54 protein-coding genes (2 of these 54 only partly in view) are annotated in these 56,287 nt (G+C 63.4%); 30 read left to right on the top strand and 24 right to left on the bottom strand.

What is annotated here, in order from left to right; genetic code table 11:
• The 3 genes from BLW71_RS24615 to ltaE all read left to right on the top strand — a co-directional run.
• Positions 1-180 carry the 3' portion of a cupin domain-containing protein gene (locus BLW71_RS24615; protein WP_177205112.1) on the top strand. Its footprint begins 132 nt before the window's first position, so only the last 180 of its 312 coding nucleotides appear in the window; its start codon lies off the left edge, out of view; its stop codon occupies positions 178-180.
• 174 nt (positions 181-354) lie between these two features.
• Entirely contained in the window at positions 355-1,125 is a 771-nt protein-coding gene (locus BLW71_RS24610; protein WP_091802828.1) for a peptidoglycan DD-metalloendopeptidase family protein, read from the top strand.
• A 150-nt stretch (positions 1,126-1,275) separates the two neighbouring features.
• Positions 1,276-2,283 (top strand): low-specificity L-threonine aldolase, encoded by a 1,008-nt coding sequence (ltaE, locus tag BLW71_RS24605; protein WP_091802825.1) that lies wholly within the window; start codon positions 1,276-1,278, stop codon positions 2,281-2,283.
• A 99-nt stretch (positions 2,284-2,382) separates the two neighbouring features.
• On the opposite strand, the gene BLW71_RS24600 is transcribed toward ltaE, so the two are convergent.
• A complete protein-coding gene (locus tag BLW71_RS24600; protein ID WP_177205185.1) occupies positions 2,383-3,750 on the bottom strand; it encodes an MFS transporter in 1,368 nt (455 codons plus the stop codon).
• Between the two features lie 732 nt (positions 3,751-4,482).
• Here BLW71_RS24600 and BLW71_RS24595 point away from each other — a divergent pair.
• The gene (locus BLW71_RS24595; protein ID WP_091802822.1) at positions 4,483-6,936 is read left to right on the top strand and encodes a glycogen/starch/alpha-glucan phosphorylase; all 2,454 of its coding nucleotides are present in this window, start codon (positions 4,483-4,485) and stop codon (positions 6,934-6,936) included.
• Between the two features lie 108 nt (positions 6,937-7,044).
• Here the strand turns inward: BLW71_RS24595 and BLW71_RS24590 are convergent, their stop codons facing one another.
• The 8 genes from BLW71_RS24590 to BLW71_RS24555 form a co-directional block, all read right to left on the bottom strand.
• Positions 7,045-8,136: a hypothetical protein gene (locus BLW71_RS24590; RefSeq protein WP_091802819.1), complete on the bottom strand. Its 1,092-nt coding sequence runs from the start codon at positions 8,134-8,136 to the stop codon at positions 7,045-7,047.
• A gap of 251 nt (positions 8,137-8,387) precedes the next feature.
• Positions 8,388-8,729 carry a hypothetical protein gene (locus BLW71_RS24585; protein ID WP_091802817.1) on the bottom strand — a complete coding sequence of 114 codons (342 nt, stop codon included), beginning with the start codon at positions 8,727-8,729 and terminating at the stop codon, positions 8,388-8,390.
• A 210-nt stretch (positions 8,730-8,939) separates the two neighbouring features.
• Entirely contained in the window at positions 8,940-9,329 is a 390-nt protein-coding gene (locus tag BLW71_RS24580) for a DUF6232 family protein (protein WP_091802814.1), read from the bottom strand.
• Positions 9,330-9,488: 159 nt separating this feature from the next.
• The gene (locus BLW71_RS24575) at positions 9,489-10,169 is read right to left on the bottom strand and encodes an alpha/beta hydrolase (RefSeq protein ID WP_091802811.1); all 681 of its coding nucleotides are present in this window, start codon (positions 10,167-10,169) and stop codon (positions 9,489-9,491) included.
• A 141-nt stretch (positions 10,170-10,310) separates the two neighbouring features.
• Positions 10,311-11,330: an alpha/beta hydrolase gene (locus BLW71_RS24570; protein ID WP_091808809.1), complete on the bottom strand. Its 1,020-nt coding sequence runs from the start codon at positions 11,328-11,330 to the stop codon at positions 10,311-10,313.
• A gap of 46 nt (positions 11,331-11,376) precedes the next feature.
• Positions 11,377-11,805 (bottom strand): organic hydroperoxide resistance protein, encoded by a 429-nt coding sequence (locus BLW71_RS24565; RefSeq protein ID WP_091802808.1) that lies wholly within the window; start codon positions 11,803-11,805, stop codon positions 11,377-11,379.
• Positions 11,806-11,962: 157 nt separating this feature from the next.
• The gene (locus tag BLW71_RS24560; RefSeq protein WP_091802805.1) at positions 11,963-12,529 is read right to left on the bottom strand and encodes a TetR/AcrR family transcriptional regulator; all 567 of its coding nucleotides are present in this window, start codon (positions 12,527-12,529) and stop codon (positions 11,963-11,965) included.
• 185 nt (positions 12,530-12,714) lie between these two features.
• Positions 12,715-13,878 carry a porin gene (locus BLW71_RS24555; RefSeq protein WP_091802799.1) on the bottom strand — a complete coding sequence of 388 codons (1,164 nt, stop codon included), beginning with the start codon at positions 13,876-13,878 and terminating at the stop codon, positions 12,715-12,717.
• A 296-nt stretch (positions 13,879-14,174) separates the two neighbouring features.
• Between BLW71_RS24555 and BLW71_RS24550 the strand changes: the two genes are divergently transcribed.
• Positions 14,175-14,981: a MetQ/NlpA family ABC transporter substrate-binding protein gene (locus BLW71_RS24550; RefSeq protein WP_091802796.1), complete on the top strand. Its 807-nt coding sequence runs from the start codon at positions 14,175-14,177 to the stop codon at positions 14,979-14,981.
• 122 nt (positions 14,982-15,103) lie between these two features.
• Here BLW71_RS24550 and BLW71_RS24545 read toward each other — a convergent pair whose 3' ends face one another.
• From BLW71_RS24545 to BLW71_RS24535, 3 genes are all read right to left on the bottom strand, one after another.
• A complete protein-coding gene (locus BLW71_RS24545; protein WP_091808806.1) occupies positions 15,104-16,219 on the bottom strand; it encodes a succinylglutamate desuccinylase/aspartoacylase family protein in 1,116 nt (371 codons plus the stop codon).
• Between the two features lie 247 nt (positions 16,220-16,466).
• Complete coding sequence (locus BLW71_RS24540) at positions 16,467-17,249, bottom strand: ABC transporter substrate-binding protein (protein WP_091802793.1); 783 nt, start codon at positions 17,247-17,249, stop codon at positions 16,467-16,469.
• Between the two features lie 429 nt (positions 17,250-17,678).
• Positions 17,679-17,921, bottom strand: a complete 243-nt coding sequence (locus BLW71_RS24535) for a hypothetical protein (RefSeq protein ID WP_091802790.1) — start codon at positions 17,919-17,921, stop codon at positions 17,679-17,681.
• A gap of 495 nt (positions 17,922-18,416) precedes the next feature.
• Between BLW71_RS24535 and BLW71_RS24530 the strand changes: the two genes are divergently transcribed.
• The 5 genes from BLW71_RS24530 (at position 18,417) to BLW71_RS24510 (ending at position 22,862) form a co-directional block, all read left to right on the top strand.
• The gene (locus BLW71_RS24530; protein WP_091802787.1) at positions 18,417-19,562 is read left to right on the top strand and encodes an ABC transporter substrate-binding protein; all 1,146 of its coding nucleotides are present in this window, start codon (positions 18,417-18,419) and stop codon (positions 19,560-19,562) included.
• Positions 19,562-21,373, top strand: coding sequence for a diguanylate cyclase domain-containing protein (locus BLW71_RS24525; RefSeq protein WP_091802784.1), 1,812 nt, complete (start codon positions 19,562-19,564; stop codon positions 21,371-21,373). The genes BLW71_RS24530 and BLW71_RS24525 overlap by 1 nt, the downstream gene beginning before the upstream one ends.
• 322 nt (positions 21,374-21,695) lie before the next feature.
• Complete coding sequence (locus tag BLW71_RS24520) at positions 21,696-22,004, top strand: hypothetical protein (protein ID WP_286162212.1); 309 nt, start codon at positions 21,696-21,698, stop codon at positions 22,002-22,004.
• 11 nt (positions 22,005-22,015) lie between these two features.
• Entirely contained in the window at positions 22,016-22,357 is a 342-nt protein-coding gene (locus tag BLW71_RS24515) for a hypothetical protein (RefSeq protein ID WP_286162090.1), read from the top strand.
• 58 nt (positions 22,358-22,415) lie between these two features.
• Positions 22,416-22,862 (top strand): lytic transglycosylase domain-containing protein, encoded by a 447-nt coding sequence (locus BLW71_RS24510; protein WP_091802779.1) that lies wholly within the window; start codon positions 22,416-22,418, stop codon positions 22,860-22,862.
• An 83-nt stretch (positions 22,863-22,945) separates the two neighbouring features.
• Here BLW71_RS24510 and BLW71_RS24505 read toward each other — a convergent pair whose 3' ends face one another.
• From BLW71_RS24505 to phnG, 7 genes are all read right to left on the bottom strand, one after another.
• On the bottom strand, positions 22,946-24,079 hold the full coding sequence (locus BLW71_RS24505) for an alpha-D-ribose 1-methylphosphonate 5-triphosphate diphosphatase (RefSeq protein WP_091802776.1): 1,134 nt from the start codon (positions 24,077-24,079) through the stop codon (positions 22,946-22,948).
• Positions 24,080-24,177: 98 nt separating this feature from the next.
• Positions 24,178-24,942 (bottom strand): phosphonate C-P lyase system protein PhnL, encoded by a 765-nt coding sequence (gene phnL / locus BLW71_RS24500; protein ID WP_091802773.1) that lies wholly within the window; start codon positions 24,940-24,942, stop codon positions 24,178-24,180.
• A gap of 8 nt (positions 24,943-24,950) precedes the next feature.
• Positions 24,951-25,721, bottom strand: a complete 771-nt coding sequence (gene phnK, locus BLW71_RS24495; protein WP_091802770.1) for a phosphonate C-P lyase system protein PhnK — start codon at positions 25,719-25,721, stop codon at positions 24,951-24,953.
• Positions 25,718-26,641: an alpha-D-ribose 1-methylphosphonate 5-phosphate C-P-lyase PhnJ gene (locus BLW71_RS24490; protein ID WP_091802768.1), complete on the bottom strand. Its 924-nt coding sequence runs from the start codon at positions 26,639-26,641 to the stop codon at positions 25,718-25,720. The genes phnK and BLW71_RS24490 overlap by 4 nt, the downstream gene beginning before the upstream one ends.
• The gene (locus tag BLW71_RS24485) at positions 26,638-27,816 is read right to left on the bottom strand and encodes a carbon-phosphorus lyase complex subunit (RefSeq protein WP_091802765.1); all 1,179 of its coding nucleotides are present in this window, start codon (positions 27,814-27,816) and stop codon (positions 26,638-26,640) included. Before BLW71_RS24485 ends, BLW71_RS24490 begins: the two co-directional genes overlap by 4 nt.
• A complete protein-coding gene (gene phnH / locus BLW71_RS24480; protein ID WP_091802762.1) occupies positions 27,816-28,439 on the bottom strand; it encodes a phosphonate C-P lyase system protein PhnH in 624 nt (207 codons plus the stop codon). Before phnH ends, BLW71_RS24485 begins: the two co-directional genes overlap by 1 nt.
• Positions 28,439-28,936, bottom strand: coding sequence for a phosphonate C-P lyase system protein PhnG (phnG, locus tag BLW71_RS24475; protein WP_091802759.1), 498 nt, complete (start codon positions 28,934-28,936; stop codon positions 28,439-28,441). Before phnG ends, phnH begins: the two co-directional genes overlap by 1 nt.
• Before the next feature lie 181 nt (positions 28,937-29,117).
• Between phnG and phnF the strand changes: the two genes are divergently transcribed.
• Genes phnF through phnN form a run of 3 tightly spaced genes read left to right on the top strand, consistent with a single transcriptional unit; the run spans position 29,118 to position 31,152 of the window.
• Complete coding sequence (phnF, locus tag BLW71_RS24470) at positions 29,118-29,876, top strand: phosphonate metabolism transcriptional regulator PhnF (RefSeq protein WP_091802756.1); 759 nt, start codon at positions 29,118-29,120, stop codon at positions 29,874-29,876.
• Complete coding sequence (locus BLW71_RS24465; protein WP_091802753.1) at positions 29,873-30,592, top strand: DUF1045 domain-containing protein; 720 nt, start codon at positions 29,873-29,875, stop codon at positions 30,590-30,592. The genes phnF and BLW71_RS24465 overlap by 4 nt, the downstream gene beginning before the upstream one ends.
• A 5-nt stretch (positions 30,593-30,597) precedes the next feature.
• Complete coding sequence (gene phnN, locus BLW71_RS24460; RefSeq protein WP_091808801.1) at positions 30,598-31,152, top strand: phosphonate metabolism protein/1,5-bisphosphokinase (PRPP-forming) PhnN; 555 nt, start codon at positions 30,598-30,600, stop codon at positions 31,150-31,152.
• Positions 31,153-31,158: 6 nt separating this feature from the next.
• On the opposite strand, the gene BLW71_RS24455 is transcribed toward phnN, so the two are convergent.
• Positions 31,159-32,067 carry a LysR family transcriptional regulator gene (locus BLW71_RS24455; RefSeq protein WP_091802750.1) on the bottom strand — a complete coding sequence of 303 codons (909 nt, stop codon included), beginning with the start codon at positions 32,065-32,067 and terminating at the stop codon, positions 31,159-31,161.
• 466 nt (positions 32,068-32,533) lie between these two features.
• Between BLW71_RS24455 and ltrA the strand changes: the two genes are divergently transcribed.
• The 3 genes from ltrA (at position 32,534) to BLW71_RS24435 (ending at position 36,684) form a co-directional block, all read left to right on the top strand.
• Entirely contained in the window at positions 32,534-34,012 is a 1,479-nt protein-coding gene (ltrA, locus tag BLW71_RS24445) for a group II intron reverse transcriptase/maturase (RefSeq protein ID WP_091801149.1), read from the top strand.
• A gap of 97 nt (positions 34,013-34,109) precedes the next feature.
• The gene (locus BLW71_RS24440) at positions 34,110-35,300 is read left to right on the top strand and encodes a M20 aminoacylase family protein (protein ID WP_091802747.1); all 1,191 of its coding nucleotides are present in this window, start codon (positions 34,110-34,112) and stop codon (positions 35,298-35,300) included.
• 82 nt (positions 35,301-35,382) lie between these two features.
• Positions 35,383-36,684, top strand: coding sequence for an MFS transporter (locus BLW71_RS24435; RefSeq protein WP_091808798.1), 1,302 nt, complete (start codon positions 35,383-35,385; stop codon positions 36,682-36,684).
• 54 nt (positions 36,685-36,738) lie between these two features.
• On the opposite strand, the gene BLW71_RS24430 is transcribed toward BLW71_RS24435, so the two are convergent.
• Positions 36,739-37,563 (bottom strand): IclR family transcriptional regulator, encoded by an 825-nt coding sequence (locus BLW71_RS24430; protein WP_091802744.1) that lies wholly within the window; start codon positions 37,561-37,563, stop codon positions 36,739-36,741.
• Between the two features lie 207 nt (positions 37,564-37,770).
• On the opposite strand from BLW71_RS24430, the gene BLW71_RS24425 reads away from it, so the two are divergent.
• The 9 genes from BLW71_RS24425 to BLW71_RS24385 all read left to right on the top strand — a co-directional run bounded on the left by BLW71_RS24425 (position 37,771) and on the right by BLW71_RS24385 (position 47,459).
• A complete protein-coding gene (locus tag BLW71_RS24425) occupies positions 37,771-38,475 on the top strand; it encodes a FadR/GntR family transcriptional regulator (protein WP_091802741.1) in 705 nt (234 codons plus the stop codon).
• Positions 38,476-38,542: 67 nt separating this feature from the next.
• Positions 38,543-39,433, top strand: coding sequence for an L-threonate dehydrogenase (gene ltnD / locus BLW71_RS24420; protein ID WP_091802738.1), 891 nt, complete (start codon positions 38,543-38,545; stop codon positions 39,431-39,433).
• Positions 39,434-39,447: 14 nt separating this feature from the next.
• On the top strand, positions 39,448-40,758 hold the full coding sequence (gene otnK / locus BLW71_RS24415; RefSeq protein WP_091802735.1) for a 3-oxo-tetronate kinase: 1,311 nt from the start codon (positions 39,448-39,450) through the stop codon (positions 40,756-40,758).
• Positions 40,755-41,417 carry a 3-oxo-tetronate 4-phosphate decarboxylase gene (gene otnC, locus BLW71_RS24410; protein WP_091802731.1) on the top strand — a complete coding sequence of 221 codons (663 nt, stop codon included), beginning with the start codon at positions 40,755-40,757 and terminating at the stop codon, positions 41,415-41,417. Before otnK ends, otnC begins: the two co-directional genes overlap by 4 nt.
• A gap of 72 nt (positions 41,418-41,489) precedes the next feature.
• Positions 41,490-42,824 (top strand): MFS transporter, encoded by a 1,335-nt coding sequence (locus BLW71_RS24405; protein ID WP_091802728.1) that lies wholly within the window; start codon positions 41,490-41,492, stop codon positions 42,822-42,824.
• Between the two features lie 69 nt (positions 42,825-42,893).
• Positions 42,894-43,682, top strand: coding sequence for a 2-oxo-tetronate isomerase (otnI, locus tag BLW71_RS24400; RefSeq protein WP_091802725.1), 789 nt, complete (start codon positions 42,894-42,896; stop codon positions 43,680-43,682).
• A 17-nt stretch (positions 43,683-43,699) separates the two neighbouring features.
• Positions 43,700-44,680 carry a D-erythronate dehydrogenase gene (gene denD, locus BLW71_RS24395; protein WP_091802722.1) on the top strand — a complete coding sequence of 327 codons (981 nt, stop codon included), beginning with the start codon at positions 43,700-43,702 and terminating at the stop codon, positions 44,678-44,680.
• 464 nt (positions 44,681-45,144) lie between these two features.
• Complete coding sequence (gene pcaF / locus BLW71_RS24390) at positions 45,145-46,347, top strand: 3-oxoadipyl-CoA thiolase (protein WP_091808795.1); 1,203 nt, start codon at positions 45,145-45,147, stop codon at positions 46,345-46,347.
• 527 nt (positions 46,348-46,874) lie between these two features.
• The gene (locus tag BLW71_RS24385; protein WP_091802717.1) at positions 46,875-47,459 is read left to right on the top strand and encodes a hypothetical protein; all 585 of its coding nucleotides are present in this window, start codon (positions 46,875-46,877) and stop codon (positions 47,457-47,459) included.
• A gap of 223 nt (positions 47,460-47,682) precedes the next feature.
• Here BLW71_RS24385 and BLW71_RS24380 read toward each other — a convergent pair whose 3' ends face one another.
• Positions 47,683-48,582, bottom strand: a complete 900-nt coding sequence (locus BLW71_RS24380; protein ID WP_091802714.1) for a LysR family transcriptional regulator — start codon at positions 48,580-48,582, stop codon at positions 47,683-47,685.
• 156 nt (positions 48,583-48,738) lie between these two features.
• Between BLW71_RS24380 and dld the strand changes: the two genes are divergently transcribed.
• The 3 genes from dld (at position 48,739) to BLW71_RS42345 (ending at position 52,112) form a co-directional block, all read left to right on the top strand.
• Positions 48,739-50,478, top strand: a complete 1,740-nt coding sequence (dld, locus tag BLW71_RS24375; protein WP_091802711.1) for a D-lactate dehydrogenase — start codon at positions 48,739-48,741, stop codon at positions 50,476-50,478.
• Between the two features lie 261 nt (positions 50,479-50,739).
• Positions 50,740-51,753, top strand: a complete 1,014-nt coding sequence (locus BLW71_RS24370; protein ID WP_091802708.1) for a hypothetical protein — start codon at positions 50,740-50,742, stop codon at positions 51,751-51,753.
• Between the two features lie 152 nt (positions 51,754-51,905).
• Entirely contained in the window at positions 51,906-52,112 is a 207-nt protein-coding gene (locus BLW71_RS42345; protein ID WP_286162089.1) for a hypothetical protein, read from the top strand.
• 145 nt (positions 52,113-52,257) lie between these two features.
• Here BLW71_RS42345 and BLW71_RS24360 read toward each other — a convergent pair whose 3' ends face one another.
• A complete protein-coding gene (locus BLW71_RS24360) occupies positions 52,258-53,475 on the bottom strand; it encodes a sensor histidine kinase (RefSeq protein ID WP_091802703.1) in 1,218 nt (405 codons plus the stop codon).
• A gap of 149 nt (positions 53,476-53,624) precedes the next feature.
• Positions 53,625-54,527, bottom strand: coding sequence for a LysR family transcriptional regulator (locus BLW71_RS24355; protein WP_091802700.1), 903 nt, complete (start codon positions 54,525-54,527; stop codon positions 53,625-53,627).
• Positions 54,528-54,631: 104 nt separating this feature from the next.
• On the opposite strand from BLW71_RS24355, the gene BLW71_RS24350 reads away from it, so the two are divergent.
• Both BLW71_RS24350 and BLW71_RS24345 read left to right on the top strand, forming a co-directional pair.
• Positions 54,632-55,513 carry an aldo/keto reductase family oxidoreductase gene (locus BLW71_RS24350; protein WP_091802697.1) on the top strand — a complete coding sequence of 294 codons (882 nt, stop codon included), beginning with the start codon at positions 54,632-54,634 and terminating at the stop codon, positions 55,511-55,513.
• Between the two features lie 181 nt (positions 55,514-55,694).
• Positions 55,695-56,287, top strand: partial view of an alpha/beta hydrolase gene (locus BLW71_RS24345; protein ID WP_091802694.1) — the 5' portion only. Its footprint extends 259 nt past the window's final position; 593 of the gene's 852 nt are visible here — the first part of the coding sequence; its start codon is at positions 55,695-55,697; its stop codon lies beyond the right edge, outside the window.

The following is a 56,287-nucleotide window of genomic DNA, read 5'->3' as shown; positions in this document are numbered from 1 at the left end:
GAGGAAGTATTCGCCGTGCTCGATGGCCGCGTCGAGATGCGCTATCGCGAGGACGGCGTCGAACAGTCGGCCGTTCTGGAAACGGGCGACGTGTTTTACGCCGCGGTGGGCACCGAACATGTGGCTCATCCGATCGGCGCGGCGCGCATTCTGGTGGTCGAGTCGGAGGGCAGCGTCTGAAGGTTGGCGCAAGGGCGGTGCCATACCGGCGCGGTGATCGTCGCGCGCGGCGGCATAATGGAGACCCGCCGAGGCGCCGCGAGGGCGTGGGAGATCGCGCGCGACGCGCGGCACGGCAAATGCTTGGCCATCGATTGAATCCGATTGATTGAATAAAGAGTCGAGGAAAATCACATGACAAGACCATGGCAATTGACGGGGACCCGGTGGCTGACAGCCGCCGCGCTCGGCGTGATGTTCAGCGGCTGCACGACGATGCCGTGGGACAGCACGCCGTTTTACAGCAGCACGCCGTCCCGGCCGACCACGCTCAGCACGGTTCCTGTTCCCGCCGGTTTTTACCGGGTCAATCCGGGTGACACGATCGGCGCCATTGCGTCGGCTTACGGCCATAAACCTCAGGAAATCGCGGCGTGGAATGGCCTCGCGGCCAACGCCGCGGTCAATCCGGGGCAAGTGCTGCGGGTGTCGCCGCCAATGGCCTCGGGCAGTGTGGTGACGCCGCCAGTCGCTGTCGCGCCGAATGGTCCCGCTACGGCGCCCGGCGCGCCCACGGCGTCCGCCGGGCCACAGCAAGGCGTGTTGCAATGGCCGGTTCGAGGGCCGGTGCTCAGAGCGTTCGCGCCGGGCAAGTCGAACGGCATCGTGATCGGCGGACGGCCGGGCGATCCGGTCAAGGCGGCCGCCACCGGCCGCGTGGTCTACGCGGGCTCGGGTATCGAAGCGTACGGCCCGCTCATCATCATCAAACACGACGATTCGTTGATCACCGCCTACGGGCAGAACAGCACGCTGCTGGTCAAGGAGGGCGACGCGGTCGCGCAGGGGCAAACCATCGGCGAAGTCGGGGTGGACAGCCGCGGCGTCGCGTCGATCCAGTTCGAGGTCCGTCAGAACGGCCAGCCCGTCGATCCGCTTGCCTGGCTGCCGAAGCCGGGCGGATGAAGCTTCCTGTTTAGCGCGATTTCAGCGCAGCGTTAATTGAATATACTGTGTGGCTAAACTGCCTGCGGCGGGCTCGCCCGTCGGCAGCGACGCAGCGGTGTGGCGACCGGCCGTCGCAGGCTGTCATTCATAGACGCACAGGGACACACAATGATCGATTTGCGCAGCGATACCGTAACCCGTCCGAGTCCGGCGATGCTCGCGGCCATGTCGGCCGCCGAAGTGGGCGATGACGTCTGGGGCGACGACCCCACCGTGCTGCGTCTGCAGGCCACGGCTGCCGAACGCGCCGGCAAGGAGGCGGGTCTGTTCTTCCCGAGCGGCACGCAAAGCAACCTCGCTGCCTTGATGGCGCACTGTGCGCGCGGCGACGAATACATCGTCGGGCAGTTGGCTCACACCTACAAGTACGAAGGCGGCGGCGCCGCAGTGCTCGGCAGCATCCAGCCGCAGCCGCTCGAGAATGCCGCGGACGGTTCGATTCCGCTGGAGAAGATCGCCGCTGCGATCAAGCCCATCGACAACCATTTCGCGCGCACGCGGCTGCTGGCGTTGGAGAACACCATCGGCGGCAAGGTGCTGCCGGCTGCTTATGTCACGGAGGCCGTGCAGCTTGCGCGTCAGCGCGGGCTGTCCGTTCATCTCGACGGCGCACGCGTCTACAACGCGGCGGTCGCGTCGGGCAAGCCGGTCGCGGCATTGTGTGAACCGTTCGATTCGATCTCGATCTGTTTTTCGAAGGGACTCGGCGCGCCGGTCGGCTCAGTGCTGGTCGGCAGCCAGGCGCTGATCGACGTGGCGCACCGCTGGCGCAAGGTGCTGGGCGGCGGCATGCGTCAGGCCGGCATTCTGGCGGCCGCTTGCCTGTATGCGCTCGATCACAACGTCGAGCGTCTCGCCGACGACCACGCGCACGCCGCGCATCTGGCAGCGGGTCTGGAAGGCATCGAGCACGTCAAGGTGCAGTCGGTCGCGACCAATATGGTGTTCGCTCAGTTTCCGCAGCAGCATTGCGCGCCGCTCGAAGCGTGGCTCAAGGAGCGCGGGATTCTCACGCAGATGCTGTATGCGTCGCGATTCGTGACGCATAAGGACGTGTCGCGCGGGGATATCGATACGTTCATCGCTGCGGTGAAGGCGTATTTCGCGGCGCGGTGAGTGGCTGCCGGTGTGGCGCGCTGTTAGTTAGGCAAAGCACCAAAAACAAAGCACCGAAAACAAAGCGGACGCACTGTCACCCCAGGGCGCCCACTTTGTTCATTTCATCGACGCTTTCGCATGCACACCCGACCGATGTGACGGCGCCAGCAAACGCAACCCGCTCGCCAGGCTCGCCGCGCCCGCAAAGAAGGCGCCAGTGCTGAGCGCCAGCGTCGGCCCGTGCCGTCCGGCAATCCCGAAGCTCAACGCGACCAGCGCGGCGCCGGTGGTCTGCCCGAGCAGCCGCGCGGTCGCAACGATCCCGCTGGCGCCGCCGCTGCGCTCGGGCGGCGCGCTCGCCATCAACGCTTTCAGATTCGGCGACTGGAAGAAGCCGAAGCCCGCGCCGCAAATTGCCATGCGAATGCCGATGTCGAGCACGTGCGGATGAACCGGCAACAGCGCGAGCGAAGCCATCCCCGCCGACATCACCGCGAGGCCGATCGCGCCGAGCAGCCCCGGCGGATAGCGGTCGGACAGATTGCCCGCCAGCGGCGCGGCGAGCGCGACCACCACCGGCCACGGCGTCATCAGAAAGCCGGTTTCGACCTGACTGCGATGCAGCACGTCCTCGAAGTAGAACGGCAGCGAGACGAACGCCAGCCCTTGCGCGGCAAACGAGCAAACCGCGGTCACCGCCGACAACGCGAACACCGGCCGCCGGAACAGATCGACCGGCAGCATCGGTGCCGGGTGGCCGGCTTCGCGGCGAATCAGCAACAGCCCGAACACGAGCGCGACAGCCGCGGCGCTCAGCACCAGTTGCGTCGAGGCCCGCTGGGCCGCCTCGCCGAGCGCGAAGATCAGCGCGGCAAACGTGACCACATTCAGGAGCGCGGCAACCGGATCGAAGTTGTGCCTGCCGCGTTCGGTGTGCGGCAAGGCCGGCCATGCGAAACCCAAAGCCAGCAGGCCGAGCGGCACGTTGACCGCGAACAGCCAGGGCCACGCGGCGACGGACAGAATCAGCGAAGCCACCGTCGGCCCGACCGCGAACGACACGCCGACGATCAGCGCGTTGGTGCCGAGGCCGCGTCCAAGCCGGTGGGGCGGATACAGATAGCGGATCAACGCGGTATTCACGCTCATGATCGCGCTCGCGCCGAGGCCTTGCACGACGCGCGCGGCGGCGAGCAGCGGCAGCGTGGACGCGAGCGAGCACGCCAGCGATGCCAGCGTGAACAGCGCAATGCCGCTGATATAGATCCGCCGATGCCCGACGATATCGCCGAGCGCGGCAAGCGGCAGGAGTGTCGCGACCATCGCGAGTTGATACGCGTTGATGATCCACACCGACGCCGCGGGCGCCGCATGCAGGTCGGCGGCAATGGCGGGCAGCGCGGTATTGGCGATGGCGGTGTCGAGCGTGGCGAGCGCGACGGCGAGCATGATCGCGGCCATCGCGCGGCGGTTGGCGGCGGGCATCGGGGCGTCCGCCGGGAAGGGCTGGGCTGCGGTTGCGCTGGGTTTGTCGGACAAGGCGTGGCTCGTCGGGTTAGGCATGCCGACGCGCAGCACGAGTCGAGAAGCGTGGTGCGCGAGCGGCAGGGGTTGTGTGGCGATAGGCGCGCGTAGCCTGAATCCGGCGTTTTGAAGCGTATCAGGGCAGGGCGCGCGGCGAATGTAGCGATTGTTACAGAGGCGCGGAAATCGTGCTGAAGACGACGGCGCGGAGCGCATCGATCTCACGGTTCATATTGCAACTAACGGTCAAGCCCGGGCGGCGTCCACGAACTGGCCGGTGCGCACGTTGTGACACGCCTTCCGGCACAACCGCCTGGCAGACGATGCGCTCTCATTCCACCACACACCTGGTCCATAGCCGCATTCATCCGCGCGTCATGCCGCGAAAAAATAATGGCGTTGCTTTCACTCACCGCGCATCTGGAGATACGCAATCGTTTGCCTGTTTTGCGCAGCCGATGCACGCGCGCAGTGCCATCCACACGCGCGTTGCACCGCCCGTGTGCGAAAAAGCGGTGTGCTACCGTGTGTCGGCGGGCATGGCATGTGCGTGAGCAAGCGCTCGCGCTCGCCGGTGCCCGGTGGCCGTAGAATGTCCTACTCTGATTCTTAACCCGCCTGACCGGCACGCGCCTCCCGTCCGTCATCTGTGCGGTTCGCGTATGCCGCGTCGCTCTTTCCCCGGAGGCTTCGATGACAGCCGTCGATCTGGAATTCGACCAGCTCAACAGTACCGTCGACGCGCTACGGCGCTCAATTTCCAACCGCATGATGTACGGCGTCGGCAAGGACGCCGTCACCGCGCATCCGCATGACTGGCTGCACGCCGCGGCGCTTGCCGTGCGCGACCGGCTGGTCGCGCGCTGGATGAAGACCACGCGCCTGCAGTACGAACAGGACGTGAAGCGCGTCTACTACCTGTCGATGGAATTCCTGATCGGCCGGACCTTTACGAACGCCTTGCTGGCGCTCGGCATCCACGACCAGATGAAGGAAGCGCTCGCGAGTCTGGGCGTCGATATGGAGGCGCTGACCGATATCGAGCCGGACGCCGCGCTCGGCAACGGCGGCCTCGGCCGGCTCGCGGCCTGCTTTCTCGATTCGATGGCGACGCTCGGCATTCCGGGTTTCGGCTACGGCATCCGTTACGAATATGGCATGTTCCGTCAGGAGATCGTCAACGGCGAGCAGGTCGAAGCGCCGGACTACTGGTTGCGCGCGGGCAATCCGTGGGAGTTTCCGCGGCCGGAAGTCACTTACATGGTTCACTTCGGCGGGCGCACGGTGCAGCGTGGCGAGCATGTCGAATGGATCGACACGGAGCACGTGAACGCCACCGCCTACGACACCGTCATTCCCGGTTACGACACGGACGCGACCAACACGCTGCGCCTGTGGTCGGCGCGCGCGACCGAAGAGCTCGATCTGGGCGCGTTCAATCGCGGCGACTACCGCAACGCGGTCGACACGAAGAACATGTCGGAGAACGTCTCGCGCCTGCTGTATCCGGACGACTCGACGCCGGCCGGTCGCGAGCTGCGTCTGCGTCAGGAATACTTTTTCGTTTCGGCGACCATGCAGGATCTGATTCGCCGCTATCAGCGCACGCACAGCACGTTCGGGCGCTTCTCCGAAAAGGTGGCGGTGCATCTGAACGATACGCACCCCGTGCTGGCGATTCCCGAGCTGATGCGTTTGCTGGTGGATGTCCATCATCTGCAGTGGGATAAGGCGTGGAAGCATGTCACGCAGATTTTCTCGTACACGAACCACACGCTGATGCCCGAAGCGCTCGAGACGTGGGACGTGGAGATGCTCGCGCGCCTGTTGCCGCGGCATCTCGAGATCATCTTCGAGATCAACGCGCAGTTTCTCAAGCATGTCAGCGAGCATTCGGGGCATGACGGCGAGATGATCCGCCGCATTTCGCTCGTCGACGAATACGGGCAGCGGCGCGTGCGGATGGCCTATCTGGCGATCGTTGCGAGTCAGAAGGTGAACGGCGTGTCGAAGCTGCATTCGCAACTGATGACCCGCGATATTTTCGCCGACTTCGCGCGCATCTACCCGGACCGCTTCACCAACGTCACGAACGGCATCACACCGCGCCGCTGGCTCGCCCAGGCGAGCCCGTCGCTGTCGTCGCTGATCGACCAGCAGATCGGCAAGCACTGGCGCACCAATCTGTTCGAGCTGGAGCAACTGCGAAACCTGCGTAACGACAGCGGTTTTATTGAGGCCTTCCGTGAAGCGAAGCGGCAGAACAAGCTGCGGCTCGTGCATCGCCTCGCCCATCACACCAAGCTGCGTTTCGATCCGGATGCGCTCTTCGATCTGCAGGTCAAGCGCATTCACGAATACAAGCGGCAACTGCTCAACGTGCTGCACGTGATCGTGCGCTACAACCAGATTCGCGCGCATCCCGAGCGTGACTGGGTGCCTCGCGTGGTGCTGTTCGCCGGCAAGGCCGCGTCCGCATACCGGATGGCGAAGACGATCATCAAGCTGATCGGCGATGTCAGTCAGAAGGTCAATCACGATCCGCTGATCGGCGACCGCCTGAAAGTGGTGTTCGTGCCGAACTACGGCGTAAGCGTGGCAGAACTGATCATTCCGGCCGCTGATCTGTCGGAGCAGATTTCGATGGCGGGCACGGAAGCATCGGGGACCGGCAACATGAAACTCGCGCTCAACGGCGCGTTGACGATCGGCACGATGGACGGCGCGAACATCGAGATCTGCGATGCGGTGGGGCGCGAGAACATCTTCATCTTCGGCCATACCGCCGACGAAGTCGACAGCCTGCGCGCCACCGGCTACCGGCCGCGGCAAATCTACGAAGAGAACCCCGAGCTGCGCATGGCGCTCGACCAGATCCGCACGGGTTTCTTTTCGCCGGACGATCCGCTGCGCTTCTCGGATATTTTCCACACGCTGGTCGACTGGGGCGATCACTACATGGTGCTGGCCGATTTTGCCGCATTCGCGAAGGCGCAGAACGAGGTGGACGCGCGCTTCGTCGACAAGCGCGCGTGGACCGACAGCGCGATCGAGAATGTGGCGGGCATGGGGCAGTTTTCGTCGGATCGCACGATCGGCGAATATGCACGCAACATCTGGCATGTGAGTCCGCTCGAGATCGATTAGCGGACTGAGCGCTCCGGTGCGGGGCTTAAGCGGAAAGGCCGCGCGATGGTGTGTCGTGCGGCCTTTTCATTTCGCTGGCTGTGGCAGTGGCTCTCGCCACCGCGGCGCTTACTGCGCGAGCTTCTCGACCTCGCGTGCGGCACGCAGGCCTATCTGGCCGTGCGGGAAGTCGAACAGCACGTCGATATTCTGCATGCCCATCAGGCCGATCACGATACGGTCGGCGCCCGGTTTCGCCTTGACGATCGTGACCTGCGCGCCTTCATAGCGATGCACCCATTTGCCCGATCCCACCGCCGCGTTGTAGTTGCCCTGGTTGAGCACCTTGCCGATGTCGTCGTCGCCGGTCCAGTTCGGCGCCTTGTCCATTTCGATGCGGATCATGTCGCTGCTGGCCGTGGCAAACACCAGCGGCGCGCAGAAGGTCATCTTGTCGCCAACGTTGACGCAACCTCTCGGCCATTGCGCCGTGCCGTCCTGCAAGATGGTCATCGGCACCATCGTGTAGTCCTTCGTGATTGCGTTCGACGGACTCAGCACGAGGTAAGGCTTCGCGAAGTTCGCATGCACCAGGTAGCGTTGGCCGATATTGCCGGGCAGAGCACGCAGCGGCTGGGTGCAGCAGGTGTCGTCCGGTTGCGCCGCGCCGATGCCGAATAGACCGGAAAACGCCCAGCCGAATTCAGCGGTATAACCGTCCATGCCCACACAGTGCCGTGAGGTGGACTGGCAATTCACCACGTCCACGGCTTGCGCGTCGATCTGCGCCGGCTTCGTCCCCGCAATGCTCATCGGTATTTTCACGGCGGCGCCGGAGACTTGTGCGCCGTTCGTCAACGGCAGCGAACTCACCGGCCCGGCGTTCGGATAGGCGGTGGCGGGCAACACCGACTTCAGCACGCGCACGCCTTGCGTGCCCGTGTCGAGTGCCATATAGACCGCCTTGCCGTCGAGTTGGATCGGCAAGCCGAGGCGCGCCTGGTCCCTGTCGGCGCGATCCACCTGCAGCGGAATCAGCAGGCCGTCGTTGCCGCCGTTGAGCAGCGTGGCAGCGGGCGCAGGCGGCGTGGGAGTGGGGAAGGTGACAGCGCAGCCGCTTAGCGCGACGAGCGCGGCAGTGATGACGAGCGCGGCCGCGCCAGAACGGCGCCCGCTGAGGCGCAAATGCCGGCGCGCGGCGCGAGGAGACGACAGGAGCATAGATTACGCTTTGCAAAAAGGCGGTCCCTGACGAAGGCGAGGCATCGCGAGCCGCGAGGCGGACAACACGCGGGAGCAATCTCACTGGATTGCCCCTGCGTGGACAGTGAAACCGCGACGCGTGCAGGCCTGCGGGAAGGAACACGCAATAACAGGAGCGGCGACTCTACATGGCCACTCGAGCGCAATTGCAAAGATGTGTGAAGGTTTGCATGCGGCGGGAAAGCGGCGCATGCAAGTTTCGATCTACGTCAATGTTCGCGCGGACGACGGATCACGGTTGCCTGCGCGCGGCCAAGCGTAGCGCGATCGAGCGCGACGGTCAGCAGGCCAATCACGTCGTCGAGAGTGCGGGAGGTCACTTCCACGCGAAACGTCACGCGCTCGCGTTGCTGATCGACGGTGACGACATAGAGACGCAGATCTTCGCCGAGCGCGGCGTGTAGCGCGCGCCGCCCATTGGCCGACGAGGTGCCGGGCACGGTGACTTCGATAATGACGAGCGGCACGACCACATGCGTGCGGCGCGCCATGCGCGGCGTGCGCGAGTTACGCGTGGCGGAGGGATCTGACGTTGCAACGGAAGTGAGCATCGTGATTGCGCCGACCCGGCGGGCGGCGCGTTGTTGACACCAGCTCACTCTAACCACGCGCGCCTCAACGGCGCGCAAAAGCTGCTGCGCGGCGAATCAAAATTGTGTTAACACGGCGGGTGGCAATTTGCCGCTGCGCGGCGTGTGGCCCACGTGGGCCATCTGCCCCACGCTTGCCCCGTGCGGCGCGTCGCGTGGCTGAGCGCGCCGTCAGACCTTCGGCGTGGCGGCTGTGCTTTTGGCTTCGTTCACGGCCGCGCCGACGCGCTCGACGAAATCGCGATCGGTGCTCATCAGCGCTTCGCGCTCGCCATTCGCGGTTTGCACCATCAGGCGATGGGTGATGTCCTGAGTCGCCCAGGTGAGCCAGCCGACCACGGCCAGCATCGTGCCGCACACCATGCCGACTGGCGAGCGCAATATCCCGCCGACAATAGCGCCGGCGAGGCCGACGAGCGAAATCGCGAGTGGCAAGGCCTTGTTCTTCTGCACGGTGACGACCTGCACGCTCACGATATCGCGCAGCGGAAAGACCTGGCCGGCGGCCGAGAGTGCATTGCGCGTGACCGACACGCCACGATCATTGAAAGGGGTTTCCATCGAGTCCAATTCAAGCGGTAGCAAAGGGCGCAGCGTACCAGACTTCAAATGCCTGAAGGTGCGGGATTTCTTGACGTCGGTCAGGTGGATCGCGAGGCGGTGCGGGCGACCGGCCGCTGCCGCCGCAAGATTCTGAAAGAGTCCGGCGCGCCCGGCGCTCTACACCAGTGCCGTGATACGCGCACCGAGCCACGCGCGCAGTGCGGCGACTTCTTCACCGCACACGGAATGTTCCATCGGATAGGCATGCCACTCGACCTTGTTGCCCTGCGCCAGCGCAAAGTCGCGCGCGGCCTCGCCGAGCTGGATCGGCAATACCTCGTCATATTCGCCGTGCGCGGCAAAGATCGGCGTTGCGTGGTTCGCGGGTGCGAGGTGACGCTGGAGAAAGGCTCTGGAGGGCAAGTAACCTGACATGACGATCAACCCGCCCAGCGTCGCCGGATGCGTGAGCCCTGCTGTGTATGTCATCGCGCCACCCTGCGAAAAGCCGGCGAGAAATATTTTCGAGGTCGGAATGCCGCGCTCGTTCTGCCCGGCGATCAGTTGCCGCACGGATGCGCAAGACGCTTCGATGCCCGCCTCGTCGACCTGGCGCTCGATCGACTGGAACGAGCGGATGTCGTACCACGCGCGCATCACATAGCCGTTGTTCGCGGTCACCGCCATCTCCGGCGCGTTGGGAAACACGAAACGCACGGCGGGTCCATTGGCGAGACGCAATTCCGGCACCAGCGGCACGAAGTCGTTGGCGTCGGCACCGAGACCATGCAGCAGGATCACGGCAAATTCAGGATTCGGTGCGGTTTCGATTTCAATGGTTTGCGGCGTGGTGGTCATGGCGTGCTGCTCCCTGGCGTCGGCATGGTCGGATGATCGGAACCAGCACGATACCGCATAGCGTGCGAGCCGGATCAGCTGCGGCGCGAGTATCGACGATACCCGCGCCGCAGCCGCTTGCCAAAGGCTTCACTGCGAGCCTTACTGCAGACGCTGCTTCAGTTCGTTGGCAAGTTGCCGCGTGGCCGCTTTGGTCGGCGCATCTTCAGCCAGCGCGTTGAGCAAGCCGAAGTCGTGAATCGTGCCGTCGTAACGGACAGTGGCCACTTCGTCACCGGCTGCGTCGAGCTTGCGGCCGTAAGCTTCGCCTTCGTCACGCAACACGTCGGATTCGGCGACCTGAATCAGCGCCGGCGGCAAGCCTTTCAACTGCTCCGTCGTTGCGCGCAGCGGCGACGCATAGATCTCGTTGCGCTGCTTCGGATCCTTCGTGTAGGCGTCCCAGAACCACTTCATCATCGGCCGGGTCAGAAAGTGGCCTTGCTGGAACTGATTGTACGAACCGTCGTTGAAATTATTGTCCGTGACGGGCCACATCAATCCCTGGAAACGGATTGCCGGGCCTTGCTTGTCTTTCGCCATCAGGCTCACCACCGCGGCCATGTTGCCGCCGACGCTGTTGCCGACCACGGCGAGGCGATTGCCGTCCACGCCGATTTCGTCGCCGTGCGCGGCAACCCACTTCGTGGCGGCATAGGCCTGGTTGATCGCGACCGGATAGCGAGCCTCCGGCGAAGGCGTGTAGTTCACGAAGACCGCGACGGCGCCCGATTGCACCACCAGATCGCGCACCAGACGCTCGTGAGTCTGGAAGTCGCCGAGTATCCAGCCGCCACCGTGGAAGAACATGAACACGGGCAACGTTCCGCTCGCGCCGTGCGGACGGACGATCGTCAACGGCACGCTGATGCCGTCCTGCTCGATGGTGCGGTTGGAGACGTCGATACCCGACAGATCGACTTTCACGCCGTTCTGTGCATCGACCAGAACTTGCCGAGCCTGGGCAGGCGGCAAGGTATTGATCGCGGGACCCTTGCCGCTGTTTAACGCGCTCAGCAAGCCGGACGTTACGCGGTCAGGGGTGGCTTGTGCAGCGGGGCTTGCCGCAAAAGCGGAACCGAAGGCGAGAGCAGAGGCCAGCAGCACTGGGACGAACTTGATCATGATGAACTCCGGTGAGCGCAATAGTCAGGAAGAGGGCTTGGGATTAGACGAGCGTGAGCGTGACGGCGATGTTGTTGCGCGTAGCGTTCGAATACGGACACACGATGTGCGCCTTGTCGACGAGAGCCTGCGCCGCGTCTTGCGCCATGCCGGGCAGCGAGATCTTCAACTCCACTTCGATTCCGAAGCCATTCGGGATCGCGCCGATGCCGACGCTGCCCTCGACGGAAACGTCAGCGGGAATCGCGATGCGCTCGCGCGCCGCGACGAACTTCATCGCACCGACGAAGCACGCGCTGTAGCCGGCCGCGAACAGTTGCTCCGGGTTGGTGCCCTCGCCACCGGCACCGCCGAGTTGCTTCGGCGTGGTCAGCTTCAGGTCGAGGCTGCCTTCGGGCACCACGGCGCGGCCGTCACGGCCACCGGTTGCCTTGGCGTGAGCGCGGTACAGCACGTTGTCGATCTTGGTCACGGTCAACTCCTTCAGTTGGGTATCTACTACTAGATAGATAAGTGAGGTTAAAAAAGGACGCGTGATCCGCGCCGGTAACTCATGCTTGCAGTCTATCTACTTATAGGTAGACTGCAAGATAAAAATAAAGAGGCGGATGCCCACCTCCGTAACAGCTCTACTGCGATTTCTTCCACGATGCTTCTACATCTTCCAGCCGGGCCTTCGTTCCGAACAAACGGCTTGCTAGCACACTGCCTTGATACGCGGCGTACAGCGCACGCGCGGCGGCCTCGGGCTTGCCGTTCACTACGAGCGTGCGCTCCTGCGCGCCTTGTGCGAGCACTTGCGCCAGCCACTTTTCGTTGGCTTTGAAAAACGCCTGTATCGCCTCACGAATGTTCTCCGGCAACGACGCGATATCCGATGCCAGCATGCCGCACAGACAAATCTGGTCGCCGTCGCCGAGTGTTTTGCCAAACAGCCGGGTGTACTTGCTGAGCTTCGTATTGGCCGGCAGTTTGGCGTCGATCGCGTGCAGCGCAGCTAGCACTTCCTTGCTGTATTCGTTGACCGCCTCCAGCACCAGATCGTCTTTCGACGGGTAATAGTAGTGGATGCTCGAAGTCTTGACGCCGACCAGTTCGGACAGATCGCGGTAGCTGAAACCGTTGTAGCCACGCTGCATCATCAACGTGATGGCGTGATCGAGAATCTGCTCGCGGACTGTCGGGGTCGTTTCCATGAGCGAACTTTATCTACTACTAGATAGATAGTCAAGCGGTTTTTTGCATCTAAAGAAGAAGTGGGGTGGTGTGTGGGGTACGGCGAACGTCCTTGTGTCGTCCCAAAAGAAAAACGCCCCGCAGGGCGTTTTTCCAGACTCTCAATCCAGCAAGGAATTCGCGTTCCCTGCAGAGAGAAACCCGCTTAGAACTTGTGACGGATACCGACGCGGAACGCCAGCTGGTTGTCCGAACCCGTACCCGACGTGCTGAAGTAGCTCGTGCTCGAACCGATCTGCGCCTGCAGATCCTGGCCCTTGTTGCGGCCGGCAGCGATCTGATAGATACCCAGTGCATACACGTCCGTACGCTTGCTCAGCGCGTAGTCGACGCTCAGGTCCACCTGGTTCCAGTGGCCGGTGCTCGCGTCGCTCAGGTGCATGTACGTGTAGCCCGCGCCTGCCGTCAGTGCCGGCGTGAACGCGTACTTCGCGCCCGCTTCGTACGCGGTGAACGTCGTCGAGCTGCCCGAGATCGGTTCGAAGCGCGTGTTCGTATACAACGCCCACAGCGTCGCCGCGCCGATCGAGTAACGGCCGCCCACGCCGAACGTGCGCAGATCGCGGACCGTGCCCGTCGTCACGTTGGCCATGGCCGTCGAGAACGTCGGGGTTGCCTGACCCGGATACCGGATGTCCGTGTATGCCGCGCCAACGCCGAACGGGCCGTTTGCGTAGTTCAAGCCGAAGCTGTAAGCGCGCGACGAACCCGCGACCGGTGCAGCGGTCGTGCCGGTTGCCGGCGCGCCGGCGAATGCGCCAGCCTGGTTCGAGAAGCCGTACATCGCGCCGAAGGTCAGGCCCGCGAAATTCGCGCTGCTGAACTTGACTGCGTTGTTGATACGGCTCGACGTCAACTGGTCGACGTCGTTGATGTGGTAAGCGTAGTTACCCGCGACGGTCTGGCCGCCGGTCGAGTAGTTGCCGCCCAGATAGTCCGTCGAAAACGAGTACTGACGGCCGAACGTCAGCGAGCCGACGCCGTTCTGCGACAGACCGACAAACGCCTGACGGCCGAACAGCGCGCCGCCCTGGCCGAGCGTGCCGTTGCCGCTGTTAAATCCGTTCTCCAACACGAACAGCGCCTTCAGGCCGCCACCCAGGTCTTCCGTGCCGCGCAGGCCCCAACGGCTGCCTTGTGCGACGCCGTCGTCGTACTTGAAGAGGTTGTCGTGGCCCGTTGCGGTCTTCGAGTTGTTCACGTAGCTGATACCGGCGTCGATCAGGCCGTACAGGGTGACACTGCTTTGCGCGTGAGCAGCGGAGGCGAAGACGGCGAGAGTAGCGGCGGCAAATACTTTTTTGTTCAAGACTTTCTCCGATTAAAAATTAAGCGATCGCGACGCCGGGCTCTTTGGCCGGGTCGTGCGATGGCCCGAAATTTAAGGGAACGCAGAGTAAGGTATGTGACAGCTTTGCTTAATTTCCGAATCTGTCGCGTGAGCGCGACACTCACATAGCTTCGCCAGCTGAAATCGAGCAGGGCATGCGCGTATAAGCTTTTTCCCGCTCGTGCATATAAGCGTGTGAAAAACGATTGGTTTTCCGCCGTCACAGCCGCATGCGACGATGCGCGCCTACCAACACATCACATGTAGGAAGACGCATGCAACGCCGGACAATCCTCCAGAACCTGCTCGCCATCGCCGCCTTTTCGCTGACGGCCACGTTCGCGCACGCGGACGACAAACAACTCAAGATCGGCACGATGAGCGGCCCGGACGCGCAAATCTGGTCGGTCGTGACGAAAGTGGCGGCGCGCGAAGGTCTGAACGTCAAAGTCATCGAATTCAACGATTATGTGCAGCCGAACGCTGCGCTCGACGCGGGCGACCTCGACGCCAACGGCTTTCAGCACCAGCCGTTTCTCGACAGCCAGATCAAGCAGCGCGGCTACAAGATCGTCAACGTCGGCTTGACCTATGTGTCGCCAATGGGCTTCTATTCGAAGAAACTCAAGTCGCTCAAGGACTTGCCGGAAGGCGCGAAGGTCGGCATCCAGAACGACCCGTCCAACGGCAATCGCGCGCTGCTGCTTTTGCAGAAGTACGGTGTGATCAAGTTGAAGCCGGGCGTCGGCACGAACGGCGTGAACGCGACGCCGCTCGATGTCGCTGAAAATCCGAAGAAGATCAAGCTGGTGGAACTCGATGCCGCGCAATTGCCGCGTGCGCTCGGCGACCTCGACGCAGCTTCGATCAATACCGATTACGCGGTCAAGGCCGGCCTGCAACCGACCAAAGACGCAATCGCGATCGAAGACCTCAAAGGCCCGTACGCGAATCTGATCGCGGTGCGCGAGCAGGACCGCAATCAGCCGTGGGTGAAGAAGCTGGTGGCGGCGTACGAATCGGACGAAGTGCGCAAGTACATCGATACGCAATTCAAAGGCGCGATCATTCCGGCTTTCTGAGCACGGTTTGGCTGATGCCGTGTAAACGCAAATCGCCCGCTGTTTCAGCGGGCGATTTGCGTTGCGGCTCGAACTCTCGCGGGCGTGCCGCGCGATAAGGCGGCACGAGCGAGATTTTTGCCTTAGTTGCTCAGCAGCGAGCCGCTGCGGAACGCCTTCGCACCGGCAATGCGCGCGAATTCCAGACCGGCCGTCGCAAAGCGCGTCAAATGCCGTGCGTACAGCACGCCGGCCACGCTGCTCTTGAGCGTGACGACTTGCTCCGTCAGCGGATCGACGATATCGGCGATCTCATGACCCACGTCGACCCAGGTGCCGACTTCACAGCGATACACCAGCACGCCGCTGATCGGTGCGACGATCGGCTCGGCGCCGGCGAGCGGCGTGGCGGCGAATTCGAGCGGCGGCAGCGCGGCAGCCGTGCCGTCGATCACGCCACGCGAGGTCAGGTATTCGATGATCGCCTGCGCATCATGCTCGGCGTACTCGTACGACACTTCGCGCTGGCCGCGCAGTTCGATCGTGACCGAGATCGACCCGTTCGGAATCGGGAAGCGGTCGCCGTAGCGGCCACGCAGATCCGACCAGCAGAAGCTGTGAATTTCGTCGAACGGATTGCCCACCGAATTGAGCGCGAGCAGCGATGCCTTGGCGTCCAGGTAGCAGGCGAGCGGCTCGACTTCCGGCCACAGGTCCGGGTTCGTGTAGAGGTGCATCGCCGCTTCCCAGTCGCAATGCAGATCGAGCACGACGTCGGCGTCGTATGAAAGCTTTTGCAGCGCGAGGCGCTGCGATTCGAGTTCGGTCTGCGGCGTTTGCGCGTCGAGCGCCTCGCGCATGGCCGTGCGGATCGCCGTGCGGTTTGCGTCGAGATTGTCGGTCAGGCGCGACTCGATCACCGGCTGCACCAGCGCCGACAGATCGTGGAAATTGCGGTTGAAGTTCTGGGCCGTGTTGGTTTCGAAACGCCCGGTCAGATGGCCGAGAAAGTGCTGATTCAGGCCGATCGGATTGGCCACCGGCACGATCACGACTTCGCCGCGAATCTTGCCGGCCGCTTCCAGCGCCGTCAGCTTGCGGCGCAGTGCCCACGAGACCAGCATGCCGGGCAGCTCGTCGGCATGCAGCGACGACTGGATGTAAATCTTCTGGCCGCCGCCCGGACCGTAGTGGAAACTCGTCAGGTTGCGGGCGGTGCCGAGCGTCGGAGCAATCAGCGGATGGGTTTGGGTTTGCATGGTTTTCAAATCCGCGGCCAACTGGGCGTGCCGCGCTATCTCGTTGATAACAGTGGGGAAACTTGCTTGATAGCCGGTCAGTCTCGGGCCGGCGGGCGGCGCTTTGCGGGCGCCTCGATCGCACGATCTTAGCCGATATGACGCAGTGTGTGGTTTTATGCGGCGCTGTAAATGAAACGGGCTCCGCCTGTGGCGGAGCCCGTTTCTGCAAACCGGCAGGGCGCGTCGTCAGACGCGCATGGCCAGCTTAGCCGCCGTACACGTCGAAGTCGAAGTATTTCTTCTCGAGCTTCTTGTACGTACCGTCCTTGATGATGTCGGCGATTGCCTTGTCGACCTTCGCTTTCAGATCGGTGTCTTCCTTGCGCATGCCGATGCCTGCGCCGTTGCCGAGGATCTTCGGATCGTCGAGGTTCTTGCCGACGAAGTCGAAGCCGGCGCCGCGCGGCGTCTTCAGGAAGCCGATTTCAGCTTGCACTGCGTCTTGCAGCGCTGCGTCCAGACGGCCCGACAGCAAGTCGGCGTAGACCTGATCCTGGTTCTGATACGGCACGACCTTCGTGCCCTTCGCTTCCCAGTACGTCTTCGCGTACGTTTCCTGGATCGTGCCTTGTTCCACGCCAACCGTCTTGCCCTTGAGCGAGTCGGCCGTCGGCAGGATGCCCGAACCCTTCTTCGCCACGAGGCGCGTCGGGGTGTTGAACAGTTTGTTCGAGAAAGCGATCTGCTCGGCGCGTTGCGGCGTCATGGACATCGACGACAGCACGCCGTCGAACTTCTTCGCCTTCAGGGCCGGGATCATGCCGTCGAAGTCGTTTTCGACCCACACGCACTTGGCCTTCAGGCGCGCGCAGATTTCATTGCCGAGGTCGATATCGAAGCCAACGAGCTTGCCGTCCGAGCCCTTCGACTCAAACGGGGGGTAGCTGGCGTCAACGCCGAAACGGATGGTCGACCAATCTTTAGCGTGTGCGCCAATCGAGACGGTAGCAAGCAGAGCAACCGTCAAAGCCGCTAGCAGTTTTTTCACTGTTTTACTCCTCGGTGTAGTTCAAATACGCCCGCATGCGGTTGTGCCGCTGCGGGGCACCCGGCGCGACTCACGACCGGGCTTGGGTTGAAGCTGCCAGCCGGGGCGGCCAGCAGCGCGCGCCAAGCTTATCAGTTCAAAAAGATTGGGTAGCTAGTGAAACACCGGATGGCGCAAGAGGCTGGCTTCTAATGCGTGAATGTGGTGGAGATGCGAAAGCGTCGCTGATGCGTATCGGGTGGCAAGGTCCGCTCGTCTCGCGTACGTGTCGCGCACGTAATGCCGCAGTAATGAAGTTGGCTAATTTGCGTGCGTGCGTGCGTGCGTGCGTCACGTCACGTCACTTCGCGGTTGTCGCGGCTGCCCGGATGGTGCGCGATTCCACGCGTTCCCACGCGCGCCAGCGCAGGCAGAGCACAAGACGGCGATTCACTCCTTGGCGAGCGAATCCGCGCGTTCCGCGCCGACCTCGCCGCACCAGAGTGCGCCCTTGTCCATCATCTGCGCGTCCTGTGCGGACATGCCCGCGCAGGTGCCGCGCATGTCCTGGGTTTCGCGCTGGGTGCGCTCGAGTGCCGCACGATTCATTTCGCCCTGAAGCCAACTGCCGAAGCACGCAATCGATCCGGCCGCCACGGCCACCCACACCCATTCTGTTTTGCTCAAGCGCATTGTCTGTTTCTTGTCCGACTCGTCGACTACCCGGAAGACAGGCCGCGCGGCATCGCGCGACGCTGCCTTCGACCGCCGGCGGCGGACTGGGCAGGCGAACGTTTATCGGCATCCGCGCGGCGTTTCTTTAGCAATGTGTCGCGGGGTTTGTCCTCGCACAATTTAGCCGCGACTCTTACGTGTTAAGACGCAGATCGCTCGTGTTTCACGGGTTCAAATGTTTCAAACGGCCGTAGTCGAGTTAAAGATTCCGCATAAACTGCCGTTAAATGCAGATGAGCGCGCTTGCTGTATCCCGTTTGACGGAATTTGTTCGACTCGGCGAAGCCGACAACCAAAAATGGTTTTCTTAGCGCTATCATCGTTGCTCCTCGCGCCCGGCCCAATGCCTCACGCAGAGCGTATCTGTCTGAAGAATGTCGCCGGACGACAGTCCGCGGATCGATTCCGTGCGTCGACGCTCGCCATCAGGTCTTCTGCTAAACGGTGTTGTATATGCACATAATGTTTGCGGCAGATGAAAAGCGCGTTTGTAAACGATTCTTTCAATCACGAATCGGCGTGTTTGCGCGCGCCTATTTATTGTGTCGCAGCGTTTGTCTGGGACTTTTGACATTTCTACCCGGCGTGGTTTTTTCCGTCGGCCTTTGTGCGGCCGCGCCGGTTAAAGCCGACGACAACGTCCTGCGCGTGCTCGCGTGGCCAGGCTACGCTGACGCCGACGTGGTGAAGCGTTTCGAGGCGCGTTACAAGGCCCGCGTCGAAGTCACGCTGGTCGATTCCGACGAGGCGCTATGGGCGCAGATGCATGCGAAAGGGACGCCGCCCTTCGACGTGCTCGCCGCCAATACCGCCGAAATCCAGCGCTATACCGAGGCGAATCTTTTGGCGCCGCTCGACCTCGCCAGGTTGCCGAACACCAGAAAACAATTGCCGCGCTTTCAGGCGCTTGCCTCGATTGGCGGCATCACGTCGGGCGGCAAGGCATACGCCATTCCGTTCACGTACTCGTCGATGGGCTTGATCTACGACCGCAAGCAGGTCGCCGTGGCGCCGCGCTCCATGCGCGAATTGTGGAATCCGCGTTACCGCGGCAAGGTGCTCGACTTCAACAGTGCGCAGCACAATTTCTCGTTCACTGCGTTGGCGCTGGGCTATTCCCATCCCTTTCAACTCGATGCCGCGCACATGCGCACGATCGCTCACAAGCTCGTCGATCTGCGCCGCAATCTGTTGACCTATTACACGTTGCCCGAGGAGGCGACCGCGTTTTTCATCCAGCATAAGGTTGCGTTGATGTTCGGCAACTACGGCACCCAGCAGGTCGAGTTGCTGCGCCGGGCGGGCGCCGACGTGGGCTATGTGATTCCCGACGAGGGCGCGCTCGCATGGCTGGATTGCTGGTCGATGACACGTGCGGCGGCCGATCAGCCGCTTGCGCTCGCGTGGATCAATTACATGCTCGAACCGGACGTCAGCGCATTGCTGACACAACGCCAGGGGCTCGCCAATACGTTGACGGCGCCCGTGGAAAACAGCGATAACGCGCGTATCGTGTGGATCGGTCCGGTGGAAAATACTCAGCGGCGCGAGGACCTGTGGGCCAGAATCGTGTCCGGGGACCGGTCGGAGCGTTTTTGATGATACGCCCCGGGCTGACCTTCAAATTATCCGTGCTGCTCGCGTGCATCGGCGTGCTCGCGTCAGGCGCGACCGGCTATTACGCGTATCGTGCGAATCGCACGATGCTCGTGAACGAAGCCGGGCGCAGCCTGCTTACGTCGACGGAATTGCTGGGCCAGCGCTTTTCCGCCTCGATCGACGACGTCGGCTCCGACGCGCTGGTGCTCGCGAGCATGCCGTCCACGGCGGACATCGCGCAGACCGACGACGGCGTCGGCCCGAACGCGGCCCGCGAACGGCTGGCGCAGGTGTATTCCAGTTTCATGGTGCATCACCTCGAGTACCTGCAAATCCGCCTGATTACGCGCCAGCACTATGGGCTCGAACTGGTCCGCTTCGACCGCGACGCGGACGGCCTCGTGCGGGTCGAAGGGAAGAACCTGCAGGAGAAAGGTCAGTTTGCCTACGTATTCGACACGCTGACGTTTGCGCCGGGCCGCATTTACATTTCGCCGATCTCGGTGAACCATGAGTACGGCTCGCATGCAGCCCAGGGCAAGCCGACGCTGCGGCTCGGCACGCCTGTGTCGAACGCGCATGGCGACGTGGTGGGCGTCGTCGTGATCGATATCGATCTGGAGGCGCTGTTCAAACGGCTGCAAAGCGATTTGCCGAGCGACTATCGGGTCTACCTCGCCAACGAGTGGGGCGATTTCCTCGTTCATCCGGATGCCTCGAAAACTTTCGGCTTCGATCGGGGCCGGCGCGTGCTGATGCAGGACAGTTTCTCCGTCACGAGGCCGCTCTTCGAACAGTCGCAAGGCGAGGTGCTGGTGGACGGTCTTGCGCGGCCGAAGCAGGCCGCCGGCCAGGTACTCGCTTTCGTGCGCAGGCCTTTCGGTGATCTGGCGGGCAACCGCTTCATCGTGCTCGGTCTCGCCAAGCCGCTCGAAGACGTCCTGTCCGGCGCGAATCTGCTTGGCAACAGTATCGTGCGCATGGTGCTGATTTTCAGTGTGCTGGCGCTGTTCCTCGCCATTCTGTTCGCGCGCGCGCTGACCAAGCCGCTGCACATGCTCGCGCATGCGGCAACGCATCTGTTCGCCGAACACGCCATGCCTACGCTGCCGCTCAACCGGACCGACGAGATCGGCGTGCTGGCGCGCTGCTTCGACCGGCTGCGGCGCGAAATCAAATCGCAAATGGACGTGCTGCACGCCAAGCAACGTGAACTCGTGCATCTCGCCACGCATGACGGACTGACCGGACTGCCGAACCGCGTCCTGTTCATGGAGAAGCTCGAAAGCGCGATCGAGGAAGCAACGCGGCGAGAGGAAGGCCTCGCCGTGCTGTTCGTCGACCTCGACCGTTTCAAGCAGATCAACGACCAGTTCGGCCATTCCGTCGGCGACACGGTGCTCGCCGCGGTGGGGCGTCGCCTGAAGCAGGTGCTCTGTTCCGCGGACCTGGTGGCGCGTTTGGGTGGCGACGAGTTCATCGTGCTGATCGAAGGGCCGCGCGCGGCAGAGGCGGCGCCCGCGATCGCCGCGCGCATCATGGAGGCGCTGAACGAAGAGGTCCGGGTTGAAGGGCAGAACATGACGGTGGGCGCGAGCATCGGCATTAGCCAGTTTCCCGACGACAGCGGCACGGCGGAAGAATTGCTGCTCAACGCCGACGCGGCGATGTATGCGGCTAAATCCGGCGGACGTTGCGCGTATATGCGTTACCAGGATGTGCTCGAAGCGCGCCGGCGCGAGCAGGTCGAGGCGCACGCGCAGGCCGGCGAGGGCGCAACGCAAGGACACGAGGCCGAACCGACGGCCTGATGCAGCCAAAACGCGCATCCTGCTTTCCAGTCAGCTTTCCAGCTGCTTGCGATCTGCTTTCCGTCTACTGCGCCTGCTCCTTTTTTCTTGCCGGAATCGCGAGGCAACTTTGCCTCGATCTTCGCTTCGCCGAGCGTTGAAGCAATCGTTTGCGCCGATCTTGAGACAAGTCTTTTTGATTTTCGGTGAAGCGTTTCCGCCGTATCAACTTTCCCTCGACGTTGCCGAAAACTCCGTTATAGCAATGAATCGACGGGAGATTTCCGTGAAGCGACAGATAGGGTTGCTGGCTGCCGTGTTCGCGCTCGCCGGCTGCGCCCAGATGCCGCCGCCGAGCGCGGCCCATACGGACAAGGCGCCGAACGAGGTGCTCAGTTTCGACATTCCGCCTGACGCGCTCGGCGCGCGCGATCCGCAACTGACCACCGTGCTCGCGAAAGCGGGCGCACTCGCCGCCGCGCAGCCGCAGTCCACAATCGTTCTCGTGACGGCGCTGGGGCAGGACTTCGCGTACCTGAATCAGGCGGTGTGGAAGGGCGTGCCGGCACAGCGCGCGGCCCGGGTGAACTTCGAGAACCGCACCGCCGGATTGGGTCAGCCGTATAGCGTATCGATCAGGACGGTCCAATGAAGGAGGGCACCGTGACCGTTCGCATCACTTTGCTGGCGCTGGCCATGCTCCTCAGCGCGCCGGCCTTCGCCGGACAGCCTGGCGCGGACCTGCAATCTGCTGGCGCGTTTCCCGCCGCGGCGGACAAGGTGTATCCGCCGTTGCCGTCGCTGGCCATGCTGCCGCCGCCGGGCACGGGCGATGACGAATTGCCGGTGAAGCCGGTAACGCATCGAAAGAAAACGCATGTGGCGGCGCAGGCGCAGGAGCGCAGAAGCCCGCCCGCCCCGGTCGTGCGGATCGTCGTGTCCGACGCCTCGCATGCGTATCTCGACTCGGTGCAACGGCAGATCGATCTGGCGTTGGCCAGATAAACCGGCCGGCGCTTCGACGCGGGTCACGCTGCATCACTATCAAACGGAAGGATGCGTCATGTCCTTGAAGATTATCTTCTCAGCACTTGCCTGCCTGTCGGTATGCGGCGCCGCGCAAGCAGCCGACGACTGCTTCAACGAAGCAGCGGCTTATCAGGGCGTGAATCCGTGGGTGCTGCGCGCACTCGCATGGTACGAATCGAAGGGTGACGCGAGCGCGATACGGCAGAACGCAAATGGCTCGATCGACGTGGGTCAGTTGCAGATCAACTCGATTCACTTCGACGACCTCGCGCGCGAAGGCGTTCCGCATCGCGCGCTGGTCGATCCGTGCGTGAACGTGTATGTGGCGGCCTGGCTGCTGAAACAGAAGATGGTCAAGCACGGCAATACGTGGCGCGCGATCGGCGCCTACCATTCGGAAACGCCGAAACAGCGCGACGCCTATGCGCGCGGAATTCAGAAGGTGCTGGTGGCATGGGGGCAGTTGCCGTCCGCGCGCTGAACCCGCTCACCAGGCACCAGGCACCATGCACCAGGCGCGGACCGCGCGTCCGGCGAGCCATCAAGGTCTTGAGCGCCTTCCCTTCAAACGATCCGTGCGCCGCCGCGATATGTAGCGCGCGGCACCGGCAGCCTGTCGAGCATGGTTACGCGCACGAAGTCAGCGCGCAAGCCCGGTTCGATCGCGCCTCGGTCGTGCAAACCGGCGGTGCGCGCCGGTTCGGCGGAGACGGTCGCCATTGCGCGCGGCAACGTCCAGCCGGCCTGGTCGACCAGTTCGAACACGGCGGTCATCAGGCTCGACGGCACATAATCCGACGACAGGATGTCGAGCAGGTCCGCTCGTGCCAGTTCGAGCGCCGACACGTTGCCCGAATGCGAGCCGCCGCGCACGATATTCGGCGCGCCCATGATGGTCGAAATGCCGTGCTCGCGCGCGGCTTCGGCGGCGATGCGGGTGGTCGGAAACTCCGCGAGCACGATGCCTTCGGCTTTGGCCTGTTCGACGTGTTCGATCAGCGTGTCGTCGTGGCTTGCCACCGGAATGCCGAGCCGGTTGCAGCGCGCCACGATCTCGCGGCGGTGCGCGTCGGCGTACCGTGCCTGTTCGACCGAGAGTTCGGTGAGCGCGGTCGCCACGTGTTCGTCGCTCAGTTTGCCGTTGCGTTCCTGAAAGCGGCGCCATTGTTCGCGGTCGTGCCACTGACGCTGACCGGGCGTGTGATCCATTACCGAGGCGAGCCGCAGCAACGGATGCGCGCACAACGAATCGAACACGTCCACCACGTCGGCGGTGGCGATTTCGCAGCGCAGATGCAGAAAGTGTTCGGCGCGCAGCAGCTTGCGCTCGGAGAAGCGCGTGAGCGCTTCGGCGCATTGCGTTTGCAGATCGCGGCCCCGCAATCCCACGTTCGTGCGCGAACCGATGGCGAGCGCATCGAATACGGTGGTGATGCCGGCCGCGGCCACCTGGGCGTCGTGAATCACGAAGGCCGCATCGGTATTCCATTGCACGCCCGGACGCGGCGCGAGATGCTTCTCGAGGTTGTCCGTGTGCAGTTCGATCAGGCCGGGCAACAGATAGTCGCCGTCCCAATCTTCGGCTTCGCGCGCCGCGGTCGTGCCGCGCTCGACTTCGCGGATCACGCCGTCTTCGGCGCGAACCACACCGGTGAATACTTCGTCTCGCGTCACGATGCGAGCGTTCCTGATCAACATCGACTTGCTCCGTAGTCAGTCAGACTTGAGTGTGGGCTTTTTACGCACTGGGGCCGCATGTGTCAGTGTAGTGCCGTTGCGCGCCCGATTTGTGTCATTCAGTGACGCAGCGGCGGCTTCAGTTCCAGGCGGCGCGTGGCGACCTTGTTGCGCGTGTCTTCGTCGTGAAAGATGCCGACGATCGCCGCGCCGCGCTCGCGTGCTTCGACGATCAGGTCGGCGACCACGTCGCGGTTGTCGGCGTCGAGTGAGGCCGTCGGTTCGTCGAGCAAAAGCAGCGGGTGCTCGGCAATCAAACCACGCGCGATATTCACGCGCTGTTGTTCGCCGCCTGAGAACGTGGCGGGCGCGAGCGACCACAGTCTTTCAGGCACGTTCAATCTGGCGAGTAGCGCAGCGGCGCGCGAGCGTGCTTCGTCTTCCGGTACGCCGCGCGAGAGCAGCGGTTCGGCTACGAGCGTAAGTGTCGGCACGCGCGGAATCACGCGCAGAAACTGGCTCACGTAACCGACCACGCTTCGGCGTAGGCGCAGTACGTCGTGCGGCTCAGCCCCGGTGATCGATAGGGACCTGCCGTCGTTTCCAAGGTCGCGAATCGCAATCGAGCCGCTCGTCGCCAGATAGTTGCCGTACAGGCAGCGCAGCAGTGTGCTCTTGCCCGCACCCGACGGCCCGACCAGCACCACGCATTCGCCTCGCTCGATTTCGAGCGAGACGCCCGCCAGCGCTTCGATTCGCACGCCGCCCTGGCCGTGCAACACAAAGGTCTTGCCAATGCCGACCGCGCGCAGCATCAGCGCCGCGTTGTCGACGAATGCGTGCTCGGCGGCGCGCGCTTCAGTGCTTGTTTCAATGGATCGCATTGTGTGCCTCAAACCGGCAGAACCGAGGAAACCAGCGTTTGCGTGTACGGGTGCTGCGGATCGTCGAGCACCTGGTCGGTCAGTCCCGCCTCGACCACTTCGCCGCCTTGCATGACCATCAGCCGGTGCGCGAGCAAACGCGCGACGCCGATATCGTGCGTGACGATCAGCACCGACAGATGCAGCGTCGACGTCAGCGTGCGCAGCAGATCGAGCAGGCGCGCCTGCACCGATACGTCGAGGCCGGCGGTCGGTTCGTCCATGAAGACGAGCCTTGGACCGGTGACGAGATTGCGCGCAATCTGCAAACGCTGCTGCATGCCGCCCGAAAACGCCGCCGGAAATTCGTCGATGCGTGAGGAATCGAGTTCGACGCGCTCCATCCACTGCGTGGCCGCGTAGCGGATATCCCCATAGTGGCGCGCGCCGACAGCCATCAACGGCTCGCCGATGTTCGCGCCGGCCGAGACGCCGCTGCGCAGTCCGTCGCGCGGATTCTGCTGAACGAAACCCCATTCGGTGCGCATCAGCAAACGGCGGCGTGGTTCGGACAAGGCGAGCAGATCGAGCTGGTCGCCGTGAGTAGCCGTGTAGTGAAGCGAGCCGCTGTCGGCCGCGGTCTTGAGCGCGAGCGTGTTCAGCAGCGTGGTCTTGCCCGAACCTGATTCGCCGACAATGCACAGCACTTCGCCCGGATACAGGTCGAAGCTGACGTTCCTGCAGCCATTGCGGCCGCCGTATTGTTTGGTGAGCGAGCGGGCGGTGAGGAGCGGCGTCATGCGTGTTCTCCCTCGCGCGCGGCACGCAACGGCAAATCGGGTTCTTCGTCGCCGCGGCGTTCGTGGCAGTAGTCGCTGTCGGAGCAGACGAACATGCGTTTGCCCGCATCGTCGACGATCATTTCGTCGAGGAAGCTCTCAGTCGAACCACATAGCGCGCAGGCGTGTTGCCACTTCTGCACTTCGAACGGATGATCGTCGAAGTCGAGGCTGCGCACGTGCGTGTAAGGCGGAATCGCGTGAATGCGACGCTCGCGGCCGGCGCCGAACAATTGCAGCGCGGGGTTCATATGCATCTTCGGGTTGTCGAACTTCGGAATAGGCGAAGGCGAAGTCAGATAACGGTGGTTGACGATCACCGGGTAGTCGTAGGTGGTCGCGATGCTGCCGTGATGCACGATGTCCTCATAGAGCTTCACGCTGATCAGGCCGTAATCGGCGAGCGCATGCAGCTTCTTGCACTCGGCGACGCGCGGTTCGAGGCGAAAGAGCGGCTCGGGCATTGGTACCTGATAGACCAGAATCTGCCTGTCCGTGAGCGGTGTTTCGGGAATGCGGTGACGGGTCTGGATGATCGTCGCCTCGACCGTGCGGCGCGTGGTCGCCACGCCGGTGGTGCGCGCGAAAAAACGGCGAATATTGACCGCGTTGGTGGTTTCGTCGGAGCCCTGATCGATCACCTTCAGCGTGTCCTGTCGGCCGATGATCGCCGCGGTGACCTGAATGCCGCCGGTGCCCCAGCCGAACGGCAGCGGCATTTCACGCGAAGCGAACGGCACCTGATACCCCGGCACGGCCACCGCCTTGAGCAAGGCGCGGCGCAGCATGCGTTTGGTCTGCTCGTCGAGGTACGCGAAGTTGTAGCCGTCGGCCGCGCTGTCGTACGAGGCGTTGGCGTGGGATGTGTCGGGCGCGTTCATGCTGCCTGCTCCTGCTGACCGTTGGTTTGATCCGCGCGTTGCTCGATGCCCTGATCCTGACTCTGCGCGGCGTGCTGCGCGCGCAAACGGCGCACGAGTTCCAGCTCCGACTGAAAGTCGACGTAGTGGGGCAGTTTCAGATGCTGCACGAACCCGGACGCTTCGACGTTATCGCTATGCGAGAGCATGAATTCGATATCTTGCGTGGGCGAGGCCAGCGTTTCACCGAGTTCCTCGGCGCGCAATGCGCGATCCACGAGCGCCATCGCCATTGCCTTGCGCTCTGAGTGACCGAACGCGAGACCGTAGCCTTGCGTGAAGGTGGGCGGCACGGCGCCGCTGCCGGCGAACTGATTGATCATCTGGCATTCGGTTATGTCGATGTCGCCGATTTCAACCGCTTCGCCCAACTCGTCGAGTTCCATTTCCACGGCGATCGTGCCGAAGCGGATCTCGCCCGCGAACGGATGCGAGTGCGCGTAACCGCGCTGCGTCGCGTATCCCATGGCGAGCAGAAAGCCTTCGTCGCCGCGCGCGAGATTTTGCAGACGCGTGGCGCGGCTCGCCGGAAAGGCGAGCGGCTCACGCGAGAGGTCGCCGGGTTCCGGCGCGTTCGGCGTGGGGCGTTCCTGTTCGATCAGACCTTCTTTGTCGAGCAAGGTGACGACGCGGGGCATGGCTTCCACTTCAGAGCCGGCAGTTCGACTCGAAGACGACGACGTCGCGCTTGCCGCCGTGTTGCCATGCGCATCGCTATCCGCATCGCCATCCGCTAACAGCGCGAAATCCAGCAGACGCTGCGTGTAATCGTAAGTCGCGCCCAGCAACTGGCCGCCGGGCACGTCCTTGAAGGTCGCTGAAATACGGCGCTCCACCTGCATCGCTTCGGTATCGATCGGTTGCGTGTAGCCGAAGCGCGGCAGTGTGGTGCGATACGCGCGCAGCAGGAAGATCGCTTCGACCAGATCGCCGGCGGCCTGCTTGATGGCGAGCGCGGCGAGGTCTTCATCGTAGACCGAACCTTCGGTCATGACGCGCGCTACCGCCAGGCGCAATTGTTCGCGAATCTGCGCGACGCTGAGTTCGGCTAGCCGCGTGTCGCCGCGGCGTGCCTTGTCGAGCAGACGCCACGACGCTTCGATCGCGCGTTCTCCACCCTTGACGGCAACGTACATCAGTTCACCTTCGCTTGAGTTGTGCGCGGCAGGCCGATCAGGCGTGCGCCGCAGACGAGATAACAATCGACACCGCAGGGAAAGAGCGGAGCGAGGGCGGCGCGTTCGCGCCAGAAACGTTCGGGCAGGCCGACTGGAGCAATCGTCGCGGTGTGCTGGATACCCGGGCCGCTCAGCACGATTGGCGCGCCACCCGTGAGTGCTTCGACGCGGATCAACAGCGTGACCGACTGTTCGGGCGATTCCGCCGCGCCAAGCGCGAAGCTCTGCAGCGGCGGCAACGCGCCGGCGTCATGGATATAGGCAAAGGCGGCTTGTGCGGGTTCGTCGACGAGCGGCGCGCCGGTGTGAAAGCGCAATGACGAACCGAGCGCCGTATCGGGTTGCGCGAGCCACACCGGCGTGGCGTAGTCGCAGAGTGCGAGCAGCGCGGCGAAGGCGGCAAGGTCCGCGCGGGTGGCTCGCACTTCGGGCAACACGTTCTCGATCACGCCGACCGTGCCCGGACGCGACAGCGCATCGAGCAAGGTGCGAAACACGGCCTGGGTGTCGTGCACCGGATCGGCGAAGCTTGGCGTTAAGTCGGTCAACGCGCTAGACAACGCAATCTGTGAGTTTCCCATTAGTCGCCCCGAACCATCGTGAAGAATTCGACGCGCGTGGCCGCGGCGTCCTGTTGCCGCCCGGCGCGTTTCGCGGCCTGCTGTGCGGCTAACGGCTCAATCAGTTGCTCATGCAAGACGGCGTGATGCGCCGGCATTTGCAAGAGGGCGTCTGCCAGCGCCGCCAGTTCGGCGCGGCGGCGGTCGCGGCCCAGATGACACGCCACGCCAACCGTCGCGTCAGCGTCGGCCGACGCGCGCAAACGCAAGGTGGCGCGGGTGACCGTGGCTTCGCCGAGATTGAACGGGTCGCCGCTGCCGCCGATCCGCCCGCGCACCATGGCGAGGCCGATTTCCGGCGGACGCAGCCAGTCATACGTTGGAGTGGGGATTCCCCGCAATGCGCGTTCGAGCGCGGCTTCGAGATCGGCTCGTGGCGTGCGGGCCAGCACGGCCATCCATGCGCGCCGGGCCGACGAGGGCAGAGCGGTGGAAGGCGAGGTGGAAGTGGCACTCATCGAATGTCCTGTTGTTCCAGCGAGTCAACATTTGACCATCTATTCATCTAAACGTCTAGACGTTTAGGGGTATGCTTGTCGAGCCGTGTAGCGCATACCCGCCGTTTCACATTTCCATCACGGCTTGCGCACTACAATGCACGTCATAGCGATTATTTGAACCCAAGGGAATGACAGCACCATGACATCGAACGACAACGCGACGCCGGGCACGATGCTCGAACGCGGCGCGGGCGTTGCCGTGTGGCGGCAGATCGAGCAGATCCTGGCGGCGGAAATCGCCGCCAGCGGTTTCGGCGAAGAAGGGCGTCTGCCGAGCGAAGGCGAACTGGCCAAACGCTTCGACGTGAACCGGCATACCGTGCGCCGGGCCATGCTGGGTCTTGCCGCGCTGGGCCTCGTCAGCGTCGAGCAGGGGCGTGGCACCTTCGTGCAACCCGGCGCGATTGACTATACGATCGGCCGCCGCACGCGGTTCACGGAAAACCTGCGCCAGCAGCATCACGCGGCGGCCGGCACGATGTTGTCGGCCGCGCGCGTGAAGGCCGAGCCGAGCGTTGCCAAGGCGCTGAGTCTGCGCGCCGGTGCGCCGGTCTACCGGATCGAATCGCTGCACGAATCCGACGGCGTGCCGCTCACCTTCGCGCGCAACTGGTATCCCGCGGCGCGGTTCGCGGACTTGCCGGAGGTGCTGGAGCGTACCGGCAGCATCACCAAGGCCATGGCGGAATTCGGCGTGAACGACTATCTGCGCAAGTGGAGTCGCATCGGCAGCGTGCTGCCCGAACCGGAGGTGGCACGGCGTTTGAATATCAACCGTCAGCAGCCCGTGCTGTGGGTCGAAAACGTCGATGTGGATCTGCAGGGCACGCCGGTCAAATACGGCTTCACCCACTTTGCCGCGGACCGCGTGCAACTGCTGGTGGAGCACGACCTATGAGCGGCGCGGCCTGGGGCGCCGAGGCTCGTTTTGCCGTGTATTACGCGCCCGCGCGTGAATCGGCGTGGTGGCAGGCCGGTTCGGCGTGGCTCGCGCGCGACGCGGAAAGCGGCGAGTGCTGCGAGGCTCCGCAACCTCCGGAACTGACGCGACCGCTCGCGGCGTTGACTGAAGCGCCGCGCCGCTACGGCTGGCACGGCACACTGGTCGCGCCGTTTAGACTCGCCGAAGGCGTGACACAGGCACACGTATTGCACGCCACGCGTGAATGGGCCCGCACGCAAAGCGCATTCGCGCTGCCGGTGGAAGCCGCAACGCTTGGCGATTTCGTCGCGCTGCGGCCAGCCGATGCAGAAGGCGAATCCCACATTCGCGACGTGGCCACGAGCGCCTTGCACACGCTCGATGCTTTGCGCGCACGGCCGTTGGCCGCGGATCTCGCGCGTCGACTGGCCGCGCCGCTGAGCGAACGGCAACGTGCGCTGTTGATCGAATGGGGCTATCCGTACGTGCTCGACGAATTCCGTTTTCACATGACGCTCTCCAGTTCGCTCGCCGACGCGAAGGAACGCGCCACGCTGGTCGCATGGTGGCAAGCGCGCACGGCCGCGCTTGGGCCGCTGATTGTCGATCATGCTGCGCTCTTCGTCGAACCGGCGCCCGGAGAGCCGTTCGTGTTGTGGCAACGTGTGCCCTTCCAGACCGGCGAGGTGTAATGACAATGACAGGTCGTTTGATCTATGTAATGGGGCCGTCCGGCGCGGGCAAGGACTCGCTGCTGGAGTTCGCGCGCAAGCGGCTGATGGGCGAGCCGATTCTGTTTGCGCACCGCTATATCACGCGGCCGAGCGGCAACGGCGAAGCGCATGTGGCGTTGAGCGTCGAAGAGTTTGCCGCGCGCTCCGTGCTTGGTCTGTTCGCGCTCGAATGGTCCAGCCACTCGCTGCGCTATGGCATCGGTATCGAACTGGATGCGTGGCTGGCGCGTGGTTGCACGGTGGTCGTCAACGGCTCGCGTCAGCATTTGCAGCACACGTTGGCGCGTTATCCGAAGACGGAAGTGGTGCACGTCGACGCCGCGCCGCATATTCTCGAAGCCCGGCTCGGCGCGCGGGCGCGCGAATCGGCGGAACAGGTGGCGGCGCGGCTCGCGCGCCGCGCGCCGTTCTCGCTGCCGGACGGCGTGCGCTGCACCACGATCGACAATTCCGGCACGCTGGATGAGGCGGGCCACGCGTTGATCGCGTTTCTGAAAGCGGAAGCCGACGTTCAGTAAGCCGTACTATCCGGCTGCCGCCATCCGTTCCCGCGTCGCTTCCTGCAAGCACGCTACGAACTGCAGCACGGCCGGTGTCGGCAACAGATCGCGCCGCGAAATGATGCTGAGATCGTAGTTCGGCAGCGCCTCTTCGATCTGCGCGACGCGGATGCCGAGCGGCGCGACCATTTGCGCCAGCGGTCGCGTGAAGCAGCCGATCACGTCGGTTTGCGACACCAGCCCGAGCGTCACCGCGAACGACGACGGCGCCCGCACCAGCCGCTTCGGCACCGGCAAGCCATGTGCGTTGAACATGGCCATCATCACGCTATGGGGGAAATGATCGGCGCCCACGGTCACGATCCACTCCGCGTCGAGTAGCTCGTGCAGGCGCGTCACGTTGGCGAGCGGATGCCCGGCGCGCATGGCGACGACGAACTGCGTGGAGTAGAGCGGCGCTTGCACCAGGTCGCTGTCGAGCGCCTGCACGTGGTGGATCGCCGCGATATCCAGCGCGCCATTGCGCAAACGCGCGACCGCGTCCGGTATCGTCACTTCTTCCAGATGCAGATTGACGAGCGGCATCGCGCGGCGAAACTTCGAGACCGCGTGCGGCAGCGCCGTGAGCGCAATCGACGGCATGGTGCCCACGCTGACCTTGCCGGCCAGTTCTCCCTTCACCTGTTCGACGGCTTCCACCGTGCGCCGCATATCGCCGAGCAACTGTTCGGCGCGCGGCAGCAGCGCAAGCCCGCAAGCCGTCAGTTCGATGCCTCGTACGCTGCGCACCATCAATTCCGCATTCAGCGCGCTTTCGAGCTCGCGGATCGTATGCGTGACGGCCGGCTGCGTGACGCCAAGCTCGCGCGCGGCGGCGCGCAGGCTGCGGTGATGGGCGGCGGCGACGAACGCTTGCAACTGCTGCAGTTTCATTCGGGTAATCCCGTATATAACGTTTGTTAATCGGGGTGAAAAAAACAGCATCTTATTCGAACAAAACGGCGTGGCTATAGTGCTCGCCTGTTTGCCGCGTTTTGACGCGGGTGCGCCGGGAGACCGGCAAGGAGTAAGTGGTGCAAGTCCACTGCGATGAAGGAATAGCGAACCACATCGGCCCCGAGCCGTGCGCAGGCATCCGCGAGGATGTCGGCGAAGCGTCGGCAGGGGTACGTGCAGGCCAGCCATTGAGCCACGATAGAAAACTGATTCCGGGTGCCGACGCTGTCTGTGTAGCGGAAGGCAAAACGTCTGAGCGCGCAATCGCGAGCGCCCGGATGACCCGGCGTGGTCGTAGAACCTGGCATGTGCGCACGCTCCTTGTTAGGGAACCGGGAGATCTCCAGTCTGGCCTGTCGCAGGATGGACAGGTCCGCATCGGGAAGGCGAGGAGCCGTAGCCGATGATGAACGGACGGGAGAAGTCAGACTCCGCCGTAGTAGCGATGAAGCCTGCGAACAAGGCTGGGGAACCAGCTGCGGAGTGGGTGGAGCCAAGGGCGGGGACCAAGGGGAACACGGGTCAGCCACACACGCACCGGGCGCAGAACCGGGCAAGCGTGCCACAGCGGCTGGAACGTGTACGGCAGGCTGCAAGACAGCGGAAGAAGGAGCGGTTCACCGCGCTTCTACACCACGTCACAGTCGACCGACTTCGGATGGCATTCTTTGCGCTCAAACGCAGTGCGGCTCCCGGAGTGGATGGCCTGACGTGGCGGTACTACGAGGCAGGACTGGAAGAGAATCTCCAGCGCCTGTTCTCGCAGGTACAGAGCGGAGCGTACCGGGCACTGCCTGTTCGGCGACAGTACATACCGAAGCCGGACGGCAAACAGCGCCCGCTGGGGATTGCCGCGCTGGAAGACAAGATCGTCCAGCGTGCGGTGGTGGAAGTGCTGAACGCGATATACGAGGAAGACTTTCTTGGTTTCTCGTACGGGTTTCGGCCCGGGCGTAGTCAACATGATGCGCTGGATGCGTTAGCGACGGCCATCACCCACACCCCGGTGAACTGGATTCTGGACGCGGACCTTCGGAGCTTCTTCGACTCGGTTAGCCAGAGTTGGCTAGTCCGTTTCATTGAGCACCGGATCGGCGACCAGCGCATCATCCGCCTTGTGCGCAAGTGGCTCAAGGCGGGTGTTCTGGAAGACGGAGAGCTGAGCGTCAGTGAGACCGGTACACCACAGGGATCAGTGGCTTCACCGCTGTTCGCGAACGTGTACCTGCACTATGTCTTCGATCTCTGGGCCAACCGGTGGCGACGGCGGGAAGCAACGGGCAACGTGATCATCCTGCGGTATGCGGATGACATCGTTGTCGGCTTCGAGCACGAAGCTGACGCGCGGCGCTTCTGGGACGCGATGCGATCGAGGCTGGAAGAGTTCTCGCTTGAGCTACATCCGGACAAGACGAGACTGCTGGAGTTCGGCCGCTATGCAGCGGTCAACCGCCAGAGACGGGGTCTTGGCCGACCGGAGACCTTCACCTTTCTGGGTTTCATCTTTATCTGCGGCAGATCTCGTCGCGGGGCTTTCCAGTTACAGCGGAAGACCCGAGGGGATCGCATGCGGGCGAGACTCAGGCAGATCAAGGAGGCGCTCCGGAAGCGCATGCACGAACCGATTCCAGTGCAAGGGCAATGGCTCAGGCAGGTGGTTCGCGGATACTTCGCGTATCACGCGGTGCCTACCAACTCGCGGGCACTCGTCGCATTCCGACATCACGTCACCGATCTATGGCGGCGCACGCTCCGGCGGCGCAGTCAGAAGGACGCCATGACGTGGGAGCGAATGAGACGAATCGCCAATGCCTGGCTTCCGCCCCCTCGAATCCTTCATCCGTGGCCTGATCGGCGCTTCGCCGTCAAACACCCGAGGTAGGAGCCCGGTGCCCGAATTGGGCACGCCGGGATCTGTGCGGGGGGTGCTCAGTAATGGGCATCCCTACCGCAATCCGTGAACCCCTGGAGCCATAGAGATGAGCGAAGCCGCGCGTTTTACCGAAGTGTCCGACCTGGTGCCTGCCGCCGAGAGCCTGCGCGAGATTCGCCATCACATTCACCACCATCCGGAGCTGGCTTACGAGGAGCACCAGACGGGCGCCCTGGTCGCCGACAAGCTCGAACAATGGGGCTGGCAGGTCACGCGCGGCGTCGGTCAGACGGGCGTGGTGGGCACGCTGAAGGTGGGCGACGGCAAGCGCAGCGTTGGCATTCGCGCGGACATGGACGCGTTGCCGATCATCGAGCAAACCGGTCTGCCGTATGCGAGCGGCACGCACGGCAAGATGCACGCATGCGGCCACGACGGGCACACCACGATGCTGCTCGGCGCGGCGCAACGCCTCGCGGCTACGCGCAATTTTTCGGGCACGGTGCATCTGTACTTTCAGCCTGCCGAGGAGAGCGGCATCGACAGCGGCGCGCTGAAGATGATCAACGACGGCCTGTTCGAGCGCTTTCCCTGTGACGCCGTGTTCGGCGTGCACAACCATCCCGGCGAGGAACCGGGCGTGCTGCTGTTCCGCAAGGGGCCGTTCATGTCGGCGGGCGACAAGGCGATCATCACGATCGAAGGCGTGGGCGGGCACGCGGCGCGTCCGCACCTGACGGTCGATCCGGTCGTGGTGGCGGCCAGCATCGTGATGGCATTGCAGACGATCGTCGCGCGCAATGTCGATCCGTCGCAACCGGCGGTGGTGACGGTCGGCTCCATGCATGCGGGCACCGCGAACAACGTGATTTCGAGCAGCGCGAAGCTGGAGCTGAGCGTGCGCTCGTTCAGCCCCGAAGTGCGCGCACTGTTGAAGAAGCGTATTACCGAACTCGCCGAAACCCAGGCGGCGAGCTATGGCGGCAAGGCGGTGGTGGAATACATCGAAGGCTATCCGGTCGTGGTCAATTCGGATGCCGAAACGGATTTCGCAGTGGAAGTGGCGCGCGAACTGGTCGGCGACGACAAGGTGGTCGCGCAAACCGACATTCTGATGGGTAGCGAAGACTTTGCCTTCATGCTGCAGAAGCGGCCGGGCACGTTTTTGCGGATCGGCAACGGCGCGGGCGAAGACGGCTGCATGGTGCACAACCCGCACTACGACTTCAACGACCGCAATCTGCCGGTCGGCGCGGCGTTCTGGACGCGGCTGGTGGAGCGCTATCTGGCGCAGTAACGCCGAAGTGACGCCGCAGGACCCAGCAAGCCGCACCGCAATCGGCCAGCCGCACAATCATAACGACGAGGTAGACCACGCGATGAACACCACGACCGATGCGAGCCACGCCGTTCAGGCGAGCCAATCCACCAGCCGCGGCGCGATTGCCGCCGCGGTGATCGGCAACTGGCTCGAGTTCTTCGACTTCACCGTGTACGGGTTTTTTGCCGTGATCATCGGCAAGCTGTATTTCCCGTCGGCGGACCCGACTACTTCGTTGCTGCTCTCCGTGGCGACCTTTGCGGCAGGTTTTATCACGCGCCCGCTCGGCAGCGTCATGCTCGGCGTGTACGCGGACCGCAAGGGCCGCAAAGCCGCGCTGAATCTGACCATCATGCTCATGGCGGTGAGCACCGGCCTGATCGCGATTGCGCCGACCTATGCGCAAATCGGTCTTGCGGCGCCGCTTCTGATCGTGCTGGCGCGTCTCGTACAAGGCTTTTCGCAAGGCGGTGAGTTCGGCGCGGCCACCTCCACGCTGCTCGAACAGGGCGGCGGCACGCGGCGCGGTTTCCGTGCGAGCTGGCAACTGGCCACGCAAGGCGGCGCGGCGCTGATGGGCTCGGGCATCGCCGCGGCGTTGTCCGGCGCGTTGCCGAAGGAATCGCTGGAAAGCTGGGGCTGGCGCATTCCGTTCCTGCTCGGCGTATTGATTGCGCCGGTCGGCATGTACCTGCGCCGCCGTCTGGCCGACGACGCGGCCAGCGCGCACAGCCACGCGATCGAGCGCGGCGTGTTGCACGAACTCTTCACGCAGCATCTGCGCCCGCTGATCCTGATCACGCTGACGGTGATGGGCGGCACGGTCTCGACCTATATCCTGACCTTCTACATGCCGACCTACGCGATCCACACGCTCGGCCTGCCGATGTCGCTGTCGATGCTGGTGGGCGTCGCCTCGGGCTTCGTGATGCTGGTTACGTGCCCGCTGTTCGGCATGCTGTCGGACCGGATCGGCAGCCGCAAGCGGCCGATCCTGTTCGGACGCGGCGTGCTGGTGCTGCTGCTGTTTCCGGCCTTCATGCTGATCAACCGCTTTCCGCAGTTGCCCGTCATCATGTCGCTGACCGCGCTGATGCTGCTGTTCTATTCGATGGGCTCGGCGTCGGAATTCGCGTTGATGTGCGAGTCGTTTCCGCGGCGCGTGCGCGCCACCGGCATTTCGATCGCCTATGCGTTGAGTGTCTGCGTGTTCGGCGGCACCGCGCAACTGGTTGCGACGTGGCTCATCAAGCTGACGGGCAGCAAGCTGGCGCCGGCCGGGTATGTGGCGGCGTGCGTCGTAGTGTCGTTGATCGCGGTGTCGATGCTGAAGGAAACCGCGGAACGGCCGATCGACTGATCGATCGGACAGGGCGCCGGCATCGCGCGGCGCCCGTCCGTCAGTCCATTAGTGTCAGCCGCGCCTCGCCACCATCTCCGAGACGTTCTGCGCGGCGTGCTGCAGCGGCTCCAGAAATGCCTTCACCATCTGCCTGGCCGAATTGCGCTGCGCATTGCCGCTGATGTTCATCGCGGCGATCACGCGCCCCTGCCGGTTGCGAATCGGCGCGGACAGCGAAATCAATCCACCTTCCAACTCCTGATCGACGATTGCCCAGCCCTGGCGGCGAACCTGCGCGATCAGCTTCTTCAACTCTTCCTTGTCAGTGACCGTGCGCGGCGTGTGCGCGTAGAGCGGCGCCGAACTCAGCGTCGCCTCGAGTGTTTCCTCGTCGAGCGCGGAGAGCAGCACGCGGCCCATCGACGTGCAATACGCCGGCAAGCGGCTGCCGATCGACAGGTTGATCGTCATGATCTTGTGCGTCGGTACGCGCAGCACGTAGACGATCTCGGTGCGATCGAGCACGGCCGCCGAGACGCTCTCGTGAACCTGCGCCGACAGTTGCTCCATCACCGGCTCGGCGAGGTTCCAGAACGGCATGGAGGTCAGATACGCGAAGCCCAGGTCGAGAATTCTCGGCGTGAGGCGAAAGAGGCGCCCTTCGGCTTCCACATAACCGAGCGTTTGCAGCGTCAGCAAAATGCGCCGTGCGCCGGCGCGCGTGAGGCCGGTGGCGGCGGCGACATCCGTGAGCGTCTGTTCGGGGCGCGTGGCGTCGAACGCGCGGATCACGGCGAGGCCGCGCGCGAACGACTGCACGTAGGAGTCGCCCGGTTTGTCCGGGGCCGGTTCGGCGCTGGCGGGAACGGCGGAAGACGGCGGCAGGGCTGGGCTCATGGACCTTGAAAGGTGCGTTCGAGGAAGGGCGGGCACGCGCCGCGCCGGTTCACCCGGCACGATGCGGCGCAAAGGCGTGACGATAGCTTAAGCCTTCTGTTTCGCCAACTTCGCTGCCTGATGCTCAAAAATGCCAGGGTTTGCATGGATGCAGGCCGCATCGAAAATTTGTATGATGACCCGATAACATGATCAATCGAGGCATGGATGTTCGACAAGATTCCTGCGCGAGCGCTGAGCGACACGGTCGCGCAACAGTTGCTGAAGCAGATCGACAAAGGCACCTTCAAGCGCGGTGGCAAGCTGCCCACCGAGGCCGTGCTCGCGCAGCAGTTCGGCGTGAGCCGCACGGTGATCCGCGAGGCGATCTCGCGGCTGAAGAACGAGGGTGTGGTCGAACCGCGCCAGGGCAGCGGCGTGTTCATCGCCGCGCATGGTGCGATCCGGCCGTTGCGTATCGATTACGCGGAAGCGGTCGAGCCGGGTTCGGTGGTGCAGATTCTCGCGTTGCGCCGGGCGATCGAGGCGGAAGTCGCGTCGGAAGCCGCCATGCGCCGCAGCGACGCTGACATGGTGTCGATCGACACGGCGCTCGCGAAGATCGACGAAGCGGTGGCCGAAGGCGAGGATGGCGTGGCTGAAGACGTCGCCTTTCATCGCGCGATCGCGGCGGCCACCGGCAATCCGTATTTCCTCAAGACCCTCACGTTCCTGAACCAGTACCTCGAGGCCGGCACGGTCGTCACGCGCCGCAACGAAGCGTTGCGCGAGGACTTTTCGCGTCAGGTGCGCGAAGAGCATGCCGCGATCGCCGCCGCGATTCGGGCCGGCGATCCGATGGCGGCGCGCAATGCGGCACGAACGCATATGTACAACGCGGCACGGCGTCTCGCGGAAGCGGGGATTTGCTGAGCTTCAGTGCTCAGACTCAGCGCCCGGATTCAGGCCCGGGTGTTCAACGAATTCATAGAGGTCAAGCATGTCCAGAAATGTTGGTGTCATCGGTCTTGGTGCAATGGGCCTGGGTGTCGCGCGTTCGCTGCTGCGCGCGGGTTTTCGGGTTCACGCGTGCGACCTGCGCAGCGAGATCCTGAATGCGTTCGTCGCTGAAGGTGGTGTGGGCTGCGCGACACCGGCCGAACTCGGCGCGCAGTGCGAGGTGGTCGTCACGCTGGTCGTGAATGCCGCGCAAACCGAAGCCGTGCTGTTCGGCGAGCAGGGCGCGCTCGCCGCGATGAAAAAGGGCGGCGTGGTGATCGCCAGTGCGACCGTGGCGCCGGACTTCGCAATCGAACTCGGCAAGCGGATCGAGGCCGCCGGTTTGCAGATGCTCGACGCACCGGTTTCGGGCGGCGCGGCGCGCGCGGCTTCCGGCGAGATGACCATGATGACGTCCGGCCCCGCGGCGGCCTATGCCGCCTGCGAGGACGTGCTGGCCGCGATGGCCGGCAAGGTGTATCGCCTCGGTTCCGGGCACGGTGCGGGATCGAAGGTGAAGATCATCAATCAGTTGCTGGCCGGCGTGCATATCGCGGTGGCGGCCGAAGCCATGGCGCTCGGCTTGCGCGAAGGCGTCGATCCAGATGCGCTGTACGAGGTCATCACGCACAGCGCGGGCAATTCGTGGATGTTCGAAAACCGCGTGCCGCACATTCTCAACGGCGACTACACGCCGCTTTCGGCCGTCGATATTTTCGTCAAGGATCTGGGCCTCGTGCTCGATACCGCGCGCCGCTCGAAATTCCCGTTGCCGTTGTCGGCGGCGGCGCATCAGATGTTCATGATGGCGTCTTCGGCCGGCCACGGTGGTGAAGACGATTCCGCGGTGATCAAGATTTTCCCCGGCATCGACGTGCCGGCGGCGAAGTAAGCAGGAGGAGCGCCATGACGACACTTACGAAACGCGCGCTGCTCGGCTGCATCGCCGACGACTTCACCGGCGCCACCGATCTGGCCAACATGCTGGTGCGCGGCGGTATGCGCACGGTGCAAACCATCGGCGTGCCCGCATCGAATGACCTGCTCGAGGCCGACGCCCTGGTGGTCGCGCTGAAATCGCGCACCATTCCCGCCGCCGACGCGGTCGCGCAATCGCTTGCCGCGCTGGACTGGTTGCGTGCGCAAGGGTGCCGCCAGTTCTTCTTCAAATACTGCTCGACCTTCGATTCGACCGACGCGGGCAATATCGGCCAGGTGACGGATGCGCTGCTCGACGCGTTGTCCGCCGACAGCACGACCGGCGCATTCACGATTGCGTGTCCCGCGTTTCCCGAGAACGGCCGCACGATCTTTCGCGGCCATCTGTTTGTCGGCGACGCGTTGCTCAACGCGTCGGGCATGGAAAACCATCCGCTCACGCCGATGCGCGATGCGAACCTCGTGAGCGTGCTGCAACGTCAGACCGGATCGAAAGTCGGTCTCGTGCGTTATGACGCCGTGGCGCGAGGCGTGTCGGCGGTGCGCGAAAGGTTCGATACATTGCGCAACGAAGGCGTGCGCATGGCGATTGCCGATGCGGTGTCCGACGCTGACCTTTACGTACTCGGCGAAGCCTGCGCCGATCTCACGCTGATCACCGGCGGTTCGGGCGTCGCGTTGGGCTTGCCGGCCAACTTTCGCCGCGCGGGTTTGCTGGCGGAACAGGCGGACGCCGCGCAGTTGCCGCGCGTCGACGGCTTGTCCGCGGTGCTGGCCGGCAGCGCGTCGAAAGCGACCAATGCCCAGGTGGCGCAGTGGCGCGCCACACGGCCCGCGTTTCGCATCGATCCGCTCGCGGCGGCGCGCGGCGAAGCCGTGGTCGAACAGGCTTTGGCCTTTGCGCAGCCATACCTCGACAAAGCCGAGCCCATGCTGATCTATGCGACCGCGACGCCCGACGAAGTCAAGGCAGTGCAAGGGCAGCTCGGTGTGAACGAAGCGGGGCATCTGGTCGAAAACACGTTGGCGTCGATCGCGAGTGGTTTGCGCGAGCGTGGCGTGCGCAAGTTCGTGGTGGCGGGGGGCGAAACCTCGGGCGCGGTCGTGCAGGCGCTCGACGTGCACACGCTGCGGATCGGCGCGCAGATCGATCCCGGCGTGCCGGCTACCGCGACGACCGGCGCCGAGCCGCTCGCGCTCGCCTTGAAATCCGGCAACTTCGGTACGACGGACTTCTTCGAAAAGGCGCTGCGGCATCTGGACGGAGATGTGCAATGAGTGGCGCGCCCGCACTTCACACGACGAATGAAGCGCGCGTTCGCGAAGAAATCTGCGTGACCGGCGCGAGTCTCTATCAACGCGGCTACACGGTGGGCACGGCCGGCAACATTAGCGCGCGGCTCGACGACGGTTGGCTGATTACACCGACCGATGCGTGTCTTGGCCGGCTCGATCCCGCCGCCATCGCCAAGGTAGACCTCGCCGGCAACGCAATGTCAGGCGGTCGGCCGTCGAAAACGCTGGCGCTGCATCGCGGCATCTATGCGCGTAATAGCGAAGCGCGCGGCATCGTCCATACCCATTCGACGCATCTGGTCGCGTTGACGCTCGCGGGCGTCTGGCGCGAAACCGACGTGCTGCCGCCCATCACGCCGTATTACGTGATGAAAGTGGGCCACGTCCCCCTGATTCGTTATGAGCGCCCCGGCGCTCCGCAAGTCGCCGAGCAGATCGCCGCGCTCGCCGATAGCGTTCGCGCCGTGCTGCTGGAGCGTCTTGGTCCGGTGGTGTGGGAGCGTTCGGTGGCGCAAGCCGCCTATGCGCTCGAAGAACTCGAAGAAACCGCGCGTTTGTGGTTGATGACCCAGCCACGGCCCACACCGCTCGACGAAGCCGCACTCGAAGAACTGCGCAGCGTGTTCGGAGCGCGCTGGTAGAAGAAGCCGACAAAACAAAGCCCGGCCGCGCGCGATGCGCCGCGTCGGGCCATCCATTCAAGGAGACAATGCATGAACTCATATCAGGCCGAATCCAGCCGCCCGGTTACAGCCGCCGCGGGACAACCCGGCGCCGCTGAAATCGAGCACACCTACAAGAAGGTGTTCTGGCGCATCGTGCCGTTTTTGATGCTGTGTTATGTGGTCGCCTATCTGGACCGCGTGAATGTCGGCTTCGCGAAACTGCAGATGTCGCAGGACCTGGCGTTCAGCGAAACGGTGTTCGGCCTCGGCGCCGGCGTGTTCTTCATCGGCTACTTTCTGTTCGAGTTGCCGAGCAACATTCTGATGCACAAGATCGGCGCGCGCATCTGGATCGCGCGGATCATGATTACGTGGGGCTTGCTCTCGGCGGTGTTCGTGTTCGTGAAGACCCCGATGCAGTTCTATATCTTGCGTTTCCTGCTGGGTCTCGCCGAAGCCGGTTTCTATCCCGGCGTGATCCTGTACCTGACCTACTGGTTTCCGTCGCATCGGCGCGCGAAGATTATCGCAGTGTTCATGTCGGCGATTCCGGTGTCGGGCATTTTCGGCAATCCGCTGTCCGGCTGGATCATGCAGACCTTCCACAACAGCTTGGGTTTCGCGGGCTGGCAGTGGATGTTCCTGATCGAAGCGATCCCCGCCATCGCGATCGGTATCGCCACGGTCCTGTATCTCGACAACGGCATTTCCAGCGCGAAGTGGCTGAGCGAACGCGAAAAGCAGTTGCTCACCGATGAAATCGCCGCTGCGCAACCGCGGGACAAGGCGCAGAAACATTCTGTCGGCGCGGTGTTCCGCGATCCGCGTACATGGTGGATGTCGCTGATCTATTTCGCGTTCGTGACCGGACAATACGGTCTGACGTTCTGGATGCCGACGCTGGTGAAATCGACCGGTGTGACGGGCGCATTCAATATCGGCCTGTTGAGCGCCATTCCGTTTCTGTGCGCGATCGTCGTGATGAATCTGATGGGCCACAGCGCCGACAAGCGCCGTGAGCGCCGCTGGCATCTGATCGTGCCGGCGCTGTTCGGTGCGATCGGCTTCACGGTGGCGGCTTCTTTCGCGGACAACACGGTGGTCTCGATCGTGGCTCTCTCGCTGGCCGCAGCCGGTGTGCTGACCTGCGCGCCGCTCTTCTGGTCGTTGCCGACCGCGTTCATGTCGGGCGCGACCGCCGCGGCCGGCATTGCAATCATCAATTCGATCGGCAATCTCGCGGGTTTCGCGAGCCCGTACATGATCGGCTATCTGAAGGACCTCACCCACAGCACGCAGACCGGCATGTACGTGCTGGCCGGCATGCTCGTGATCGGCGCGATTGCCACGTGGCTCACGCCGCCCAAGCTGGTCAACCGATAAATCGATATGCGCGTGCGGCATGAGTCGCTGCCGCGCGCGGGATCACACCGTTTTCAAGGAGTTGCTGCCATGCCTCGCTTCGCCGCCAATCTCACGATGATGTACAACGAGCACGCGTTCCTCGACCGTTTTGCCGCCGCAGCGAAAGACGGCTTCGAGGCGGTCGAGTTTCTGTTCCCCTACGATTTCCCCGCTGCCGACATCAAATCGCGCCTCGTGGCGAGCGGTCTGACGCAAGCGCTCTTCAATGCGCCGCCTGGCGACTGGGCCGCTGGCGAGCGCGGCATTGCCTCGCTGCCGGGACGCGAAGACGAGTTCCAGCGCGGTATCGAAATGGCGCTCGACTACGCGCGCGTGATTGGTAATCGCAAGCTGCACGTGATGGCCGGCCTGATCGGCGCGGATCAGCCGCGCGCGAAGCATCGCGAGGTGTATCTGAACAATCTCGCGTATGCCGCGAAGGCCGCGCAAGCCGAAGGCATCACGGTCGTGATCGAGCCGATCAATACGCGCGACATGCCGGGCTTCTTTCTGACCCGTCAGGACGAAGCGCAAGCGGTCTGCGCGGAAGTCGGCGCGCCGAACCTCAAGGTGCAGTTCGACTGTTATCACTGCCAGATCGTCGAAGGCGACCTTGCAGTGAAACTCAAACGCGATATGGCGGGCATCGGCCACATTCAGATCGCGGGCGTGCCGGAACGGCATGAGCCCGACACGGGCGAGCTGAATTATCCGTATCTGCTCGACCTGATCGACTCGCTCGGTTACGACGGCTACATCGGTTGCGAATACCGGCCGCGCGCAGGCACCTCGGCCGGTCTCGGCTGGCTCAAACCGTATCTGAACGCGAACCGCTAACAAGGACACAACCCATCATGAAAGTACTGATTACCGGCGGCGCGGGTTTTCTCGGCCAGCGTCTCGCGCGTGAACTGCTCGCGCGCGGTTCCCTGAAAGACAAACAGGGCACACCGCAAACGATTACCGAACTGGTGCTGCTCGACGTAGTGCAAGCCAACGATTTCGACGACAAGCGTGTACGCACGGAAGTCGGCGACATCGCCGAGCGCAGCGTGCTCGAACGCGTGATCGACGACCAGACTTCGGCGATCTTTCATCTGGCCGCGATCGTGAGCGGGCAGGCCGAAGCGGACTTCGATCTCGGCATGCGCATCAATCTGGATGCGTCACGGCTGCTGCTGGAAACGTGCCGGCAGCGTGGCCACCGGCCGCGCGTGCTGTTCACGAGCTCCGTGGCGGTGTATGGCGGCGCGTTACCCGAGGTCGTGCAGGATGATACGGCGTTGAATCCGCAGTCGTCATATGGCGCGCAGAAGGCGATCGCGGAGTTGCTGCTCAACGATTACGCGCGGCGTGGTTTCGTCGACGGCCGTGTGTTGCGGCTGCCCACCATCAGCGTGCGGCCGGGCAAGCCGAACGCGGCGGCTTCGTCGTTCGCGAGCGGCATCATTCGCGAGCCGCTGAACGGCGAAGCGGCGGTGTGCCCGGTCGCGGGCTCGACGCGCCTGTGGCTGCTGTCGCCGCGCAAGGCGATCGAGAGCCTGATCGCCGGACTCGAACTCGACTCCGCCGCGCTTGGCAACCAGCGTGTGCTGAACCTGCCGGGCATTTCAGTGAGCGTCGACGAGATGGTCGCCGCGCTGCGCGAAGTCGCGGGCGACGCCGCCGCCGCGCGCATCGTCTGGGAGCGGGATGAGCGGGTCGAAAAAATCGTGGGCAGCTGGCCGGGCCGGTGGGATACGTCGCGCGCCGAAAGGCTGGGGTTGAGCGGCGAGCGCAGCTTTGCCGACGTGATCCGCAGCTATGTCGCGGACGAGAACATCCAGATCCGGTAGTCGCGGACCCCGGAGCGCTCTCCGGGCCATCCTCCAGCGATCCCCAAGCTGTCTTTGAGCTGTCATCGAGCCTCGTGCCGGCGCCGTGAACACAGGCGCGCCGGCATGAGCGCGTCAATCGTCTGATCCTTTTCGACCAGCTTCGCGGCCTGCACGTATTCCCTGGTGCGGGCGTGGCCGCGCTTGACATGGTTTCGGCCGCGCGCCTATTATCGAGGCTAGTTGTTCGATATATGACCGTATGTTCGTATAAAGAACAAATTTCCCGAATCTCGAACCCGCTGTTCATCATCTGCGTTAAGCTGATCTGACGTGAGGGCTGCTTTGCAGCCGCTTCCCGTCGCGTTCGAATTCTCTTGCGGGACGCCGGGCCGGCGCATCCGTGCATCCGTGCATCCAGCCCGCGCCACGCCGGCAATCCGCTCGTGGCGTGGCGCACGCAGCACATCAACTGGAGACATCACATGACCGAAGCATTCCTGTGCGACGCGATTCGCACCCCCATCGGCCGCTATGCGGGATCGCTGTCGTCGGTGCGCGCCGACGATCTGGGCGCGGTGCCGCTCAAGGCGCTGATGGAGCGCAACAAAGACGTCGACTGGAACGCGATCGACGACGTGATCTACGGCTGCGCGAACCAGGCCGGTGACGACAACCGCAACGTCGCGCGTATGTCGCTGTTGCTGGCCGGTTTGCCGCAAGGCGTGCCGGGCACGACGGTGAATCGTCTGTGCGGCTCGGGCATGGACGCCGTCGGCATTGCCGCGCGCGCCATCAAGTCGGGCGAGGCCGCGTTGATGGTGGCGGGCGGTGTGGAAAGCATGAGCCGCGCGCCGTTCGTCATGGGTAAGGCGACCAGCGCGTTCTCGCGTCAGGCCGAGATCTATGACACGACCATCGGCTGGCGTTTCGTCAACCCGTTGATGAAGAAACTGTACGGTGTCGATTCGATGCCGGAGACCGGCGAAAACGTCGCGACCGACTACAACATCAGCCGCGCCGATCAGGACGCTTTTGCGCTGCGCAGCCAGCAGAAAGCGGCGCGCGCGCAACGTGACGGCACGCTCGCGCAGGAAATCGTCGGCGTGACGATCGCGCAGAAGAAGGGCGACCCGATCACGGTGTTGCAAGACGAGCATCCGCGTGAAACGAGCCTCGAAACGCTCGCCAAGCTCAAGGGCGTGGTGCGTCCGGACGGCACGGTCACGGCAGGCAACGCGTCGGGCGTGAACGACGGCGCAGCGGCACTGCTGCTTGCCAATGAAGAAACGGCGAAGCGCTTCGGCCTCACGCCGCGTGCTCGCGTGCTGGGTATCGCAACGGCCGGCGTCGCGCCGCGCGTGATGGGCATTGGCCCCGCGCCCGCCACGCAAAAACTGCTGGCGCGCCTGAACATGACCATCGATCAATTCGACGTGATCGAACTGAATGAGGCCTTCGCTTCGCAAGGCATCGCGGTGCTGCGCGCACTCGGCGTGGCCGACGACGACGCTCGCGTGAATCCGAATGGCGGCGCGATCGCCCTCGGCCACCCGCTCGGGATGAGCGGCGCGCGTCTGGTGACTACGGCGATGTATCAGCTGCATCGCACGCAAGGCCGTTTTGCGCTGTGCACCATGTGTATCGGCGTTGGCCAGGGTATTGCGATCGCGATTGAACGGGTGTGATAGAGCAGTGTGATTGATTAGGGGCCAGCGCGCGCGTCGGTCCAAGCTCGGGTTCAAGTAAAAAGGAAACAGCCTCTTCGCTCACGCGACGAGGCTGTTTTTTTGCCTTGCGTAGATCGGGCGTATTTCGACTGTGAATCTAATTCGAACCATGGAAGGTTGGGATTAAATCCGAATATCACGGCACATTGATTGCCCATTCGCGGGTATTGCAGTATGTGTTTAATGCTGTTTGCATTTGAGACACGCCGCTCAATATGAATAGCCTCGAAATGTCACACCATTGTCAATATTCAAAGTGCCGCTGCGACGCCACGTCGCGGCGATTTACATCGATTTCGCATTGATTCGAAAATCACAATTCGATCAATCACGGCGTGCAGTAAGCCATGTAAAATCGTCCGAGTCGTACCTCTTAAAACTATCATCCTGAAGACGTACAGGTACTCGCGGCGTTAAATATCGGCATTCCCAAGTTTCAGATCGCCGTTACGCTGCATCAAACCATTTTTCCAAGGAGCACGTATATGAAGGCAGCGACAATTGGCGCAGCGTTGATGGTCGCGGCGTTCGCCGCAGCTCAGCCGGCATGGGCGCAAGATGCCATGGCCAATGCGGCGCAGGGCGTTGTCAGCGCCGTGGAGCCGGTGCACGTGAAGGCACAGATCGTCGGTATCGATCCGGGCACCCGCACGCTCACGCTCAAGGGGCCGGGCGGTAACGCGGTGGTCGTACTGGTGAGCCAGCAGGTGGCGGGTTTCGACCAGTTGAAAATAGGTGACCGGGTCGACGTGCTCTACAAGAACGCGCTGCTCGTGAAGGCCGAGAAGGTCACCGGCAAAGACAAGGGTGTTCGCGCGCGTGTCGACACGCAGGTGTACGCCCCGGCCTCGGGCGGTTTCGAATCGGCGCGCCAGGTCGAGGTGCTTGCCACCGTGCAGAAGATCGATCGCAAGAAGCGTCTGGTCACGCTGCGCGGCGCATATCAGACGCAAACGCTCCAGGTCGGTCCCGACGTGGATCTGAAGGACGTTAAGGTGGGCGATACGATTCACGCTGTCTTTGTCTCGGCAGCCGCCGTTCAGGTGTCGCCGCAAGATTCGGCGCAGTAATCGCCACAGTAATCGCTGCAGTAGTTGCCGCAGTAATCGCCGCAGTCACGGCGGTCAACGCAATCACCGCCGTGACGTCAAGCCGCCTGGCATGACGACACCGCCATGCCAGGCGGTACATGTGGGCTCTTCGGAGCCCGCATGCCTGTCTGCAGGCGGCCGCCTCCATTACACCTCACACCCTGCATGGCAAAGGCATCTGTTTGTCAGTGGCGAGGTGGCCTCATGCCGCGCGCGAGGCAGCCCGCTGCTGCCGCAAAGTCCTCACGAAATTCAGCACGGTCGGCGACTTCTCGCGTTGCCGATGAATCAACGCGATACCCGTTGAAAGCGGCTTGCCTTGCAGTTCATGGTAAGACACCCCTTCGACCTGGATCTGCCGGATCGATGCGGGAACCACCGCGACCCCGAATCCTGCTGCCACGAGGTTCGCCGCCGACGATATCTGCGGCGACTCCATGCTGATGATGGGCGCAAAGCCTGCTTCGCGGCAGGCGCTAATAATCGAGTCGTACAGGTCAGGACCGATCGGCCGCGGAAAGAAGATAAACGGATCGTGCGCAAGGTCTGCCAGATTGACGCGCCGCCGCCGGTTCAACCGATGGCTCGCCGGCAGCACAACCAGCATGTCTTCGTCCACCAGCGGTTCCACGATCAGATCTCGGCAGTTCAGCGGCATACGCACGAGCGCGGCATCGAGTTGCCGCTCGGCAACCTTGTCGAGCAGCAGCGAGCTGTTGCTCTCCTCGCAACTGATCGACACGCGCTCATAGGCGTGCCGATAGCGTTGCATCGTCAGCGCGACAGTGGGGTGGAACACCGTGGAGCCCGCGAACCCGAGCGACAGTCGACCCGTCTCCCCGCGTCCCGCATTCTGCACTTCGACGAAAGCCTCGCGCGCGTCTTCGACGATTCGCTGAGCACGCTCGCGAAACAGCCGCCCGGCCTCGGTCAACTCGACACGGCGCGGATGACGAATGAACAACGGCGTGCCGATCTCCCGTTCGAGCTTCAGGATCTGCTGGCTCAAGGGCGGCTGGGCAATGCCGAGGTGCGTGGCGGCGTCCGTGAAATGCAGATGCTCGGCAACGGCGAGGAAATAGCGCAACTGACGAAATTCCATATCTTTTTCGTCTCCAAAATGTGGCTTCGAGATATTGGACTAATGACCGCGCTGATTCTAACCTTGGCGTCAATCCGATGCGCTTAAAGGCCGCACCCGAAGCCACTGGCCGGAAGCGAGGCGCGTCACAGTCACCCTTTCCCGAGGAGAAGTTCGATGTCAGCAGCGCGCGCAGCACTAGCAAACCTGCCGGCCGGCGCGGCCCAAGGCCTCGTTGCGGATCTGCGCAACATCGTCGGCAAGAAGCACATCCTGACGGATGACAGCGCGACCCGACGCTACCGCACGGGTTTTCGTTTCGGCGCAGGCAAGGCGCTGGCGGTGGTGCGCCCAGGCACCGTCGTCGAACAATGGAAGGTGCTGCAGGCATGCATCGCGGCGAACGTGATCGTCATTACGCAGGCTTCGAATACGGGCCTCACGGGCGGCTCGACGCCTGACGGCAACGACTACGATCGCGACATCGTGATCGTCAGCACGACCCGCATGAAGAAGGTGTATGTCATCGACGACGGCAAGCAGGTCGTCTGCCTTCCGGGGGCAACGCTCGATCAACTGGAGAAAGTGCTGAAACCGCTCGGCCGCGAGCCACATTCCGTGATCGGCTCGAGCTGTATCGGCGCGTCGGTATTCGGCGGGGTCTGCAACAACTCCGGTGGTGCGCTGGTGCAGCGCGGCCCGGCCTATACGGAAATGGCGGCATTTGCGCGGGTCGATGCGACGGGCAGACTGAGCCTCGTCAATCATCTGGGAATCGAACTCGGCAAGACGCCCGACGAGATTCTTGGCCGGCTCGAACGCGGTGAGTTTTCGGATGCCGACGTCCGGCACGACGCGGGCGCCGGATCGGACCACGGTTACGCGACTCACGTGCGCGAGATCGATGCCGACACGCCGGCGCGCTTCAACGCCGATCCGCAGCGCCTCCATGAAGCGTCGGGCTCGGCCGGCAAGCTGATGGTGTTCGGCGTGCGGCTCGACACGTTTCCGATCGAGCAGAACGCCAAGGTGTTCTATATCGGCACGAATCTGCCGGACGAACTCACCGATATTCGTCGGCACGCGCTGCACGACTTCAAGCATCTGCCGATCTCGGGTGAGTATCTGCATCGCGACGCCTTCGACATTGCCGAGGAATACGGCAAGGATATGTTCCTCGCGATCAATTATCTCGGCACGTCGCGGCTGCCGGCGCTGTTCGGCTTGAAAAGCCGGTTCGACGCGCTGTTCGATCGCCTCGGTTTTCTTCCTGCGCATTTTACCGACCGCGTCATGCAGGCCGCGAGCCGCCTGTTCCCGAGCCATCTGCCGCCGCGCATGAAGCAGTATCGTGACAAGTACGAGCATCACCTGATGCTGAAGGTCGCGGCCGACAGTGTCGCCGAAACGCGTGCGTTTCTTTCGGGCTACTTTGAGAACGCGACGGGCGGCTATTTCGAATGCACCGACGAAGAGGGCAGAAAAGCGTTCCTGCAGCGCTTTGCCGCCGCCGGCGCCGCGGTCCGCTATCGCGCCGTGCATGCGCGCGAGGTGGAGGACATCGTCGCGCTCGACGTGGCGCTGCGCCGCAATGATCGCGACTGGATCGAAACGCTGCCGCCGGAGATCGAGCAGACGATCTCCATCAAGCTGTACTACGGCCACTTCCTGTGCCACGTGTTTCACCAGGATTACATCGTCAGGAAGGGCAACGATTGCCTCGAAGTCGAACACAAGATGTGGACGCTGCTCGATCGCCGCGGCGCGGAATATCCGGCGGAACATAACGTCGGCCATCTGTATCACGCGAAGCCGCAACTCGCCGCGTTTTATCAGCAGCTCGATCCTTGCAACTGCTTCAACCCGGGAATCGGACAGACTTCGAAGTTCGCGAAGTACCGCGAAGCGGCGGGTTGAAGCGCCGCGACCGGGCGACATGATGAGCGCGGACGTGGTTCGCGTGAAGCGGCGGCGAGTCACCGATTGCCCTGTAACAATCTATGTCGGAATATGTCGCGCAGCCGGGAAAGAGGCCGCAAACCCTTGTCCCACGGGGCTTCCTCGTGGTGAAACAGCGCGACATATCTTCCTTGTCGATTATGTCGATGCGTCCTTCTATAGTCCGTTCGTTGCCACGCCGCAGTGACCGGAGTGGCCCGAATCCAGAAAGGACATATCGTGAAGAATCGTTCGTTCGTTGCCCCGGCCACCGTCTCCGCCGTTGCCTCTGTTTCCGCCTCGGAGCAGGCCCGTTCATGCGCACGCAACGCGCTGCGCAAGCTCATTTTCTCCGCCGCCGCGGCCGTGCTCGCGCTCGGCAGTGCATCGGCGTTCGCCTGGTCGCAACATGGCACGGCGTACACCTCGCACGGCACCTATAACGGCGCGCGTTACGGCTCGTGCGGCGGCGCCAGTTGTTCGCATGCCGGCGGCGTTGCCGGCCCCTACGGTGGCCTCGCCACCAACACCGGCACGGTCACGCGCACCGCACCCGGCCAGTTCTCGAATTCGGGCACCGCGACGGGCCGCTATGGCAACTCGGTCCAACACTCGGGCGACACCAACTGCGCCGGTGGAACGTGCTCGCATACCGGCTCCCTCACGGGTCCTGACGGCAAAACCGCGACCACCTCAGGCGATGTCACGAAGAACGGCCCGGGGCAGTATTCGTCGTCCGGATCGGTGACTGGCTCGAACGGCAATACGGTCAACCATTCGGCGTCGACGAACTGCGCTGGCTCGACATGCTCGCGTTCGGGCACGGTGACCGGTTGGGATGGCGGTAGCGTCGATCACTCCGGTTCGGCCACACGTGTTGCGCCAGGTGTCGTGACGACCTCGTCGAGCGTGACGGGCACGCACGGCAACACGGTGACGTCGCGCGGGACGGTTGTGGCAAGCACAGGTGTTGTTGCGACAGGTGGCACGACGGTCGTCGTGGCGCCGAAGCCGGTGGTGGTCACGCAGCCTGTGGCCTATGTGGCGCCGCCTCCGGTGGTCGTGGCGCCCGCTCCGGTGGTCGTGGCACCGAAGCCGGTGGTGGTTGCGCCGCCGGTTGTCTACGCACCGCCGCCTCCGCCGTCCGTGTATGTCGCTCCGCGGGTCGTGTATGTCGCGCCGGCGCCGCGTCCGGTGGTTTGGGTGCCGGGCCATTGGGTCGGGCGTGTGTGGGTGCCGGCGCACTGGTCTTGATGGGAGCTGCCATGCGAGACAAATCACGCGGGACGGTTGAGCAGGGTGAAAGCGCAGTGCGCGTGCTCCCTTTCGATGAATCGCGGCCCCGGCGATTCTACAAACCAGGTGCGCTCGCAGCGATCGTCGTTGCGACAGGATTGGTGATTGCAATGAGCCGCTTCGGGACAGCAGCGGATACGCGCAGGGCGAGTGGGTCGTCGCGGGATTGCTCCACCCGGTACGCGGCGCTGCTCGACCTTGCGGAGCTGGCGAGACGTGATGGCAAATCATCCGAAGTGGTCGTGCGCGGGCTGAGCGACAAGGGCGGCGCGATGAGTGGATGTGTGTCGGCGGCCAACAATGAGCCAGTGGAGTAGCGGTAAGATCGACACCCAGCGCACGCCGGCTGATGCCATCGGTCGCGTCATTCCCGCGCAAGTAAGCTCGCACTACCCGCTTCCTGCCGCAAGAACGTGGGGCTGATTCGCAGTCAGCCTCGCCAATTACCTGTCTCCCGAAGCCTTATTGCGGTTCCGCGATCACCAGCGGGAAGCGAATTTCAAACGTGGTCCCTACACCTTCGCGCGACACAAAATCGATGTGCCCATTCAACACCCGGCACAACTCCTTCACGATCGCGAGACCCAGGCCCGTGCCGGGAATATCTTCGCCTGCGGCGCGCTCGAATTCGTCGAACACGCGGTCCGCGTCCGAAGGCGCAATACCCACGCCCGTGTCGGAGACGCGAATCGACCAGTGCGACTCGCCGGCCAGCGCGAAGTTGAGTTCGATTTCACCGGACTTCGTGTACTTGATGGCGTTGGAGAGCAGATTGACCGCAATCTGTTTGAGCTTGAGACGATTGGACGTGACCGCGGTCAATGCCGGGTCATAAGAGGCACGCAACGTGAGCCCTTTGGCCTCGATCGAAGGACGTGAAGACGTGACGAGTTCATCGTAGAGCTCGCGCGGATCGACCTGTTCGAGCACGAGCGGGGCGCCGTCGCCAAGCACTACGGAATACTCGACGATCTGATCGACGAGCTGCTTCATATCGGCGGCCTGGCGGTTCGCCAGCGTCAGTGCGGTATCGGCTTTCGCTGGCGCGCGCGCGATCAACTGCAAGGCGATGGAAAAGGCGTTCAGAAAGTTGCGCAGATCGTGGACCACGCTGCGCGTGATCTGCATGCGCGACTCGTACAGGTCGCTCACCAGACGCTGTTTCAGTGTGAGTTCGTGATTGGCGCGTTCGAGCCGGCCGGTGTATTCGTCGATCTTGCGGTCCCGTTCGCTCACCACCTCTTTAATCGACGTGAGCGTGACCATGCTGAGCGTTTCGGCAATCAGGCGGCGTGCCCGGCTTTCATGGCGGCGCGTGAAGGTGTCGTCGAGAACGGCGAATTCTTCGAGCGCGTCGGCGAGCACCTGATGAAAGAGATCGAGCTCGCGGACCAGTTCTTCGATACGGTAGCCCTGGCGCCAGCGCACCTTGCCGTGTTTTCTCGCATCGCGCTCGATGGCCGGTTCGACCCGTTCGAGATCTTCGATATCGAGCGCCGCGCACAGGCCTTCGAGAATTTCCGGCAGATGATCCGCCAGCTGCTGGTAAGTGAGCTTGTCCGCTTCGATGAGATCGACGTCGCCGAATACGGCGTTCATCCACTGCTGGGTGAACCGGGTGCGCTCCGAGCGAATGAAGTCGGCAAATTTGCGCAGGGGGCTAACGCGTGTATCGGTCATGGTGGGGTTCGGATCAGTTCGCAACATTATCGCCGCAATCGCGCATTGTGGAGCATCTCCAGCGCGGCTGGCAGAGCATTGCAGCGACGCTGGCTCCGGCGGCTTCCGCCACGGTCAATGTAGAAGGCATGGCTCGCTATGGACCCGCGTCAGGCAGGTGGATCGAGCGCTTTCAAAAAGTCGACGAACGCGCGTAACGGTGCCGGCAAATGGCGACGCCCCGGATAGTAGAGAAACGGGCCTGAAAAACGCTGCCACCAAGGCTCCAGAATCGGCTCCAACGCTCCGCTGTCCAGATGCGCGCGCAGCATGTCTTCGAACAAATGAATGACACCCACGCCGGCGACAGCCGCGCTGATGGCCAGGTCGATCGCCGCGCCGGGCCGCACCAGCAGCGGTCCCGATGGATTCAACTGCAACACTTCGCCGTCGCGCTCGAAATACCAGATCGGCATTGCGCCCCCTGCGAACTGGCCGCGCAGGCACGCATGCGAAAGCAGTTCGCCCGGATGGTCGGGTCGGCCGTGCTCGTCGAGATAGCCCGGCGCCGCCGCCGTGGCGAAGCGTTGCACGCGCGGCCCGATGGGAATCGCGATCATGTCCTGTTCGAGTCGCTCGTCGTAGCGAATGCCGGCGTCGCAGCCGATAGAGAGCACGTCGACGAAGCCATCTTCGACCACGACCTCGACGCGGATGTCGGGATACGCCTTCAGGAACGCCGCGATGAGGGTCGGCAAGACGATCCGCGCGGCGCTCGACGGCACGTTCAGTTTGAGTGTACCGGCCGGCTTGTCCCTGAATACGTTCAGCACGTCCAGCGCCGCTTCCATCTCGCTGAACAGCGGCGTCAGCTTCTCGATGAGGCGCAACCCGGCTTCAGTCGGGGCCACACTGCGCGTGGTGCGGTTGAGCAGGCGCAGACCGAGCTTTGCTTCGAGACGCCGCACGGCGATGCTCAAACTCGACGCCGAAACGTTGCTGATGCGCGCGGCGTCCCGAAAGCCGCCTGCGCGGGCAACCGAGACGAATGCCGCCAGATCGTTCAATTCCATGTCGATTGTTCACTTTATTAAACAACCTGTACACGTTAGATGGCTTTATTAAACAACGCAACCACGACCATACTCCTGCTCAACCACTCACCCAGGAGAGCAGCATGTCGAATCCCATCCTTATGGACACGTTCCCACTGGCCGGCCGTCCTGTGCGCCGCATGGGCTACGGTGCCATGCAACTGGCCGGACCTGGCGTATTCGGGCCGCCGAAAGATCGCCACGCGGCGCTTGCCGTGCTGCGCGAGGCCGTGGCGGCGGGCGTCAATCACATCGATACGAGCGACTTCTATGGGCCGCACGTCACCAACCAGTTGATTCGCGAAGCGCTGCATCCTTACTCCGACGACCTCGTGATCGTCACCAAAGTCGGCGCCGTGCGTGGCAGCGATGGCGCGTGGTTGCCGGCACTCGAACCGGAAGATATCGAGCGTGGCGTGCACGACAATCTGCGCAACCTCGGGCTCGACGTGATCGAGGTCGTCAATATGCGGATGATGGGCAACGTGCATGCACCCGCTGAAGGTTCGCTCGAAAAACAGGTGACTGCCCTTGCCGAACTTCAACGGCGCGGGCTCGTGCGCCACATCGGCTTGAGCAACGTGACCGCCACGCAGATAACGGAGGCGCAGAGGATTGCCGAAATCGTCTGCGTGCAGAATCACTACAACCTCGTTCACCGGGAAGACGACACGCTGATCGACGACCTCGCGGAGAAGGGCATTGCTTATGTGCCGTTCTTTCCACTTGGCGGCTTCACGCCGATTCAGTCGACCGCGCTTTCCGACATTGCGCGAACACTCGGCGCGACGCCGATGCAGGTGGCGCTCGCCTGGCTGTTGCATCGGTCACCGAACATTCTGCTGATCCCCGGCACGTCGACATTGGGGCATCTGCGCGAAAATCTGCAGGCGGCGCAGTTGAAATTGACCGACGACGTGTGCGCCCGGCTGGATGCGATAGGCGGCGCTAACGGCGAGGCGTGATAAAGGCTCTCGCCGGGTCCCTCAAGGATCGCGCGGCGCCCGGAGCCGACCCAAGCTGACGGGATCGTATGCTTCGCTGAAATTTGGTTGTAAGTCGCCGTTGCTAGAGTTCTCGAAGAGTTTTGCCGCCGGATACCGGACAGTGTTCTTCGGACACCTAGATAGGGAAGAGCGACAAACCATGAACAAAGCTCGTGCGTTCTGGCTCATTCTGATGCTGCTTTTAACGACGCCCGCCTGGGCATTCCAGGCCCGGGTCGTCGCCATTCCTAGCGTTGCGATGCATAAGTCGCTCGAAGCGACGGTCGTGCTGCCCGACCAATATGCGCGCGGCAAGGGGGCTGACCGCTTTCCCGTCGTCTATCTGTTGCACGGTTCGGGCGGCGACTATACCGACTGGACCTCGAATTCGCAGATAGGCAAGTTGGCCGACCGCTATCACGTGATACTCGTCATGCCCGACGGCGGTCACGAAAGCTGGTATATCGACAGCCCGGTCGATCCGCGCAGCCGATACGAAACCTATGTCGGTACGGAGGTCGTGACTTACGTCGACGCGCATTTCCGCACGATCGCGACGCGCGCGGCGCGCGCCATTACCGGCTTGAGCATGGGTGGATTCGGCGCATTGCATATCGCGCTGGACCGTCCGGACGAATTTGGCGCCGCGGGCAGTATCAGCGGAGCGGTGGATCCGCGCGGCTGCGAGGATGAGCCGGGCATCGACCGTGTTTTCGGCGATCCCACGCGGCATGCCGATTTCTGGAACAACGA

Source organism: Burkholderia sp. WP9 (assembly GCF_900104795.1).
Classification (GTDB): domain Bacteria; phylum Pseudomonadota; class Gammaproteobacteria; order Burkholderiales; family Burkholderiaceae; genus Paraburkholderia.
Note: the sequence above shows the minus strand (reverse complement) of the source record. Positions and strands in the feature narration are given on the sequence as shown.

Excerpts from the sequence above, each read along its gene's own strand:
- BLW71_RS24610 (WP_091802828.1), top strand. The coding sequence starts at position 355 with ATGACAAGACCATGGCAATTGACGGGGACCCGGTGGCTGACAGCCGCC.
- ltaE (WP_091802825.1), top strand. The coding sequence starts at position 1,276 with ATGATCGATTTGCGCAGCGATACCGTAACCCGTCCGAGTCCGGCGATG.
- BLW71_RS24600 (WP_177205185.1), bottom strand. The coding sequence starts at position 3,750 with ATGCCCGCCGCCAACCGCCGCGCGATGGCCGCGATCATGCTCGCCGTC.
- BLW71_RS24595 (WP_091802822.1), top strand. The coding sequence starts at position 4,483 with ATGACAGCCGTCGATCTGGAATTCGACCAGCTCAACAGTACCGTCGAC.
- BLW71_RS24590 (WP_091802819.1), bottom strand. The coding sequence starts at position 8,136 with ATGCTCCTGTCGTCTCCTCGCGCCGCGCGCCGGCATTTGCGCCTCAGC.
- BLW71_RS24585 (WP_091802817.1), bottom strand. The coding sequence starts at position 8,729 with ATGCTCACTTCCGTTGCAACGTCAGATCCCTCCGCCACGCGTAACTCG.
- BLW71_RS24580 (WP_091802814.1), bottom strand. The coding sequence starts at position 9,329 with ATGGAAACCCCTTTCAATGATCGTGGCGTGTCGGTCACGCGCAATGCA.
- BLW71_RS24575 (WP_091802811.1), bottom strand. The coding sequence starts at position 10,169 with ATGACCACCACGCCGCAAACCATTGAAATCGAAACCGCACCGAATCCT.
- BLW71_RS24560 (WP_091802805.1), bottom strand. The coding sequence starts at position 12,529 with ATGGAAACGACCCCGACAGTCCGCGAGCAGATTCTCGATCACGCCATC.
- BLW71_RS24550 (WP_091802796.1), top strand. The coding sequence starts at position 14,175 with ATGCAACGCCGGACAATCCTCCAGAACCTGCTCGCCATCGCCGCCTTT.
- BLW71_RS24545 (WP_091808806.1), bottom strand. The coding sequence starts at position 16,219 with ATGCAAACCCAAACCCATCCGCTGATTGCTCCGACGCTCGGCACCGCC.
- BLW71_RS24535 (WP_091802790.1), bottom strand. The coding sequence starts at position 17,921 with ATGCGCTTGAGCAAAACAGAATGGGTGTGGGTGGCCGTGGCGGCCGGA.
- BLW71_RS24530 (WP_091802787.1), top strand. The coding sequence starts at position 18,417 with ATGCACATAATGTTTGCGGCAGATGAAAAGCGCGTTTGTAAACGATTC.
- BLW71_RS24525 (WP_091802784.1), top strand. The coding sequence starts at position 19,562 with ATGATACGCCCCGGGCTGACCTTCAAATTATCCGTGCTGCTCGCGTGC.
- BLW71_RS24520 (WP_286162212.1), top strand. The coding sequence starts at position 21,696 with ATGCCGCCGCCGAGCGCGGCCCATACGGACAAGGCGCCGAACGAGGTG.
- BLW71_RS24510 (WP_091802779.1), top strand. The coding sequence starts at position 22,416 with ATGTCCTTGAAGATTATCTTCTCAGCACTTGCCTGCCTGTCGGTATGC.
- BLW71_RS24505 (WP_091802776.1), bottom strand. The coding sequence starts at position 24,079 with ATGTTGATCAGGAACGCTCGCATCGTGACGCGAGACGAAGTATTCACC.
- phnL (WP_091802773.1), bottom strand. The coding sequence starts at position 24,942 with ATGCGATCCATTGAAACAAGCACTGAAGCGCGCGCCGCCGAGCACGCA.
- phnK (WP_091802770.1), bottom strand. The coding sequence starts at position 25,721 with ATGACGCCGCTCCTCACCGCCCGCTCGCTCACCAAACAATACGGCGGC.
- BLW71_RS24490 (WP_091802768.1), bottom strand. The coding sequence starts at position 26,641 with ATGAACGCGCCCGACACATCCCACGCCAACGCCTCGTACGACAGCGCG.
- BLW71_RS24485 (WP_091802765.1), bottom strand. The coding sequence starts at position 27,816 with ATGTACGTTGCCGTCAAGGGTGGAGAACGCGCGATCGAAGCGTCGTGG.
- phnH (WP_091802762.1), bottom strand. The coding sequence starts at position 28,439 with ATGGGAAACTCACAGATTGCGTTGTCTAGCGCGTTGACCGACTTAACG.
- phnG (WP_091802759.1), bottom strand. The coding sequence starts at position 28,936 with ATGAGTGCCACTTCCACCTCGCCTTCCACCGCTCTGCCCTCGTCGGCC.
- phnF (WP_091802756.1), top strand. The coding sequence starts at position 29,118 with ATGACATCGAACGACAACGCGACGCCGGGCACGATGCTCGAACGCGGC.
- BLW71_RS24465 (WP_091802753.1), top strand. The coding sequence starts at position 29,873 with ATGAGCGGCGCGGCCTGGGGCGCCGAGGCTCGTTTTGCCGTGTATTAC.
- phnN (WP_091808801.1), top strand. The coding sequence starts at position 30,598 with ATGACAGGTCGTTTGATCTATGTAATGGGGCCGTCCGGCGCGGGCAAG.
- BLW71_RS24455 (WP_091802750.1), bottom strand. The coding sequence starts at position 32,067 with ATGAAACTGCAGCAGTTGCAAGCGTTCGTCGCCGCCGCCCATCACCGC.
- ltrA (WP_091801149.1), top strand. The coding sequence starts at position 32,534 with ATGATGAACGGACGGGAGAAGTCAGACTCCGCCGTAGTAGCGATGAAG.
- BLW71_RS24440 (WP_091802747.1), top strand. The coding sequence starts at position 34,110 with ATGAGCGAAGCCGCGCGTTTTACCGAAGTGTCCGACCTGGTGCCTGCC.
- BLW71_RS24435 (WP_091808798.1), top strand. The coding sequence starts at position 35,383 with ATGAACACCACGACCGATGCGAGCCACGCCGTTCAGGCGAGCCAATCC.
- BLW71_RS24430 (WP_091802744.1), bottom strand. The coding sequence starts at position 37,563 with ATGAGCCCAGCCCTGCCGCCGTCTTCCGCCGTTCCCGCCAGCGCCGAA.
- BLW71_RS24425 (WP_091802741.1), top strand. The coding sequence starts at position 37,771 with ATGTTCGACAAGATTCCTGCGCGAGCGCTGAGCGACACGGTCGCGCAA.
- ltnD (WP_091802738.1), top strand. The coding sequence starts at position 38,543 with ATGTCCAGAAATGTTGGTGTCATCGGTCTTGGTGCAATGGGCCTGGGT.
- otnK (WP_091802735.1), top strand. The coding sequence starts at position 39,448 with ATGACGACACTTACGAAACGCGCGCTGCTCGGCTGCATCGCCGACGAC.
- otnC (WP_091802731.1), top strand. The coding sequence starts at position 40,755 with ATGAGTGGCGCGCCCGCACTTCACACGACGAATGAAGCGCGCGTTCGC.
- BLW71_RS24405 (WP_091802728.1), top strand. The coding sequence starts at position 41,490 with ATGAACTCATATCAGGCCGAATCCAGCCGCCCGGTTACAGCCGCCGCG.
- otnI (WP_091802725.1), top strand. The coding sequence starts at position 42,894 with ATGCCTCGCTTCGCCGCCAATCTCACGATGATGTACAACGAGCACGCG.
- denD (WP_091802722.1), top strand. The coding sequence starts at position 43,700 with ATGAAAGTACTGATTACCGGCGGCGCGGGTTTTCTCGGCCAGCGTCTC.
- pcaF (WP_091808795.1), top strand. The coding sequence starts at position 45,145 with ATGACCGAAGCATTCCTGTGCGACGCGATTCGCACCCCCATCGGCCGC.
- BLW71_RS24385 (WP_091802717.1), top strand. The coding sequence starts at position 46,875 with ATGAAGGCAGCGACAATTGGCGCAGCGTTGATGGTCGCGGCGTTCGCC.
- BLW71_RS24380 (WP_091802714.1), bottom strand. The coding sequence starts at position 48,582 with ATGGAATTTCGTCAGTTGCGCTATTTCCTCGCCGTTGCCGAGCATCTG.
- dld (WP_091802711.1), top strand. The coding sequence starts at position 48,739 with ATGTCAGCAGCGCGCGCAGCACTAGCAAACCTGCCGGCCGGCGCGGCC.
- BLW71_RS42345 (WP_286162089.1), top strand. The coding sequence starts at position 51,906 with ATGAGCCGCTTCGGGACAGCAGCGGATACGCGCAGGGCGAGTGGGTCG.
- BLW71_RS24360 (WP_091802703.1), bottom strand. The coding sequence starts at position 53,475 with ATGACCGATACACGCGTTAGCCCCCTGCGCAAATTTGCCGACTTCATT.
- BLW71_RS24355 (WP_091802700.1), bottom strand. The coding sequence starts at position 54,527 with ATGGAATTGAACGATCTGGCGGCATTCGTCTCGGTTGCCCGCGCAGGC.
- BLW71_RS24350 (WP_091802697.1), top strand. The coding sequence starts at position 54,632 with ATGTCGAATCCCATCCTTATGGACACGTTCCCACTGGCCGGCCGTCCT.